Source organism: Acinetobacter sp. A47 (assembly GCF_000805455.1).
Taxonomy (GTDB): Bacteria; Pseudomonadota; Gammaproteobacteria; order Pseudomonadales; family Moraxellaceae; genus Acinetobacter.
In genome coordinates, this window is record NZ_JSUS01000032.1 from 576,715 (window position 1) to 634,385 (window position 57,671).

59 protein-coding genes (1 of these 59 running past the window's edge) are annotated in these 57,671 nt (G+C 41.1%); 28 read left to right on the forward strand and 31 right to left on the reverse strand.

Annotation, left to right across the window (positions count from 1 at the left end):
- Nucleotides 1–161 precede the first annotated feature (161 nt).
- Nucleotides 162–1,013 carry a hypothetical protein gene (locus OC23_RS09265; protein ID WP_038344313.1) on the reverse strand — a complete coding sequence of 284 codons (852 nt, stop codon included), beginning with the start codon at nt 1,011–1,013 and terminating at the stop codon, nt 162–164.
- 355 nt (nt 1,014–1,368) lie between these two features.
- On the opposite strand from OC23_RS09265, the gene OC23_RS09270 reads away from it, so the two are divergent.
- The 3 genes from OC23_RS09270 to OC23_RS09280 all read left to right on the forward strand — a co-directional run bounded on the left by OC23_RS09270 (nt 1,369) and on the right by OC23_RS09280 (nt 3,883).
- A complete protein-coding gene (locus OC23_RS09270) occupies nt 1,369–1,941 on the forward strand; it encodes a TetR/AcrR family transcriptional regulator (protein WP_038344408.1) in 573 nt (190 codons plus the stop codon).
- Between the two features lie 341 nt (nt 1,942–2,282).
- Nucleotides 2,283–3,443, forward strand: coding sequence for an iron-containing alcohol dehydrogenase (locus OC23_RS09275; RefSeq protein WP_038344314.1), 1,161 nt, complete (start codon nt 2,283–2,285; stop codon nt 3,441–3,443).
- Nucleotides 3,440–3,883 carry an acyl-CoA thioesterase gene (locus tag OC23_RS09280; RefSeq protein WP_038344315.1) on the forward strand — a complete coding sequence of 148 codons (444 nt, stop codon included), beginning with the start codon at nt 3,440–3,442 and terminating at the stop codon, nt 3,881–3,883. Before OC23_RS09275 ends, OC23_RS09280 begins: the two co-directional genes overlap by 4 nt.
- Before the next feature lie 52 nt (nt 3,884–3,935).
- Here OC23_RS09280 and dnaX read toward each other — a convergent pair whose 3' ends face one another.
- Nucleotides 3,936–5,996, reverse strand: coding sequence for a DNA polymerase III subunit gamma/tau (gene dnaX, locus OC23_RS09285; RefSeq protein WP_038344316.1), 2,061 nt, complete (start codon nt 5,994–5,996; stop codon nt 3,936–3,938).
- Between the two features lie 201 nt (nt 5,997–6,197).
- Here dnaX and OC23_RS09290 point away from each other — a divergent pair, with 201 nt between their 5' ends.
- The 8 genes from OC23_RS09290 (at nt 6,198) to OC23_RS09325 (ending at nt 15,421) form a co-directional block, all read left to right on the forward strand.
- Complete coding sequence (locus OC23_RS09290; protein WP_038344317.1) at nt 6,198–7,358, forward strand: cupin domain-containing protein; 1,161 nt, start codon at nt 6,198–6,200, stop codon at nt 7,356–7,358.
- Nucleotides 7,359–8,201: 843 nt separating this feature from the next.
- A complete protein-coding gene (locus OC23_RS09295; protein ID WP_038344318.1) occupies nt 8,202–8,768 on the forward strand; it encodes a TetR/AcrR family transcriptional regulator in 567 nt (188 codons plus the stop codon).
- Between the two features lie 562 nt (nt 8,769–9,330).
- Complete coding sequence (locus tag OC23_RS09300) at nt 9,331–9,642, forward strand: ArsR/SmtB family transcription factor (protein ID WP_038344319.1); 312 nt, start codon at nt 9,331–9,333, stop codon at nt 9,640–9,642.
- Between the two features lie 85 nt (nt 9,643–9,727).
- Nucleotides 9,728–11,428 (forward strand): SulP family inorganic anion transporter, encoded by a 1,701-nt coding sequence (locus OC23_RS09305; protein WP_038344320.1) that lies wholly within the window; start codon nt 9,728–9,730, stop codon nt 11,426–11,428.
- A 196-nt stretch (nt 11,429–11,624) separates the two neighbouring features.
- On the forward strand, nt 11,625–12,827 hold the full coding sequence (gene sstT / locus OC23_RS09310) for a serine/threonine transporter SstT (protein WP_038344321.1): 1,203 nt from the start codon (nt 11,625–11,627) through the stop codon (nt 12,825–12,827).
- Between the two features lie 6 nt (nt 12,828–12,833).
- Entirely contained in the window at nt 12,834–13,514 is a 681-nt protein-coding gene (locus OC23_RS09315) for a YoaK family protein (protein ID WP_038344322.1), read from the forward strand.
- Nucleotides 13,515–13,517: 3 nt separating this feature from the next.
- On the forward strand, nt 13,518–14,054 hold the full coding sequence (locus OC23_RS09320) for a DUF2058 domain-containing protein (protein WP_038344323.1): 537 nt from the start codon (nt 13,518–13,520) through the stop codon (nt 14,052–14,054).
- A 179-nt stretch (nt 14,055–14,233) separates the two neighbouring features.
- Nucleotides 14,234–15,421 (forward strand): mechanosensitive ion channel family protein, encoded by a 1,188-nt coding sequence (locus OC23_RS09325; protein ID WP_413772402.1) that lies wholly within the window; start codon nt 14,234–14,236, stop codon nt 15,419–15,421.
- Between the two features lie 101 nt (nt 15,422–15,522).
- Here OC23_RS09325 and OC23_RS09330 read toward each other — a convergent pair whose 3' ends face one another.
- From OC23_RS09330 to OC23_RS09370, 10 genes are all read right to left on the reverse strand, one after another.
- The gene (locus OC23_RS09330) at nt 15,523–16,299 is read right to left on the reverse strand and encodes a hypothetical protein (protein WP_038344324.1); all 777 of its coding nucleotides are present in this window, start codon (nt 16,297–16,299) and stop codon (nt 15,523–15,525) included.
- Nucleotides 16,300–16,514: 215 nt separating this feature from the next.
- Entirely contained in the window at nt 16,515–16,766 is a 252-nt protein-coding gene (locus tag OC23_RS09335) for a hypothetical protein (RefSeq protein ID WP_038344325.1), read from the reverse strand.
- A gap of 178 nt (nt 16,767–16,944) precedes the next feature.
- A complete protein-coding gene (locus tag OC23_RS09340; protein ID WP_005229994.1) occupies nt 16,945–17,226 on the reverse strand; it encodes a hypothetical protein in 282 nt (93 codons plus the stop codon).
- 139 nt (nt 17,227–17,365) lie between these two features.
- Nucleotides 17,366–17,815, reverse strand: coding sequence for a hypothetical protein (locus OC23_RS09345; protein ID WP_038344326.1), 450 nt, complete (start codon nt 17,813–17,815; stop codon nt 17,366–17,368).
- Nucleotides 17,816–17,890: 75 nt separating this feature from the next.
- A complete protein-coding gene (locus OC23_RS09350; protein WP_038344327.1) occupies nt 17,891–18,181 on the reverse strand; it encodes a hypothetical protein in 291 nt (96 codons plus the stop codon).
- Between the two features lie 111 nt (nt 18,182–18,292).
- On the reverse strand, nt 18,293–18,625 hold the full coding sequence (locus OC23_RS09355; RefSeq protein ID WP_038344328.1) for a hypothetical protein: 333 nt from the start codon (nt 18,623–18,625) through the stop codon (nt 18,293–18,295).
- A gap of 226 nt (nt 18,626–18,851) precedes the next feature.
- Complete coding sequence (locus tag OC23_RS09360) at nt 18,852–20,714, reverse strand: hypothetical protein (RefSeq protein ID WP_038344411.1); 1,863 nt, start codon at nt 20,712–20,714, stop codon at nt 18,852–18,854.
- Nucleotides 20,715–20,896: 182 nt separating this feature from the next.
- Nucleotides 20,897–21,547, reverse strand: a complete 651-nt coding sequence (locus OC23_RS09365; protein WP_038344329.1) for a hypothetical protein — start codon at nt 21,545–21,547, stop codon at nt 20,897–20,899.
- A gap of 227 nt (nt 21,548–21,774) precedes the next feature.
- Complete coding sequence (locus tag OC23_RS18790; RefSeq protein WP_081407314.1) at nt 21,775–22,104, reverse strand: four-helix bundle copper-binding protein; 330 nt, start codon at nt 22,102–22,104, stop codon at nt 21,775–21,777.
- Nucleotides 22,105–22,289: 185 nt separating this feature from the next.
- Entirely contained in the window at nt 22,290–23,447 is a 1,158-nt protein-coding gene (locus OC23_RS09370) for an OmpW/AlkL family protein (RefSeq protein WP_038344330.1), read from the reverse strand.
- A gap of 516 nt (nt 23,448–23,963) precedes the next feature.
- Between OC23_RS09370 and OC23_RS09375 the strand changes: the two genes are divergently transcribed.
- Complete coding sequence (locus OC23_RS09375; RefSeq protein WP_038344331.1) at nt 23,964–24,206, forward strand: hypothetical protein; 243 nt, start codon at nt 23,964–23,966, stop codon at nt 24,204–24,206.
- A gap of 110 nt (nt 24,207–24,316) precedes the next feature.
- On the opposite strand, the gene OC23_RS09380 is transcribed toward OC23_RS09375, so the two are convergent.
- Nucleotides 24,317–24,622: a hypothetical protein gene (locus OC23_RS09380; RefSeq protein ID WP_038344332.1), complete on the reverse strand. Its 306-nt coding sequence runs from the start codon at nt 24,620–24,622 to the stop codon at nt 24,317–24,319.
- A gap of 418 nt (nt 24,623–25,040) precedes the next feature.
- Here OC23_RS09380 and OC23_RS09385 point away from each other — a divergent pair, with 418 nt between their 5' ends.
- The 4 genes from OC23_RS09385 to gcvH all read left to right on the forward strand — a co-directional run bounded on the left by OC23_RS09385 (nt 25,041) and on the right by gcvH (nt 28,944).
- Nucleotides 25,041–26,888, forward strand: coding sequence for an ABC transporter ATP-binding protein (locus tag OC23_RS09385; RefSeq protein WP_038344333.1), 1,848 nt, complete (start codon nt 25,041–25,043; stop codon nt 26,886–26,888).
- A complete protein-coding gene (locus OC23_RS09390) occupies nt 26,888–27,346 on the forward strand; it encodes a MaoC family dehydratase (protein ID WP_038344334.1) in 459 nt (152 codons plus the stop codon). Before OC23_RS09385 ends, OC23_RS09390 begins: the two co-directional genes overlap by 1 nt.
- A 110-nt stretch (nt 27,347–27,456) precedes the next feature.
- Nucleotides 27,457–28,482 carry an AraC family transcriptional regulator gene (locus OC23_RS09395; protein WP_038344335.1) on the forward strand — a complete coding sequence of 342 codons (1,026 nt, stop codon included), beginning with the start codon at nt 27,457–27,459 and terminating at the stop codon, nt 28,480–28,482.
- A gap of 87 nt (nt 28,483–28,569) precedes the next feature.
- On the forward strand, nt 28,570–28,944 hold the full coding sequence (gene gcvH / locus OC23_RS09400; protein WP_038344336.1) for a glycine cleavage system protein GcvH: 375 nt from the start codon (nt 28,570–28,572) through the stop codon (nt 28,942–28,944).
- A gap of 56 nt (nt 28,945–29,000) precedes the next feature.
- Here the strand turns inward: gcvH and aspA are convergent, their stop codons facing one another.
- Nucleotides 29,001–30,443 (reverse strand): aspartate ammonia-lyase, encoded by a 1,443-nt coding sequence (aspA, locus tag OC23_RS09405; RefSeq protein WP_038344337.1) that lies wholly within the window; start codon nt 30,441–30,443, stop codon nt 29,001–29,003.
- Between the two features lie 481 nt (nt 30,444–30,924).
- Between aspA and putP the strand changes: the two genes are divergently transcribed.
- Nucleotides 30,925–32,421 (forward strand): sodium/proline symporter PutP, encoded by a 1,497-nt coding sequence (gene putP / locus OC23_RS09410; protein ID WP_038344338.1) that lies wholly within the window; start codon nt 30,925–30,927, stop codon nt 32,419–32,421.
- 45 nt (nt 32,422–32,466) lie between these two features.
- On the opposite strand, the gene OC23_RS09415 is transcribed toward putP, so the two are convergent.
- Entirely contained in the window at nt 32,467–32,958 is a 492-nt protein-coding gene (locus OC23_RS09415) for an Lrp/AsnC ligand binding domain-containing protein (protein ID WP_038344339.1), read from the reverse strand.
- Between the two features lie 120 nt (nt 32,959–33,078).
- Between OC23_RS09415 and putA the strand changes: the two genes are divergently transcribed.
- The 4 genes from putA to OC23_RS09435 all read left to right on the forward strand — a co-directional run bounded on the left by putA (nt 33,079) and on the right by OC23_RS09435 (nt 39,086).
- A complete protein-coding gene (gene putA, locus OC23_RS09420; RefSeq protein ID WP_038344340.1) occupies nt 33,079–36,840 on the forward strand; it encodes a trifunctional transcriptional regulator/proline dehydrogenase/L-glutamate gamma-semialdehyde dehydrogenase in 3,762 nt (1,253 codons plus the stop codon).
- Nucleotides 36,841–36,959: 119 nt separating this feature from the next.
- Nucleotides 36,960–37,442 (forward strand): GrpB family protein, encoded by a 483-nt coding sequence (locus OC23_RS09425; RefSeq protein WP_038344412.1) that lies wholly within the window; start codon nt 36,960–36,962, stop codon nt 37,440–37,442.
- Between the two features lie 81 nt (nt 37,443–37,523).
- Complete coding sequence (gene trmA / locus OC23_RS09430) at nt 37,524–38,609, forward strand: tRNA (uridine(54)-C5)-methyltransferase TrmA (RefSeq protein WP_038344341.1); 1,086 nt, start codon at nt 37,524–37,526, stop codon at nt 38,607–38,609.
- A 249-nt stretch (nt 38,610–38,858) separates the two neighbouring features.
- Nucleotides 38,859–39,086: a hypothetical protein gene (locus OC23_RS09435; RefSeq protein WP_038344342.1), complete on the forward strand. Its 228-nt coding sequence runs from the start codon at nt 38,859–38,861 to the stop codon at nt 39,084–39,086.
- A 45-nt stretch (nt 39,087–39,131) separates the two neighbouring features.
- On the opposite strand, the gene OC23_RS09440 is transcribed toward OC23_RS09435, so the two are convergent.
- Entirely contained in the window at nt 39,132–39,869 is a 738-nt protein-coding gene (locus OC23_RS09440; protein WP_038344413.1) for a phosphodiester glycosidase family protein, read from the reverse strand.
- A gap of 172 nt (nt 39,870–40,041) precedes the next feature.
- Here OC23_RS09440 and OC23_RS09445 point away from each other — a divergent pair, with 172 nt between their 5' ends.
- The 3 genes from OC23_RS09445 to OC23_RS18795 all read left to right on the forward strand — a co-directional run bounded on the left by OC23_RS09445 (nt 40,042) and on the right by OC23_RS18795 (nt 42,239).
- Entirely contained in the window at nt 40,042–40,575 is a 534-nt protein-coding gene (locus tag OC23_RS09445) for a lecithin retinol acyltransferase family protein (RefSeq protein WP_038344343.1), read from the forward strand.
- A gap of 229 nt (nt 40,576–40,804) precedes the next feature.
- Complete coding sequence (locus tag OC23_RS09450) at nt 40,805–41,062, forward strand: YjhX family toxin (protein ID WP_038344344.1); 258 nt, start codon at nt 40,805–40,807, stop codon at nt 41,060–41,062.
- A 109-nt stretch (nt 41,063–41,171) separates the two neighbouring features.
- Nucleotides 41,172–42,239 (forward strand): bifunctional HD family hydrolase/N-acetyltransferase, encoded by a 1,068-nt coding sequence (locus OC23_RS18795; RefSeq protein WP_081407315.1) that lies wholly within the window; start codon nt 41,172–41,174, stop codon nt 42,237–42,239.
- A 71-nt stretch (nt 42,240–42,310) separates the two neighbouring features.
- Here the strand turns inward: OC23_RS18795 and OC23_RS09465 are convergent, their stop codons facing one another.
- The 6 genes from OC23_RS09465 to OC23_RS09490 all read right to left on the reverse strand — a co-directional run bounded on the left by OC23_RS09465 (nt 42,311) and on the right by OC23_RS09490 (nt 48,076).
- Nucleotides 42,311–42,856 carry a chitinase gene (locus OC23_RS09465; RefSeq protein WP_038344345.1) on the reverse strand — a complete coding sequence of 182 codons (546 nt, stop codon included), beginning with the start codon at nt 42,854–42,856 and terminating at the stop codon, nt 42,311–42,313.
- A 62-nt stretch (nt 42,857–42,918) separates the two neighbouring features.
- Entirely contained in the window at nt 42,919–43,314 is a 396-nt protein-coding gene (locus OC23_RS09470) for a hypothetical protein (protein WP_038344346.1), read from the reverse strand.
- Nucleotides 43,315–43,413: 99 nt separating this feature from the next.
- Nucleotides 43,414–45,450: a hypothetical protein gene (locus OC23_RS09475; protein WP_038344347.1), complete on the reverse strand. Its 2,037-nt coding sequence runs from the start codon at nt 45,448–45,450 to the stop codon at nt 43,414–43,416.
- Between the two features lie 80 nt (nt 45,451–45,530).
- Nucleotides 45,531–46,745 (reverse strand): hypothetical protein, encoded by a 1,215-nt coding sequence (locus OC23_RS09480; protein ID WP_038344416.1) that lies wholly within the window; start codon nt 46,743–46,745, stop codon nt 45,531–45,533.
- Between the two features lie 214 nt (nt 46,746–46,959).
- The gene (locus tag OC23_RS09485) at nt 46,960–47,511 is read right to left on the reverse strand and encodes a hypothetical protein (protein ID WP_038344348.1); all 552 of its coding nucleotides are present in this window, start codon (nt 47,509–47,511) and stop codon (nt 46,960–46,962) included.
- Nucleotides 47,512–47,671: 160 nt separating this feature from the next.
- Nucleotides 47,672–48,076, reverse strand: a complete 405-nt coding sequence (locus OC23_RS09490; RefSeq protein WP_038344349.1) for a hypothetical protein — start codon at nt 48,074–48,076, stop codon at nt 47,672–47,674.
- Between the two features lie 135 nt (nt 48,077–48,211).
- On the opposite strand from OC23_RS09490, the gene OC23_RS09495 reads away from it, so the two are divergent.
- Complete coding sequence (locus OC23_RS09495; protein WP_038344350.1) at nt 48,212–48,889, forward strand: LexA family protein; 678 nt, start codon at nt 48,212–48,214, stop codon at nt 48,887–48,889.
- A 116-nt stretch (nt 48,890–49,005) separates the two neighbouring features.
- Here the strand turns inward: OC23_RS09495 and OC23_RS09500 are convergent, their stop codons facing one another.
- Nucleotides 49,006–49,584, reverse strand: a complete 579-nt coding sequence (locus OC23_RS09500) for a YceI family protein (protein WP_038344351.1) — start codon at nt 49,582–49,584, stop codon at nt 49,006–49,008.
- Between the two features lie 224 nt (nt 49,585–49,808).
- On the opposite strand from OC23_RS09500, the gene OC23_RS09505 reads away from it, so the two are divergent.
- Nucleotides 49,809–50,219 carry an OsmC family protein gene (locus OC23_RS09505; RefSeq protein ID WP_038344352.1) on the forward strand — a complete coding sequence of 137 codons (411 nt, stop codon included), beginning with the start codon at nt 49,809–49,811 and terminating at the stop codon, nt 50,217–50,219.
- Nucleotides 50,220–50,256: 37 nt separating this feature from the next.
- Here OC23_RS09505 and OC23_RS09510 read toward each other — a convergent pair whose 3' ends face one another.
- Together OC23_RS09510 and tkt are read right to left on the reverse strand one after the other, a co-directional pair.
- Complete coding sequence (locus OC23_RS09510; protein WP_171194767.1) at nt 50,257–50,889, reverse strand: hypothetical protein; 633 nt, start codon at nt 50,887–50,889, stop codon at nt 50,257–50,259.
- A gap of 140 nt (nt 50,890–51,029) precedes the next feature.
- The gene (gene tkt / locus OC23_RS09515; RefSeq protein WP_038344353.1) at nt 51,030–53,018 is read right to left on the reverse strand and encodes a transketolase; all 1,989 of its coding nucleotides are present in this window, start codon (nt 53,016–53,018) and stop codon (nt 51,030–51,032) included.
- 385 nt (nt 53,019–53,403) lie between these two features.
- Here tkt and metK point away from each other — a divergent pair, with 385 nt between their 5' ends.
- A complete protein-coding gene (gene metK, locus OC23_RS09520; protein ID WP_038344354.1) occupies nt 53,404–54,570 on the forward strand; it encodes a methionine adenosyltransferase in 1,167 nt (388 codons plus the stop codon).
- 58 nt (nt 54,571–54,628) lie between these two features.
- Here metK and OC23_RS09525 read toward each other — a convergent pair whose 3' ends face one another.
- The gene (locus tag OC23_RS09525) at nt 54,629–54,886 is read right to left on the reverse strand and encodes a hypothetical protein (RefSeq protein WP_038344355.1); all 258 of its coding nucleotides are present in this window, start codon (nt 54,884–54,886) and stop codon (nt 54,629–54,631) included.
- Between the two features lie 243 nt (nt 54,887–55,129).
- Here OC23_RS09525 and OC23_RS09530 point away from each other — a divergent pair, with 243 nt between their 5' ends.
- A complete protein-coding gene (locus tag OC23_RS09530; RefSeq protein ID WP_038344356.1) occupies nt 55,130–55,315 on the forward strand; it encodes a hypothetical protein in 186 nt (61 codons plus the stop codon).
- A 50-nt stretch (nt 55,316–55,365) separates the two neighbouring features.
- Here OC23_RS09530 and OC23_RS09535 read toward each other — a convergent pair whose 3' ends face one another.
- The 5 genes from OC23_RS09535 to OC23_RS09545 form a co-directional block, all read right to left on the reverse strand.
- Nucleotides 55,366–55,935, reverse strand: a complete 570-nt coding sequence (locus OC23_RS09535; RefSeq protein WP_038344357.1) for an FxsA family protein — start codon at nt 55,933–55,935, stop codon at nt 55,366–55,368.
- Nucleotides 55,936–56,122: 187 nt separating this feature from the next.
- Nucleotides 56,123–56,557 carry a DUF333 domain-containing protein gene (locus OC23_RS09540; protein ID WP_038344358.1) on the reverse strand — a complete coding sequence of 145 codons (435 nt, stop codon included), beginning with the start codon at nt 56,555–56,557 and terminating at the stop codon, nt 56,123–56,125.
- Between the two features lie 95 nt (nt 56,558–56,652).
- Nucleotides 56,653–56,802 carry a hypothetical protein gene (locus OC23_RS19165; RefSeq protein ID WP_161792271.1) on the reverse strand — a complete coding sequence of 50 codons (150 nt, stop codon included), beginning with the start codon at nt 56,800–56,802 and terminating at the stop codon, nt 56,653–56,655.
- A gap of 71 nt (nt 56,803–56,873) precedes the next feature.
- Nucleotides 56,874–57,035 carry a hypothetical protein gene (locus tag OC23_RS19295; RefSeq protein WP_171194768.1) on the reverse strand — a complete coding sequence of 54 codons (162 nt, stop codon included), beginning with the start codon at nt 57,033–57,035 and terminating at the stop codon, nt 56,874–56,876.
- Between the two features lie 176 nt (nt 57,036–57,211).
- Nucleotides 57,212–57,671: the 3' end of an NAD(P)/FAD-dependent oxidoreductase gene (locus tag OC23_RS09545; RefSeq protein WP_038344359.1), read on the reverse strand. It continues 959 nt past the right edge of the window; 460 of the gene's 1,419 nt are visible here — the last part of the coding sequence; its start codon lies beyond the right edge, outside the window — the gene reads right to left on this strand; the stop codon is at nt 57,212–57,214.

The following is a 57,671-nucleotide window of genomic DNA, read 5'->3' on the forward strand; positions in this document are numbered from 1 at the left end:
AACTTTAATTATTAAAATAGCATTTAATGCATCTCTACCTTTTATCTGACTGATGTATTTATTTTGAGCTAGCAAATAAAGCCCTCAATAGAGGGCTTGTGTTTATTAATTAAAAAATAAAATCCTGATTAAAACCTTAAAAGAACGTAATAAAGCCAGGACTATTTAGAATGGGATAACTTAAAACCAAGAAATTGCCGATCCCAAAACTCTTGCCATAAATCACAATACTCCAGACAAACCTTGGTTATAAACTTATAATCATCTTCCTCACATGCCTGGGCCAATATATACCACAGATCATTTTCATGATCATCATCTGCGGCATCATTGCTCGGGTCTAGTGATGTGCCGTGAACATGGTAATAACCCTGATCCACATTTAATCCGACAGCTCTGGTCGCCTGACGTAAAGCTGGGCTAAATAATATAACCTCGACTTCAGCCACAGCAAGTAATGCAACTGTGGCCTTATAATTATCAAAATAATTTTCTAAATACATACGCACCTTATCTGCAATAGCAGAAGGTTTAAATGTTTTACGCTTGATTTCATCCGCTTTAAAATTATTTAAGACTTGCTCAAATAAAGGATAATGCGCATATATTGGATTGCCCAGATAATACCCTTCCTGATCTACTCCAGGCTGGAAACCAAACTCATCCAATACATTGAGAGTCAACAGAAAGCGAGGTGACATTTTTGATCCTGCTCCAAGGCGCGGCTCAAGCTGTTTGGTCTGGTATTGAGCCATCAGCAATGCATCTGTAAAGATTTGCACAATTGCATGTCTATATTCTAAATGAATATTTAACAGATATTCTTTATCAATCTCACCAGAGTTAAGTAGTTGTATTGCCGGATGTTTAGATATCGGATGATTAGAGATTAAGGTTTTAAGCCTGGTAATGAAGCCAATATTCTTGACCCAAAGGCTAAGTGGAACGCTTCCTATTATTTCATCAAGTGCTTTTCTACGAGGGTTTTGAATGTTTTCTAAATCTAACAACATATAGTTTCCTGCATACCTGAACTGTACTGATACGTAAATTTCTTCGACCAACAACCTATTGCACCAGAGAACCCTCTTAATAAAATTATTTGCTTGTTTTTGAAAGAAATTTAAAAATATCTATATTTAAACTAATACTTTGCATAAATAACATTGTATTTTTATTGATAAAGAAATGTATCTGCCAATTTATTTATAGCTGTTCTGTAAAAAGCAATATTCATCTAGAAATAATTAATATAAAATCCTCCGCTTAAATTAATCCTTGTATATATTTATGAGGTAAAATCCATTTAAAAACAGAATGTTTTCCAAACTGTATTTTATAGTTTTAAAAAAGTCAGGGATAAATAGCATGTCAAAGAAAGAAACTATTCTTCAAACAGCCTTATATTTATTTAACCAGCACAATTTCACTTCGATTGGTGTAGATCGAATTATACAAGACTCTAATGTTGCTAAAATGACTTTTTATAAATACTACCCTTCTAAAGAAAAATTGATACAGGCATGTCTAGCCAGAAGAGCAGAAGAAATCCAGTCAAAAATTAATTGTAATTTAGAATCCTTTAAGGATGATGATTATTTAGGAAAAATTAAGGCAATTTATAGCTACTATTTAAACTGGTTCAAGTCCGAACAGTTTAATGGCTGCCTGTTTCAAAAAGCCAGTATTAACATACTCAAGCAATACCCTTCTCTTAACCAGCCAATCATGGACTATAGAGACTGGCTACATGATTTAACTGAAACTCTTTTTTCAGGATTAAAGGTCAAGCATACTTATATCCTATCTTCAATTTTTATTAATATCCTTGATGGCATGACTGTATACGCCAATATAAACAAAGACCATATCACCATAGAAAAATCATGGGATTATATAGAGTCTCTAATTACTATTGACCAGCCTCAATCTGGTACTTAAGTGGCACAAACGATATTCTTTGTCGATATATCATTCTGGACTTAATCATAATAAAGGCATCTGAATTTAATCAATATAGACACACATAAGCCAAAGATGTGAATTTTCATTAAAAAAACAACGATATAAGTTTTTATTCACGCACAACGCGCTTCCTCTACGGCGAAAAACCTGCTCCGTTAACGCCAGTGCCCTCTGATGCTAAGGAGAGACCTGTCGCCTGCTCCGGTAAAATTAGGCTTGTTACACTTTTTAAGCGCGTCTTATGTTAATTTATCTGGGCAGTGTGTCGTTACGCTATATAAAAATATTGTATTTATGAAGAAAATAAGGATGTATGTATGAACCCGTTTCAATTTCAAACTGTCCCCAACATCATTGCGGGTCTAGGTTCTATACAAGAACTTAAAAATATTTTAACCCGGCAGCATTACCATAAAGCACTCATCGTGACTGATGCAGGCTTGATCCAGCATCAGTTGCATCAACCCATCCTGGACATTTTACAACAGCTGGATCTGGCACATATCATTTATTCAGATATTCAGGCTGATCCGCCAGAACATATCATTCTGGAAGCAGCTGATTTTGCCAAGCAGGAAAAAATTGATGTGGTATTGGGCTTTGGTGGCGGTAGCTCAATGGATGTGGCCAAACTGATTGCCTTGCTTGCTCATCCGCAACAACAACAAAACCTGAGCGAAATCTATGGCGTTAATCAGGCCAGAGCACCGCGTTTACCACTGATCCTGATTCCAACCACGGCCGGTACAGGCTCGGAAGTTACACCCATTTCAATCGTTACCACCGGCGCAACCACCAAAATGGGCGTTGTTTCACCTGTCTTGTATGCAGATGTTGCCATTCTGGATGCAACCTTTACTCAGGCTCTGCCCGCACATATTACAGCGGCAACAGGTATAGATGCCATGGTTCATGCCATTGAGGCCTATACCTCCAGTATTAAAAAAAATTTCTACGCAGATATGCTGGCGAAAAACGCATTGCAATTGCTCAACAGCAACCTGACCAAAGTACTTAAAAACGGTAATGATCTGGAAGCACGTCAAAATATGCTGGTAGGTTCAATGCTGGCAGGTCAGGCTTTTGCCAATGCGCCAGTCGGTGCAGTCCATGCGCTTGCCTATCCGCTGGGTGGTCACTTCCACCTTTCACATGGCCATACCAATGCTCTGGTACTGGTAGAAGTATTAAAGTTTAATGCCCCCAAGGCCAAACAGCATTATGCCGAGTTAATGCAACTCTTAGACCCGCGAAGTACTGGCTGTACCGATGGCTTGTGTGATTTATTTATTGATCATATGCAAAACCATCTCGATCAAAGTGGTCTGGTTCTGAAATTAAAGGCACTGGATGTTCCTGAGGCCAAACTTGCACAACTGGCAAAGGACGCCATGCTGCAAACCCGGCTTTTGCAAAATAATCCAAGAGAAATGACTGAACAAGATGCTTTACAGATTTATCAGGCGATCTATGCATGAGCAAACCAGTTTTAAAAACACGGGCACAGTTTAAATTCTTTTTCCCGATCCAGACCCGCTGGGCTGACAACGATATCTATGGTCATGTCAATAACGTGACTTACTACAGTTATTTCGATACCGCAGCCAACTCGTTACTGATTCAGAAAACCGGATTTGATATTCACACCAGTGAAATCATTGGTCTGGTGGTCGATTCTGCCTGTAGCTTTTTACAGGAGCTATCCTTTCCGGAAATGATTGAGGTCGGTGTTGCGATTGGGAAAATTGGCCATTCTTCACTCCGTTATGAACTGGCGATTTTCAAACAGGGACAACAGCAAGCGGCAGCTCAGGGACATTTTGTGCATGTATTTGTTGATCGCAAAAACCGGAAAAGTATTGCGATACCGCCAGCCATGCGGGAAGCTCTTTGCTTCTATCAATTGCCTGATCAATAATATAAGGAACAAGAGGCAAAACATTGAAGCTTTGCCTTTCGCGGTGAAAAATTTAAGGTTTCAATTGAATATTGTGCAATTCTGCATCAAAGGTTTCAACCAGACTCTTAATCGTTGGTTCCTGATATAGTAGCTCGACAGCACGATTAAATGCTTTTTGCTTACGCTGGCTCTGCATCAATAAAGGTGTATTTGAATCAACTGCACCATATTGCACACTGAAGTGCGTCTGAGGCCATTGCGCTTTCAAAGCTTCTTCCAGACCGTGCTGTAATTGTGTCAGCATCCCTTCATATTCCTGAGGAATCAGGAACACCGAAGTACCATTGATCTGTCCTTGCATAATGCCATGCTGGGCCAGTTCCTGCACTGCAGGTGACAGCTGGCTGGTTCTAAACCAGTATTCCCATTTTTCCAGATTCCATTCACCTTCCAGACTCTGCTCACGCAACTTGAGAATGTCTTGCGGCATCAGATTGTCCGGATCTCCAGCAGCAGTCACAACGGTAGCAGCTGTTAACTCCATAGCTGTTTGCGCAACTGGTTCATCAATGGCCGTAACAGCGGGTTCTGTCTCTGCCACGGGCTGCGCTTGAAGGCTTGCTTCATCTACTGATGGCGCTGTATCAGCATGTTCTTCAACCGGAAAAATCAGAACCTCTTCCGAATCTGCAATATTCGATTGAACAACTTCTGCCTGTTGCGAAGTTTCCAGACCAATCAACTGGCCGTCTTCTGCATCAAATACCATCAGGTTGCTATCCGGTTTTTGTGCAACAGGTTCAGGTTCAGGTTCAGGTTCAGGTTCAGGTTCAGGTTCAGGTTCAGGTTCAGGTTCAGGTTCAGGTTCAGGTTCAGGTTCAGGTTCAGGTTCAGGTTCAGGTTCAGGTTCAGGTTCAGGTTCAGCATTAACGGCTTCTTGCTGAACCGCAAGCTGATTTTCTGTATTGACATGTTGTGCAGGCTGCTGAACTTCTGGCGCTGCAAGCTGGTGAACTGGCGTTGCATTTACAGTGACTTCATTCAGGCTCATCGGTCTAAATGCAAGCAGGCGCAACACCGTCATCTCAAAGCCTTGCTCCTGTGTCACGGCCAGCTGTAACTCTGCCCGCCCTTTACAGGCAATCTGATAATAAAGTTGCAGATCCTGGGCAGAAATCAACTTCGACAGTTGCAAAATTTTCTGGTTGATTTCTTCACTATATTTCAGGGCAAGATCTGGCAAATATTGCAATAACGCCAGCTCATGTAAGGTTGAAACCAGTTGATCCAGTACCAGAGAGACATCAAGCGCTTGCTGTCTAAATTGCAATAACAACTGGCTCACGCGTGCTTGCTGATTCTGATGGATGGCCAGAATCAGATCATAAATAATGGTTCGGTCAATCAGGCCCAACATGTCTTTGACATCTTGATGATGTACGGCGCCTTGACCATAGGCAATCGCCTGATCAGTCAATGACAAAGCATCACGCAATGAGCCCTGTGCAGATTCTGCAATCTGCCAGATCGCATCCTGATCTGCTTCGATCTGTTCTTTGGTTAAAATTGCAGTCAAATGTTCAGTGATTTCATCTACAGCCAAAGGACGCAAGGTAAATTGCAGGCAACGTGAAATCACGGTAATCGGTAATTTTTGTGGATCTGTGGTCGCAAACAGGAACTTGACATGCTCAGGCGGCTCTTCCAGCGTCTTTAACAAGGCATTAAATGAATGGGTCGAAAGCATATGCACTTCGTCAATCAGATAAACCTTGAACCGGCCTTGTGTTGGCGCATAAGGAACATTATCAAGAAGTTCCCGCGTATCTTCGACTTTGGTTCGTGAAGCCGCATCGATTTCGATCAGGTCTATGAAACGGCCTTCATTTACGGCTTTACAGGTGGTACACACTTCACACGGCGTCGAGGTCACACCTGTTTCACAGTTTAGGCATTTGGCCAAAATACGGGCAATTGTGGTCTTACCTACGCCACGCGTACCTGTAAACAAGTAGGCATGATGCAAACGGCCGCGTTCCAATGCGCTGGTTAACGCACGAGAAACATGGTTTTGCCCCACTAACTCATTGAAATTACGTGGACGGTATTTTCTTGCCAGTACTTGATACATGTATGCTCCTTTTTGCCTGTTAAGCATACTGTTTTTTTGAAAGGCTGTGAACGAATACGCATCCAATTGATCAAGATTAAGTACATTGTCTGGCTTTTAATGCAGATTTATGGTGCTTTCGGCAGTTTGATACAGGACTTGCACCAACATTCAACTCAAGGGACAATAGCCCCAATTTAAATATTGTTGGTTTTATTTCCCATGTCTCAATCTTTAGCGGTACTCGGCGGCATTACCGCAGAACAGTTTCTTAATGAATATTGGCAAAAAAAACCGTTACTGGTTCGTAATGCCATGCCTGAAATCATTGGTCTGCTCGAGCCAGCCGACGTACAGGAACTGGCGCTGGAAGAACATGTCACAGCCCGCCTGATCCGCCAAAAAAACAAGAACCCAAATGAGTGGCATGTCAAATCATCACCACTCACCAAAGGTGACTTCCAGAAACTGCCAAACCTATGGACGCTTCTGGTGCAGGCCGTTGACCATTACTCATTCGATATTGCAGAACTGTGGAAAAAATTTCCGTTTATCCCGCAGTGGCGTCGTGACGATATCATGGTGTCTTATGCACCAAAAGGCGGTTCTGTTGGCAAACACTTCGACTTTTATGACGTATTTCTGGTGCAGGGTCATGGACACCGTCGTTGGCAGTTGGGCCAAATGTGTGACGAATCAACCCGGTTCCTGCCAGACCAGCCACTCAAACTCCTGGCTGAAATGGATGTGCATTTTGATGAAGTACTGGCTCCGGGTGACTTACTCTATGTACCACCTGGCTTATCGCATTATGGCGTTGCCGAAGATGATTGCCTGACCTACTCTTTTGGTTTCCGTATGCCAAATCTTTCTGAGATGATTGATCAGGTCAGCGATAAATTTGCAGAAAACACCTCACTCAAAAATCCATTGGCAGATATTGCACGTCAACAGACAGCACATCTCGGCGAAATTAACAGTACCGAGTTTACCTATCTGAAAAACCGGTTATTGGACTACCTCACCCAGGCACCTGAGTTTGATGCAGCCATCATGGCCTACATGAGTGAAGCAAGTTATCCGAACAACATTCCAGAACCAGAGGAAGTCGATGCGAATGATGTTGCTGAAGTGATTGGTGCAGATTACCAGATCATTTTAGAACCGGCTTCAAGATTACTTTACCGCAAACAGGGCGATACCCTTGAGTTCTGGGCAAATGGCGATACGGTTTGTATTTCTGCAGCCTTTGTGCCTTATTTAAAACAGATTGCAGATGGTGAAAGCCTGTTACTTGATGAACGTTTTAATCAGGCAGAGGTTCTGGAAGATATTGCGCTTCTACTCAACAATGCAATAGTAATGTTATTGCCACCAAACTAAACTCTTCCAGTAGATATTCCGGCACGATAGAGCAGCGATGTGCTCTATTGTGCATTCCCGGTTAAAATCCATGTTTCTGCTTTGGTACTTTTAAAGCCATAAATTTTGACATTCCTGTCAATTCTGTTTACTTCCCGATTATTTAACAATCACAATTCGAAAAAAATATTTATCACCTGAACCAAAATTTGCCTCAAATTGCATGAACCTGTCCTCACTAAAAAATATATACAAATTTTGAGCTTTCAGCGAAGAACAAATAAACAGCCCACAAGGCACCCGTCTGAAACGCTTCATCCAGCACTATCTGAACAAACAGCTTCGGGCTGGACACAGGCCTGTCATAACACCAGACAAATCAAAAAATAGAAAATTATGCGATTAAAGTCAGCCATTTATTTTAACTTGGATTATTAGCATATAAATATTACCATTTTATTAAGCCCGTGCATTCAGGCAAATTTCCAATATTTTTCTGCTTCCAGATAAATAAACCATATCAAACAACAATTAAATTTTTATGATTATTTTCCATTTGTTCAAGATTATTCAGGCTTGGTACTTATCTTTCAAAAACAGATAGATGAATTATGCCCCCTATCATCCCGTAATTTTTGTACAACACGAAATGGATTTAAAAAAAACAATCCTGCATATTTGCTCCATATTCAGAGCTTTAATTTTTTATATCCTCCCCTTGAAAACAAAACCGGCAGGATCAATTAAATAAATATTATTATTTTCCACTATGATATTTTTTAAATACCATGTAGAATCCCTGCCAAAATTGCATGATGAAATGCAACATGATGCTCTTGGTGATGGGCTAACTTGAGGCGTTATATGTCAAAAAAAGAAGATATTATTAACACTGCATTAAGACTTTTTAATTCGCACAGTTATAACTCGATCGGTGTAGATCGTATTATCAGTGAATCTGGCGTTGCAAAAATGACCTTCTATAAATACTTCCCCTCAAAGGAAAAACTTATTGAAGAATGTCTGATACAGCGTAATATCAACCTGCAAGCTTCCTTAAATGCGACCCTGGCTGAGTGTGATCCAAACGACCACTTGGGTCAGCTTAAAGCGATTTTTCACTGGTATGCTGCCTGGTTTAATAGTGAAGACTTTAATGGCTGTATGTTCCAGAAAGCACTGGAAGAAGTGATCAAGATTTATCCATCCACATTGCAGCCTGCAACCCAGTACAAGATCTGGTTAACTGCGCTGGTGAAAGATCTGTTGACCCAGCTAGATATCCGTAATCCTACTCATCTTGCAACACTCATTGTCAGCATTCTTGATGGCATGACCATTCAGGCTCATGTGAATAAACACTCGGTTGAAATGGATGAGTACTGGAAACGCGTTGAACACCTGATCAACTTTGAAAGAGAGTTTGCATAACCAGAGATTATCCCTTTTTTTCAAAAAGGGATAATACTGACAGAGTTTAAATATTGATGAATATATAGTTTAAAAAAAATAAAGCGTGATTTATAATTATTATTGTTGCTCACGCTTGCGTCTGAGTGTAAAAGAATAATAAAAATTATTACCCTCTGGCGGTTGCACTTACGTACTCCCGATCCTTCTTATGCAGACAGATCGTTCTGTCTTGTTTTCCATTATAGCTATTTTTTTATGAAGCACAATCTTTTTTTTAGTTTTTTTATATTAGTTAATTAAATTAAGCACTTAATTTTATTTATTAGCCCAATTAAACAATAAAAGACATTTTGATCCTCCCTTCTCGCCAAAATTCAAAATAAATCACATTAAAATTACATATCGCAAAGCAGCTCACAATTTCCAAGCAAAGCATGTATTAATCAACATTTCTCAATCATTTTATCAATTTTATTGATATATATTTTCATTAAAAACCATTGCAATTATTCAGTTTTACTACAATTTTTGCTTGCGCTGACTTTATACTAGCTTCGGCTGTAACGTAGTGAGTATAAGTATGCAAAAGGATTTTGAGATCGACGCAATGAGAGAGTCTGCGGGTACAATTGTGAATGTACTTAAGTCTCTGGCCAATACCGATCGGTTAATTATTTTGTGCCATTTAGCGAAACAAGAGTTAAATGTTTCACAAATTGAGGAGTTAACCCAGATCTTCCAACCGACCCTGTCTCAACAACTTATGATGCTTCGAAAAAGTAATGCTGTTTCTACCCGCCGTGATGGTAAACAAATCTTTTATTCGATTCTCGATCCGAAACTTAAAGCGATCTTAAACACCTTATATGAGCATTATTGTCCTCATATATGACTTTTGAATAAAGCATGTTCACCCTGGCTTTCTTTAGCACTTTTTCTGCATAATATATCTGAATTTATGATTTAGACTATTATGCATGAAATTGCTCCCCCGAAATGTAATCCGACTATTTCCTGCAAGTAAATGGTTAAGTGAATATCGACTTTCAAGCTTCAAGTCAGACCTGATCGCCGCACTTATCGTACTGGCAATGCTGGTGCCACAAGGCATGGCGTATGCCATGCTGGCGGGTCTGCCTCCGATCATGGGCATCTATGCCAGCATACTGCCCATGATTATTTATGCATTTACAGGGAGCAGTACCACACTCTCGATCGGGCCGGTCGCCATTATTTCGATGATGGTTTTTGCCGCACTGAACCCGTTATTTCCGGCAGGTTCAGCAGCTTATATAGAAGCTGCCTGCCTGCTTGCATTGCTGGTCGGTATCATTTCGATGCTATTGGGACTTTTGCGTTTTGGTTTTTTAATCCAGCTGATTAGTCATCCGGTTATCCAGAGTTTTGTTATTGCTTCGGCCTTATTAATTGCCCTGGGACAGTTCAGATTCCTGCTGGATATTCCTTTACAAACCGGCAATATTCCCAAGCTTCTCGTGAGCCTGTCTCAAAACTATCGGCAGATTACCTGGTCTGGTATGGGCTTTGGCCTGATCTGTGTGTTAGTGCTTGTGCTGCTCCCCAAGTTGATTCGCTCCGACTTTTTAAACAAGCTTCTACCTCTTGTACTGGTGTTATTTTCAATAGTCCTACTTAGCGTATGGCAAGATAGCAACCTTGCAATTAAAACCGTTGGCATCATCCCCACTGGCCTGCCAAGCCTCCATTTTCCGAACTGGAATCTGGGTCTGGTCCAGCAACTTTTACCCAGTGCCTTTATGATTGCCATGATCAGCTTTGTCGAATCATTGGCAATAGCTCAGGCAACCGCCCTGCAAAAACGGGATGCTCTGGACAGTAATCAAGAGCTTATTGCCTTAGGACTGGCCAATATAGCAGCAGGTCTTAACGCTGGCTTTGCGGTATCAGGTAGCCTGTCACGTACAGTTGTCAATGCCGATGCCGGTGCTAAAACCCCTATTTCCGGTGTACTTTCGTCACTATTCATGATTGCCGTCAGCTTGTATTTTACCGGTTTTTTCCAGAATCTGCCGTTAGCCGTTCTGGCAGCAACCATTTTTGTTTCTATCAGGAAACTGGTTACGCTTGCACCTTTTATCGAGACCTGGAAGTATTCAAAAGCAGATGGGCTGGCCATGTGGACTACTTTTTTTGGGGTCACCTGTATCGATATCTCGACAGGACTCATGATTGGTATTATTTTAACCTTTGTTTTATTGCTATGGAAAATCAGTCGTCCGCATATTGCGGTGATCGGTCTGGTTGAGGGCACCCAGCATTTCAGGAATGTATCGCGTTACGATGTCATTACCACGCCAACCGTAGTGGCATTTCGTGTAGATGAAAACCTCAGTTTTCTAAATGCCCACGTATTAAAAGGTCATGTGATTACAGAAGTCAGCCAGAATGACCAATTGCAGCATGTGGTGATTAATTGTTCAAGTATTAGCAATATTGACCTGAGTGCTTTAGAAATGCTGGAAGATTTAAACTGGGAGTTGTCCCAGCTCAACATCCAGCTGCATTTGTCAGAAGTAAAAAGCTTTGTCATGGACAGGCTATCCAGATCAGCCTTGATCAGGCAGCTGTCCGGCCAGATATTTCTCTCACATTATCAAGCAATACAAACACTTTCGCCTGAAACGCTTGCGGAATGATCAATTTATCTGGATTTTTTTTATACAAAAGGATGTGTTATGTTTTCATAATTTTTTTTAAAAAACATTGTCTTAATTTTTACGATCTTTTTAAAGTAATTGAATTGCAAAAAAAATTTTATTATTCACGGTTCTTAGGTATAGAATACCGCCCTTGTTTAACCTTAAACCGTGCATAGGTTTATAAGGCCTTTATATGTTTAATGTATTGTCTCGCTTGAGTTTAGTTAGCAAAATTATTATCGCTATTATTCTAGGGATTGGAGTAGCACTGCTCTTTCCTAACTTTACACCCTATTTAAGTTTATTGGGTGAATTATTCATTAAAGCATTAAAGTCTGTTGCACCAATTCTGGTTTTTGTTTTAGTCCTTTCTTCAATTGCAAATTTCCGGATTGGTCAAAGCTCGAATATCAGACCGGTTCTGGTGTTATATATTGTTGGCATGTTACTGGCCGCCTTTAGTGCCGTAGCCGCAAGTGTGATGTTCCCAAGCCAGCTGTTTTTACATTTACCAGCTGAAAGCGGGCTCCAGCCACCGGGCAGTCTTGCAGAAATTTTAAAGAACCTACTTTTAAGTTTTATTGCAAACCCTGTACAAGCCATTGGTGAAGCCAACTTTATTGGTATTCTGGCATGGGCAATCGGTTTAGGCCTGGCGTTACGTCACAGTTCGGATACCACCAAACAGGTTCTGACAGATGTTGCCAATGCCGTAAACCAGATCATTCATAGCGTGATCGGTTTTGCTCCTGTCGGTATTTTTGGTCTGGTCGCAGTGACCTTTGCCGATGCCGGTTTGGCCACCTTAAAAAGTTATGCACACCTGCTGTTCGTGTTAATCGGTACCATGCTGTTTGTTGCCTTGGTCATCAACCCGATTCTGGTTGCAATCACCATGAAAGCAAATCCATACCCACTGGTCATGACCTGCTTGAAAGAAAGCGGCATCACGGCATTCTTTACCCGTAGTTCGGCGGCGAATATTCCTGTAAACATGGATCTCGCTCAACGTCTGGGTGTAAATGAAGCGACTGCAAGTGTTTCTATTCCGCTTGGCGCGACCATTAACATGGCGGGTGCAGCAGTCACGATTACCGTGTTGACGCTGGCAGCTGTACATACCTTACATATTCCAGTCGACCTGAGCACCATGATCATCCTGTCGGTTGTTGCAGCAATATCGGCATGTGGCGCATCTGGCGTGGCTGGTGGTTCTTTGTTATTGATCCCTGTTGCTTGCAGCCTGTTTGGTATATCATCCGAGATAGCCATGCAGATTGTTGCGATCGGCATGATTATCAGTGTATTGCAAGATTCAACTGAAACAGCACTGAACTCATCTACCGATGTCCTGTTTACTGCTGCTGTTGACTTTAGAGACCGTCAAGCCCCATAGGTTGCCATGCCACTTCAACGTTTACCCAACTGGATTCAACTAGGCGCTTTTCTACTCGCCCTGAATGCCGGAATGGTAAACGTTCTGGGCTTGTTTACCCTCTTACACCAATCCGTTTCCCACATGACAGGCAATATCAGCATTCTGGCCATGAGTTTGCTGGACTTGCAACCTGAACATGTTATCTACCTTGCTCTGGTCATTATCTGTTTTGTGACAGGTTCATTTTATAGTGGCCTGATTCTGGGAAACGGTAATGTCGCATTTGGACGACGTTATGGCCTGCCTCTTAGCCTGGTCGCTATCTTCCTGTTCCTGAGCTGGCTATTGTTACCCTATTTCCCCCGCTATGGCCTACTTTGGGCCTGTGTGGCAATGGGCGTTCAAAATGCCATGGTCAGCCACTACAAGGGCGCAATTATTCGCACCACCCACCTCTCAGGCGTGCTTACCGATATCGGTTTAGCCTTGGGATATAAAGCACGGGGCCTGAAAGTAGAAAAACGCCGGATTTTTCTCCATCTGCTCATTTTTACCGGATTTTTATTGGGTGGGCTCATTGCGAGTGCACTTTATCCTTATTTAAAATTAAACAGCTTTCTCATTCCGGCCGGCTTAAGTCTCGGTTTAAGTATGGCATACTGGATTTTCTATTTTCGTTCTTCATCAAACTCACACTTGGATTGAATTATGGTTAAAAATGCATTGCAGGCCCAACTCTTAAAAGCCGGTTTGGTGGATAATAAAAAAGCAAAAAAACTGACAAAACAAGTGCAGCACGAACAACGCACCGGGCAAAATGACGATGCCGCCCTCAAGGCAGAAATTGATCGTGCCAAACAGGAAAAACTGGCCAAAGATCAGGCTCTGAATCTGGAGAAGCAAAAGATTCTGGAAGAAAAAGCCCTAAAGGCCTCGATCATCCAGATGATAAAACAGCACAAGGTAAAAGATATTGCTGGCGATGTTACCTATCAGTTTATTGATGAAGGCAAAATCAAGAAGGTTTACCTTTCACAACAGGTTTATAATGCACTGGTAGCGGGTTCACTGATCATTGCCAAGGATCAGGATAGTTATGCTTATCTGCCTAAAGCGCTGGCAGATAAGATTGACCAGAAGATGCAAGGCTTTATTCTGGTCAACAACAATGAGAAAAATGACCAGACGACTGATGAAGATGATCCATATGCAGCGTATGTGATTCCTGATGATCTGATGTGGTAATACATCTGCTTATGTAAAAACGCCTTACAAATCGTATATAAACTGTGATCAGATTATTATAAATATCCAATACACCTTACAATTCTATCTCAAAGAATTTTAAGGTGTATTTTAGTTTGGATTATTTAGGTTTTATCCGTGATGCACGGGTTGAGTTAAGCCATTATCCTTGGCTTGAAATGATATTGGCCTTAACCGTTTTAATTTTATTTGCAGCGCTTGCCAACTTTATCGCGAAGCGGATTATTGTTCGCGGGATTCGTCATTTAATTACAAAATTTAAGTCTCCAAACCAGTCTATTTTTGCACAGCATAGTGTAAGCCGCCGTTTTGCAAATATTGTTCCGGCAATTGTCATTCTCAATGGCATTACAGCAATTCCACATTTACCGGAAAAAATTGTCACTCTGGTTCAAATGGGTGCGCAGGCATTTATTTTCCTGACGCTTGCACTGACTGTCAGTGAAGCACTAAATATCTTTAACCTGATTTATCAACGCAATCCGAAATCAAGAAACAAGCCGATCAAGGGCTATTTACAGCTCATCAAGCTGATCCTGTTTGTTGTGTGCGGTTTGATGATCTTAGGCACCTTCCTCAAGAAAGATGTGTTCACCCTGCTGGCCGGCTTTGGTGCCATGGCTGCTGTCCTGATGCTGGTCTTCCAGAACACCATTCTGTCACTGGTTGCCAGCGTACAGATCGCCTCTTATGACATGGTGCGGATCGGGGACTGGATTGAAATGCCATCGTTAAATGCGGATGGCGATGTAATTGATATGTCATTACATACCGTGACCGTACAGAATTTTGACAAGACCTTTACCACCATTCCAACCAACAAACTGGTAACTGATACCTTTAGAAACTGGCGTGGGATGAGTGAGTCAGGTTGTCGTCGTATCAAGCGTTCACTGTTCCTGGATCAAAGCAGTGTTCACTTTATGAGTGATGAAGAGCAGCAAAAACTGAAAGACTTCTTACTGCTCGATCAATATTTAAATGCCAAACAGTCTGAAATCGAAGAGTTCAATAATCACCTGAGCAACCAGTCACGCTATAACCAGCGTCGCCTGACAAATTTAGGGACTTTCCGGGCTTATGTAGAATTTTACTTACGTCAGCATCATGGCATTGCCCAGAACCAGACCATTCTGGTACGTCAAATGCAACCAACCAGCGAAGGTCTGCCATTAGAAATCTATGCATTTACCAATACCATTGCATGGGCGGCTTATGAAGCGATTCAGTCAGATATTTTTGACCATCTGATTGCGATTATTCCAGAGTTTGGTTTAAGAATTTATCAAGCTCCATCAGGTCATGACTTTCAATTACTTACAACAGAGCAAGAACGCAAAGCTTAAATATCGCAATTAAAAAAGCACCTTCGGGTGCTTTTTTATTTTTTGTTACTCTACAAACTTAAATTAAGTAAGTTGTACAATGTATTCCTTGATAGGAAAGCTTAAGTGATCGATATTTCTTTAGTCATTTTTTGGCCTTTCCGCAAAATTTCAAACTTCACTGTCTCTTTCTTTAGATAATTAGATATATCCACAAAATGACTTACGTCTCTCACCACAATATCATTCATTTTCAAAATAATATCGTCTTCTAATATCTCTCCAAAAGCAGGAGATTTTTTAGATATCACTTTAGCCTTTACACCCTCCAAATAACCAGTTCGGGATTTATCTAAATCAGATAAATCAATTGGATAAACTCCCGTAACAGATTCAAATCTATAAAAATAACTGACCGTATATTCTTTTTGTGGTTGATAAACAGGAGCTGATTGAGTTAAAGCTCCGTTAATATTATTGGATGTATTAACACTACCAAATCCATTGCCATTATTTTCTCCTTGATTTTGGGAATTATAAGGAGCTGGTGTCAAAAAACTATAGTATCCTATTGATTCTGTGGATTGACTATTGCTAAACAATACAATCTGGGCCCCAAGAGAGTCTGCCCTTTTTTCGAGCTCATTAACAATGTAATCATAGCCTTTTGAGCTATCTCTCCCGTTAAATTTCTGCGATTTAATTGGCACAAAACCTTCTTCTAATAGTTGTATTGTTGATACGTTAAACTCTTCTGTCTTCAAGGCTTGCGCTTTAACAAACTGTGATTTATTTGCCTTCTTAAAAAGAGAAATAGGGATATAAATATTTGCGACTGTTTGAGTACTTAATGAAAGTATAAGGACGCTAGAAAAAAACGCGCCAACTAAATTTTTCATATTAAAAATCACTTTTCTAATGTTATACAAACAAATAATCTAAGAAACTAGAATCATACAAAAATCATATCAAATTTAATTTTCATTCTCAAAGGTTTCAAGCAATAAATATTCTAAAGATAATTACATTTTGGTTTATTTTTTAAGTAAATTAAGACTTAATCCTCCTATATGTTTATAAATCCACGAGATATGAATAAAAGCCATAAACAACTTTAATGGATCTCGAAATATTTCTTACACCCTTCCATCCATTCTTTAGATACAGACGCTTCACGGGGATATTCGGTATTTGCCAGCTCGCAATCTTCAACCTTTTTTAGCCCATTGTCCGCTGGGAAGGAATATCCATAATAACCGTCACTACTGAGCGGAAATCCTCCTGTTTGCCTATAGTCCAGATACAGGTAGCCCATATATGATAATGTAATCCCTAAAATTATAACCATTACCCCTTTTAAGCTCATTTTTCTACTCTATGGTCTAGTTTTCAACATTATAAACATATTAACTAAACATTTTGGGATATAAGGCGGTTGTGTTTTAACAATCACCTCATAATCGAGCGACCACAAAATAGAAATGAATATTTTCTACATCACATAAAAAAGCCCTAAACTGTTAGGGCTTTTTTTATCTTTTCGATCAATCCCACTCAAGCTGGAACTGGATATTGGTATTGGTAAAATTGGGATTTAAAAAAACACGATAACCAGCTGCTTTTAATTCACTCACCACTATATCAGCATCCTCGCTACTGACCTCATGTTTTGAGAATTGTTGCAAGGCATCTCTGTCGCCATCATTGGCTCGTAATTTAATAGTGCTTGAAATTTTTGAGAGAATTTTATCTACCGTTAGTTTTTTAACATTTGCATTGGAAATTGCTGTAGCTCGTGATGCAGGTAACAAAATTTCTTCGTTCACTGTATTCCGCCTGTTATATCAGAATAAGAAAAAAATATAATATGTTCTATTTCCACTTTTTCAAGTCATCAAATTAAACTAAACGACATATTTTGGCGCATTTGTCTTAAATTTTGACGAAACAAAATAAGCAGTCTCTTTAACGCAAATCGTCTAAATGCCTGATTGCCAGTTTTACACCATAACTCCCCTCATGATCTGCATCCAGCCATCCACCATTGATCACGGCCGGTACTTTTTTATCAATGCTATGGCCGGAAAGCTGTCTGGCATCCTGACGTTTTAGATAACCTACCGTCAGCCCCTGTATTTCGACCCGAATCGCATGTGCATCGAATGAATTTGAAGGTTCTGATACCACTCTGGCAGTCACCTCATAAAGTTTAGCCCTTCGGGCTTTCGGACCGGCAATCTTTTTTAAGTTATGCTGATAGGATTGCTCACCAACAATTTCAAACGTATATAAGACATTTTCAGCAAAAGATGCCTTTTCTGAAGCAAAGGTCGATAAACTATGATTGTTCTGGAATTTTCTGGCAAATAAAATCACCAGTAGACCAATGATCAAGGTGATAATGAATATCCACATTACAATCTCCCCATACTTTTAAGGGTAGATATAACATGGCTTTGCAGGAGGTCAGTCTTGTAGTTTGTATGCAGATTACACCTGATCTGCAATATTTGTTATTTTTCTTTGCTCGTAATATTGCAAAATGCTACTGACTTTTAAAAGTAAATATCCAAATAAGATGCCATTCGCCATAATCCCCAGCCCGACAGCAATAATCTTGCCTGACCAGACCTTTACAATGTCCAGATTGTCATTTCGGGCTTCGACCTGACCAAACATAACAATAAATGCAATGCCGGCAATACAGCCTAATATGATGACAGTCCAGGCAACATAAGTGTTGGTGGTGCTTTCCTTCAGCTGATCTTGGGTTTCGCTCATATTCCCTTCCTCAAAACAAGCCTTTGATTCTCATTGTTGAGGGCAATATAGCAATTTTTATACAGTAACAAATGGCACAAATTGATGTGTTTTATTAGAGTTTCTTATCCTTCATTTACAAATGATGTCTAATTTTTCAGCATAGTAATCGGTTGAGATTTTAAGATCAGCCATTAGTTTTTCCTTGGTATAATCTTTTGGCGCGACTTTTAATAACGCCGGAATATATTGGGATTCGTATAGTTTCGGGTAGTCTTCACACAGAACTTTGGTCTGTTGCTGTTTTGGGGTGTCAGGATTATCCAGAATATCCATATATTCAGAAATTTTGTTATCGACTGTTTCAAAGCTTTCTTGCGCCTTTTCAATCTTGACTTCCGGTTGCTTATTACAACCTGCACACAAGATTGAAATCAGACCGAAGTAAAGGAACTTGTTTTTCATAGCACGCTTTTTTAGATTCAAGAAATTAATCTTAGCTAGTGTAGCTTAGTTTGCCCTTGAATCAATGCCCCTTTGTTTTTCAGTTTTTCGCCCATTTCGTAAATTTTGCCGGCCGGTTGTTAGCAATTATGTTGCACGGCGTATTGATAAAGTCCAGATTGAAGCCACTTTTGCATAAAAGAAAAAAGGCTTTGAATAACAAAGCCTTTTTAGCTAATAGACAGTTTTACAGATAAATTTCAGGTGGATACGGCGTATTGTCATTGACTGGCTGATACAAGGTATTCCCCGCAAAGAATCCTTGGGCTGACTGGCCAATATCAATGGTAATTGAATCGGCCATCACCTGAGGATAAGCCCAAATGAATTGTTTCATCAGCCCCAATGTAGCGTTATTTTGCATATCCCCGAAAATACGTTGCCAAATAGGTGTCTGGTAAGCTTTGCTTGCGTCAAAGCCATATAAATGCGCAATGGATGAATCCGGTACAAACCCGGCCAGATATGCAACCTTGTCCTGTGGATAGTTCAGGTCCTGAGTTGCAATCTCGGCAACAGCCTGATGGGCAAGATCCAGCCGTGCTTCCAGAATCCAGTCATAGGCTTCCGTCATGATGTAATCGAAATTTGGATAGCAATAATGCTCGCGTGGATAGTTAATATCTGTCACTAAAGTTTCAATTGGCGTCCGGATGGTCGGGAAAAAAATAAGTGGGCAAACTTTTGCCTGCGGGTATTTTGTTTTTACTTTGGTACGAATATCCCGGCAGGTCTGCCCAAGCTTGTTTCTCAACCAGTTTTTAAACTCGTCATAAGGTGTTCCCGTTTTATTCATGGCCTCATAAATGGTTCCCAAGTCTGGTGCGTAGAGTCCGGTTTCTGCATTAAAGGCCACCTTGGTCGGAAAATCATAAACACAAGGAAGATCGGTTCCCTGGTTATACCACCACCAAGGCTCACCAATTTGCATATTTACGTCACAGCCACCCACTGCCATGGTATCTGCAAACTCAAGAAAGACCTGATGCAGATAAGCCAAGGCATTCTGGTCACATGGGCTAAAAAAGTAACTTGGCGGTTCATAACCGGTACGCCCTAGATTACTATTCCAGTCTCGCTGCGCCCAGAACTCATTTGCAGCCAGGGAATACATTTCAAAACTTACCCCGAAAACAGGTTGCATCCCGGCCTCATGGAGGGCCCGGGCAAAATGCTCATGCCATTTGCGGGTACACGGATTCACCACATCCTGATTACTCGATAACGGGTCAGGAATCAACCATTTATTAATCCCTGCCTGCCATGACATTTCAGGATATTTAGACATGCCACAATAGTGATTAATCAACCCTTGGTAACCCAAAGCCGCCATATTATCGACCAGACGCTGAGGGTTAAGATCATAATGATCATCATAGCTGGTACATATGCCATACGCATGAGCAGGAACTGCGACACGGCTTAACGCCAGTTTTGCATTCGGGCCAGTTGTTACCGAGTTGATTATACGGATATAACCATCTTCTGCCTGCGGCAACGGTTGTGTAGTCTGCCCCTTGTAGCTCATTGTAAATGCAGAAAAAGAAATACGCTGGATATTGCTGACGGGAAATGTTTCTGTCGCAGTAAATCCGGCCTTGACTGTATCCCAGTTAATATGAATATGTGCAGTTCTTGAGGCCGGTCGGTCAGCATAGTTGAACAGGACAATATAGGCGACTTTATCTATCCCATTTTCACGATAATAAACGGTCAAGGTTGGTGTCAAAGTTTCATTGTTTAATGCAGGCATACTTGCCGACAGTTCAATATCAAAATCCCAAATTGTACCGCGATAGTCATACTTGGTTTCATAAGCAAGTAGCTTGTGATCTTTTGTATCATCGGAATCCCAACTGATTCCGGCCAGATCTGTGGTAGTACGTGAACGGAAAGAAGCCTCAAAACCATTCCCATAACCGGTAATTGCAAAGGACATGGTTTGCGGGCCATCCACACGCCAGAATTTCGGGCTAAAACGATCAATGATCGAGGTTGTAACCGTTAAGTGAGGAGATTTTTTTAAGTTTTTTTCAAAATTAATGGTCATTTGTTTATGCTCTAATTGAATCATTAAGCTTTTATCTTAAGTAATATGATTTTTTTTAGGTGTATGTATAGGTAATCTTTGATCAAAAGCGAACCACTTATATTGAGCTTATGTAACAGTTCACATTAGAAAATAAAAAAGCCCATCCATGGATGAGCTTGGCGAACAGGCTGCACCAGCCCTTAAAAACGATAACGTATACCGGTTTTATAGGTGATACCATCCAGATCCAGTACATCGGAAGCACCGCTATCACAGAAATAACCTGTACATACATCTTTCAAGTTTTCACTATAAAGCCACTTGTATCCCAGCCCGAGATAAGCCGCGACACGGGGTTGGAAATAATGGCCTAATTCCAACTCAAGCGGCAATGTTACATAGCGTAACCTGATATCGTAGTCATCAGCTTTTAACCAGGCGTATCCGATACCAATGCTCGCATTGGCATAAGAATTATTGCGGTTATAAAACTGATATCCACCTCTTACCTCAATTTCAGTACTGTTCCAGTCCGAATTGCTCTGGTAGTGCATACCCAGTGTGGTATTGAATGTATCCAAAGCTGTAAATGTAATACCGGCACCTAGACCATTCAGGCTTTCATGTCCATCGACCTCATCGGACTTCAGCCTTGAACCTTCAAATTGTGCAAAGACAGAGGTTTGGATAGCTGTGTTTATCTGACTCTGACCATTTTTTGCCGGTTGTAATGTATATTCGCCCAGTTCCTGAGGTGCTCCATAATTGAGCTGTAATGGGGCTTCTCCCCATCCATTGATACAGACAAGACATGCAACCAGCCCCGTTACCCCTGCAAATGCTTTTTTCATTCAAAGACCTATTTTTATTTAAATTATGAACCCTGAGCATAAGTTATTTTTAGGTCTGGAAAAATCTTTTTCTTGGCCTCCGGTTAACAAACCGATAGCTGGTATAAGGCTTTATTTTTATTGGCTGATCATGAATCACCGCAACCGGCTCAATGGAATATGAACAGACTGAAACGACCGGTGTCTGTCTGTTCTTATCCCACTTCATGGCATCAAAACATACCTAATCAGGCAGCCATTCTCCGGCATTCGATCGCGCATTGATGGCATGTTTCGGCACATTGCTGACAATGTTCGGACGCATGCCGGATACACTCTTGCGCACACCAGTCACATAGCTGTGCACAAACCTGGCAGATTTCTGCCATGAAAGGCGAATTTCTTTGTGCCGATCGGGCACACAACAGACAAATATCTGAGCATTCCAGACAGCGGCTCATACACTCCCGCATCATCTCAAGCTTTTCTTCTTCCATGCATGCCGCAGCACAAGTTGTACAGGTCAACGAGCAGACCAGACAGGCTTTGGCACAATCTGAAAACTGGATCGCATCCATATTTTTCTCCTTCGTCTAATTACCCAAACAGATTAATAATCAAGCTAATCAGATAAAACATGACAAAACAGAAAGTTTAGGTTATGAAAAGTAAGCCATGTTTTTTTAGGTAACATGCCAAAGCAGGCAAAAAAAATGCCATGAAGCATAGCCAGCTTCACGGCATTTTGTGTCTTTAGCAACGACTAGAAGCGATAGCCAACCCCCAGATAGGTAATCAGTGGATCAATATCAATCTTGGTAGTGGCATGGATCAGTTGAGTATTGGTATTTTGATTGATGACTTTAATGGTCGCATGATTATTCAGTTTGGCATAAGACAAAGATGCTGTAGTAAACCATGAATCATTAAAATCGTAATTGAAACCGAGCGAGACAATAGGTGCAATTGCATCATCTGCATCGACTTTCACAATCATTTTTCCAGATGACGGACGCCCTTCCAGTGAAGCCCCCGCCTGACCATCGTGGATATTCTGAATCATGTGTCCAGCAGCAATCAGATCATTTTTCACACCATGATCGATCTTGATATTGCTATAGTGCGCATAGAGTATGCCTGCCCCCACATAAGGCCTGAACTTATTGATACCAGACTGACCAAAATGATAGGTTGCCTGAATGGCAGGAGTCCATGCTGTAGCAGTAGCCGCTTTATTATATTTATCCAGGTCTGTGATTAATAATCCATTCTTTAAGAAAACTTTTATATCTGGCGCAGTCGGATCATAGCCGGGGGTGCCTGGTATATTTGGTAAAGGATGGCCTTCTGCCTCAAATGGCGCATATACTGCTCCCTTACCCTTGAGTTTTACCTTTGGAGGTACGCCCCCAATCAACTTTAATGAAACATGATCATTGAGATAATAGTCAAACATTAAACCTAAAGTATCGAGATCTTCAGCTTCAAGGCCGGCATTGGATTGCCAGTTTTCAATACCAGAGATTTGTGCATCGCCGGTTATACTTTTTAAAATCGCCTCTCTTTCTTCCGGTGTTTCTGTTCCATCCAGATTCATTTTTATAATTTCATCCAGATATTTGGTTTTAATAATACTGTTGTAGATTGTTAAGTCGAAATTGTCCGGATCACGCTTTTCCAGCTCGGCATATTTTGCAGTATCGACATTCTTCAAGATTGTATCGCCAGAAATCATGCCGACATCCGCGACTGTGCCATTTTTAACATTGGTATTAATGTTAAAACTATTCGCTTTCCCTTGCGGCATCACATGCAGCCAGCCCGCTGAAACGGCAAACCGTTTAAACTCCTGTGCATGTCCCATATTGGTAAAAGTGAATAAAGTTGTTGCTATTACAATTGTTTTTACTGTTTTTTTCATTTTATTTTCATCCTGAAATTCATAATGCCTGATTTAGCAATATGCCACTTGAATATAGCACAACTGTATTTTTATCAAACAGTAAATTTTAAGACCCTGAAAATATAGAAAAATTTAAAAATATTTATCTTCAGACTAAACAAATAAAATACAGACGAAACAAGAAAGTATATAAGTGATGTAAATCACACTCTTTACAAAAAAATGAGAGAAATGTTAATTATTGTGTTGACTACTGTTTATTAATTGGTCTATAAAATTAAGGTATTTTTCATTTATTACTGTAATAGCCGGCTTTAAACTGATGAAAAGGATGATCAGGTTTATCTGAAGAAATTAATTTATTTTCAGGACTAACATATAAATAGAAAGTTAAACATTGCAAATACTGAAAAATATATTAAGGAATATCATAGCGATCTTATTTATTTAATATTCAATTAATTTAAGTTTAATAAATAATTAAGCTAATTCCGTATTCTATACATGATTGATATAAATTGACGGGAGAAAAATATGTATCAAAAACAACAAAAAGATGCCGCTATTGATCATATCAAGACAGAAATTGATATGTTAACGGATCTCAACCATATAGATGAAATCATCCAGAGCAAAAACCATATCGAAATGACTTTGCTGTTATTGGTCAAACTTGAAATACTCAGTTGGGAACAGGTACACCTGTTAGCCAGAGAGCTGAGTGTCACAAGCAAGAATGCGATTGATTATCTGGAACATATCAAAAAAAGGGTGTAGAGCTGATCCTTTACCATACTTCCCTCTTGCTCTCGAAAAATTAAAACGCTCACAATCTTTTGAAAATGAGCGTTTTATATCAAGACATTCCTGTGGGTATTTTATATGCCTCAATATTGATAAACATGTTTTTGCAATACTGTAGAAAGCCAGTTTATAAATGCAGCCTTGTTTTTGAACTGGGGCGCATCAAACAAATTTACATTCAAATCAAAATGATTAAAATTTTTGAATTTATATATCCCACCGCCCAGAGGAATCATCTGGCTATTCGGATATTTCAGTCCTTTAAGTGCTAAGCCAAAAAATAATCCGCGAATATGTATCTCGCTATTTTTATATGATTGATAACTCTGAGATTGAATAAATTTATTATACTCTCGATCCAGATGTTGCTTGATTTGGGAAATATCCACTTCAGTCTCCTGATTTGCTGGAAATCTTGTAAAAATACAGAAAAAAAACAGGCCTGCCTTGTGAGCAGAATTTAAAATTTAACCCGTAAGAACAATCTTTTTTAAGGCCTTAGCACGCTGGCTGTCATATTTATTGCAGCATCCGGTACTGCCCCTTGCAGTTATTTATAACCACAATAAGAATTTTACGACTATAAATATACCATTAATGAGAGGCAGCTTTGAACTTTCTGCATACTCTGCCAGCTTTATTACAAGCCCGGCTCAAGATGTTCTAGCACAAAAGCCAGAAGTTTCCGGCTCTGTTTACTGTTGTTGAGCAAAACTTAGCCCTCTTGCTTTTCTCATCGCAGGGTCTGATTTTCTGCTATGCTACAGAACAGGCTGAATTGGTACTTTATATAAGAGGAAAACCTAAATGTTGCGATGGTTTGAAAAGCTAGTCGACCCATATCCTACCAAAGACTTGAACAAACCATTACCGACGACATTTTTTGCCTTTGTCTGGCAATCGACCAAAGGCGTACGGCCCTTCCTGTTTTTACTGATCGCCTGTACAGCTGCCGCAGCCTGTTTTGAAGCCTTATTTTTTTCATATATCGGTAAACTGGTCGACTGGCTCACCAAAAGTCAGCCTGGTACTTTTCTGGAAAGCAACCAGCAGAACCTGACCATTCTCATCAGTATCTTATTTGCCAATATTTTCTTTGTCAGCCTGCAGTCTATTATCAAGCATCAGGTTCTGTTTAGTAACTTCCCGATGCGGATGCGCTGGCGTTTTCACAACTTGTTACTACAACAAAGTCTGGACTTTTTTCATACCGACTTTGCAGGCCGTCTTTCTGCCAAAGTCATGCAGACCGCGCTGGCTGTACGAGAGTTCTGGATGATTCTCGGAGACATGCTGGTCTATGTACTGATTTATTTTATTACGATTAGTCTGGTACTTGGCACAATCTCACCGGTACTGATCATTCCTCTGGTTTTATGGTTGGCACTATTTATTGCAATTGCCAGTTACTTTATTCCAAGGCTTGGCAAGATTTCCCAGCAACAGGCCGATGCGCGAGCCGTAATGACGGGTCGGGTAACCGATGCCTATACCAATATCCAAACGGTAAAACTGTTTGCCCATGCTGGTCGTGAAAGCCAGTATGCCAAAGAGTCGATGCAGGAATTTATGGTAACCGTCTATAAGCAAATGCGTTTAGGGGTGAAATACCAGATCAGCATCCGTTTATTAAGTGCCTTTCTGTTTATCGGTGTTATTGGTACATCGGTCTGGTTGTGGACTCAGGGTCAGGCGGCAATCGGCGTCATTGCCGCAACCACCGCGATGGTACTCAAGCTAGACAGTCTTGCAGAATTTATCATGTGGCATATCACCATGCTGTTTGAAAATGTCGGTACCATTCAGGATGGCATGAAAACCCTCGGCAAACCGATCCAGATTCAGGACAAGGAAAATGCCACTGAATTAAAGGTACAGCACGGCGAAATCCGTTTTGAAGATGTCAGTTTTGCCTACAACCAGAAGAATGTCATTGAGCATTTTAACCTGACCATTCAACCGGGTGAGAAAATTGGGATTGTTGGCCGTTCGGGTGCTGGCAAATCTACCCTGATTCAGCTGTTGCTGCATTTTTATAACCTTAACCAGGGCCGAATCCTGATAGATGGCCAGAATATTCATGACGTAACCCAGGACAGCTTACGTGCCAATATCGCACTGGTAACACAAGACACTTCACTGCTGCATCGTACTGTCGCAGAAAATATTAAATATGGCCGCCCGAATGCGACTGAAGCTGAAATCTGGCAGGCGGTCAGAAAAGCCAGGGCCGAAGAGTTTATTCCACAGCTGACCGACCAGAAAGGTCGTGCCGGATTTGATGCGTATGTGGGTGAACGTGGGGTCAAGCTGTCTGGTGGGCAGCGCCAACGGATTGCCATTTCAAGGGTTTTCCTGAAAGATGCACCGATTTTAATTCTGGATGAAGCCACCAGTGCACTTGATTCCGAGGTCGAAGCCGCCATTCAGAGCAGTTTAAATGACTTGATGGTTGGCAAAACGGTCATTGCAATTGCCCACCGTTTATCTACTATTGCTCAGATGGATCGCCTCATTGTGCTTGATCAGGGCAGAATCGTTGAGCAAGGCACACATGAACAGCTCATTGCACAGGATGGTTTATATGCTCAACTGTGGAAACGCCAGACCGGCGGTTTTCTGGTTGAACAACGGGTAACTCAGGATAAAGAATAATGTTGTATTTAGAAGATCTAAAAATTGGTGACCGGTTTATTAGCCGGGAATATGAAATGACACTTGAAGAAGTGAAACAGTTTGCCAGTCAATATGATCCACAACCTTTTCACACCGATGAGCAGGCAGCAGCCCGGCATCCTATTTTTCAGGGATTGGCAGCAAGCGGCTGGCATACCTCGGCGGTGACCATGCGGCTCTGGACCGAATGCTTTCCTGTCGCGGGCGGTCTGCTGGGAACAGAATCAAGCTTGCGCTGGCCACGTCCGACCCGTGCAGGAGATAAGATTCATGTTGAAGTCGAAATTACGGCAATCGTACCTTCAAAAACAAAAGCTGACCGCGGTATTGTCAGCTATGTGACCCAGGCTTTGAACCAGCATGGTGATGTGCTATTAATATCAACAACCAAAATTATGGTGTTTAGACGACCTGCCGAAGGTCTGGACATTCACTGACTCTTTTGTCCAACAATTTTTATGAATGATGATTAGATTTCATGTAAAGATGTTTCAGAACCGAATGTTTAAAAGATATTGGCAAAATTGATGAGCGCCACGGAAAGCACATGAAAACAACCACAACTCGTCAAGATCAAGGTATACCAGGTGTCTATGGCTTATTGCTGCTAGATGTCGTTTCTCGCTGGGGATATAGCGATGAAACCCTGTTTGCTCCTTTTCACTTAACCAGTGAGCAACTGGCAGATCCCAACTACCGTATTCCAACCCCTGTTGCCAATGAACTGGTCAAGCATTCCTTACGCTTAACCGGTGAAAGCACCTTAGGCTTTCATCTGGGAACGCAAATGCGGATTTCCATTCATGGCTTTATTGGGTATGCCATCATGACGGCGCATGACATTACCGACGCAATTGCTCTGGCAAGCCGCTTTATTCAATTACGCCTGCCCTTTTTACAGTTGTATTTTTCCACTTTTGGCCCGAAAGCCACTTTACAGTTGCAATGTGATATCGAGGTCGAGCCGTTACGTACCGAAATCATTCTAGGTTTAACCATTGGTATTATGACCATGGCCAAGGCTTTAACAGGGATTGAAGATCTAAGCGGTGAAGTCGATCTGGATTTTCCCGAGCCAGCCGGATTTGAAAAATACAAGGATAAACTGAGCAGCACCATTCGCTTTAACCAGCCTCATCTCATTTCAAGCTTTGATAAAAAATATCTGGGCCTGAAAATGGTCAATGCCGACCCGATTGCCAGCCAGATTGCCATTAACCAGTGTGAAACCGAATTATCCGCTCTGGGTGAGCGCCGCCGTTTGGCCATGCGTGTCCGGGACATTCTGACCAACTCGGAACAGCACTATCTTAGCATCGAGAGTGTGGCTGAACGCTTGCATATGTCTGACCGTACTTTAAAGCGTCAACTTGCAGCGGAAGGTACTTCTTTTTCAACTTTAGTTGATGAAGTGCGTTACCGACATGCAACTTCCCTGCTGTCCAGAACCGACTATAGTCTGGAACAGATTGCAGATGAACTGGGTTATTCGGATGTTGCGAACTTTAGCCGTGCTTTTAAACGCTGGAGTGGCCGTAGTCCAAGTAACTGGCGTAAAGACCCGTACCTGTAATAACTTCAACGGCGAAAGCTTTTGTTTTGATTGAAAAGCATGTATAAACCAAATAAAAATGATAGGACAGATTGTTAAGGAGTCGTCATGAATCATCCAGCAGAATTGAAATATGCCCGCACACATGAATGGGTAAGAATTGAAGGTGACCTGGTGGTGACTGGAATTACAGACCATGCACAAGACGAGTTGGGTGATTTGGTATATGTAGAAACTCCAAAAGTTGGTAGCCATGTCACTGCCACAGAACAGGCAGGTATCGTCGAATCTGTAAAAACAGCCTCGGATATCCATGCTCCTGTTTCTGGAACAGTGGTTGAAGTAAATACTGATCTTGAGGACGATCCGGATTTCGTCAATGACGAACCATATGGCAAAGGCTGGATTTACAAGATCAAGCCTGACAATATGGCAGATGTAGAAAAACTGCTTTCAAACAGCGAATATGAATCAGGTTTATAAACCCTGTTAAAAAGCCCGGTCATTGTACCGGGCTTTTTACTCTTCACACTGATGCGCTAGGCAACATTATCGACTTCAATACCATTGACCTCTGACACCAGGTTTTCAAATGAGAAAATGTCATCCAGTTGTGTCTGGCTAAGCAAACCGCGTTCTAAAACCACCTCTTGAATGGTTTTATTTTCAGCAATACACTGCTTGCCGATCTCATCACATAAAGCGTGCCCCAGCAGCGGATCAAGCAAGGTAATAATCCCGACACTTCGCATGACGGCATCATGGCAAGCCTGTTCGTTTGCCTGAATCCCGCGTACACATTTTTCATCCAGACTTTGCATGGCATGGGTCAGTAACTCAATCGATTCATTGAGAGAAATGGCAATCACCGGTTCCATCACATTAAGCTGTAATTGTCCTGCTTCAGCAGCAAAAGTAATGGTGAGGTCATTACCAATCACCTTAAAGGCAATCTGGTTAACCACTTCAGGTATGACCGGGTTAACTTTTGCCGGCATGATGGAAGAGCCTGCCTGCAACTCGGGCAACCGGATTTCACCCAGTCCGGTACGGGGGCCAGAACTTAACAGACGCAAGTCATTGCTGATTTTTGAAAGCTTGCAAGCCAGCCGCTTTAAGGTACTGGACAGGATAATAAAGACACCACAGTCGCTGGTAGCTTCAACATAATCTTCGGCACCCACCAGATTCAGGCCGGTAATTTCTCTCAGACAGGTTACCACCTTGGCGGCATAACCGTGTGGCGTATTTACGCCTGTGCCAATCGCGGTCGCCCCCAGATTGATTTCAAGCAATAACTCGCGGGTACGCTGAATCAGACGCAGGTCTTCTTTTAATAAAGTGGCAAATGCACGGAACTCCTGCCCAAGTGTCATGGGTACAGCATCTTGCAGCTGGGTGCGTCCCATCTTTAATACAAAACGGAACTCGGCTGCCTTGTTTTCAAAAGCCCTGATCAGTTGCTCCATTTGCACCAGCAAGACATCCAGAGCGCAATAGGTCGATAACCGGATCGCAGTCGGATAAACATCATTGGTTGATTGGGATTGATTGACGTGGTCATTGGGATGAATCACATTGTATTGGCCTTTGGCGTAACCTAAAGATTCAAGTGCGATATTGGCAATGACTTCATTGGTATTCATATTGATGGAGGTACCCGCTCCTCCCTGATAAATATCGACCGGAAAGGCTTCCTGCCACTTCTGTGTTTCCAAGATCAAGGCATCACAGGCATGCTGTATGGCCTGACTCTGGATATCAGTCAACTTGCCAAAACTCAGGTTTGCCTGTGCCGAGGCTTTTTTTACTTGTGCCAGGGCACGGATAAAATGGCTATTTTGCCCAACTTTTTGCGATGAAATCTTAAAATTTTCGATTGCACGTAAAGTATGTATTCCATAGTAACAATCTGCAGGAACTTCTTTTGCGCCCAGCAAATCATGCTCAATTCTTGTTGTTGCCGTTTGAACCGTATTCACTTTCCATTTCTCTCAGACAATGCACTCTTATAGTGCAATTGCTCAATATGAAAGATTTCCTGCTACTTTTCATTAGCAAAACTGCTTAACCTTACTGTTTTTATCAGGCGCTGATTTCGATGATGAAAGCCTCCTTGTAACATGATATTTCAGCAATTTGAGGCCCTGTTGAACATTTCGGCTTTAATCTACATCTGTAAATTTTATATGACGAGTTTTTTTGAAATATCCTGTGCAAATTTCAAGCATAGACACCTTCTTAACTGATGAAAAAAGATGCTATTTTTTTAATTAAAAAGATAAGATTCAGCCACTTATTTTAAATTACACAAACAATACACTTTATATACACAAAACAAACAGTATTTCAAAAATCATTCATGCTTGAATCTGTGACCTTATCAATCCCAAGAATAGTCAAACAATTTTTGCTATTCAGGTGTGATTGCAAATTATGGATATGTAAGGACAGGCATCCATTATGAATTTTTCTAATCCCACAGTTGTTGTATTCGTGGTATATATCCTGGCCATGCTTGGCATCGGTTTATACGCCTATTTTTCTACCAAAAATCTTGATGATTATATTCTTGGAGGACGAAGCCTAGGCAGTTTCGTCACCGCATTATCGGCGGGCGCATCGGATATGAGCGGTTGGTTACTCATGGGTTTACCAGGAGCAATTTACTTAACTGGATTATCTGAATCATGGATTGCCATTGGCCTGATTATTGGTGCATGGTTGAACTGGTATCTGGTTGCAGGCCGTTTACGTGTCCACACCGAAGTTCAAAACAATGCCCTCACCTTACCGGATTATTTTACTGGACGTTTTGATGACCAGAAAAAAATCTTACGCGTCACATCTGCGTTAATTATTCTTGTATTCTTCGCGATTTATTGTGCTTCTGGCATGGTAGCTGGTGCACGTTTATTTGAAACCTTATTCCAGTTACCGTATAGCACGGCATTGTGGCTGGGCGCATTTGCAACCATCGGTTATGTCTGTATTGGTGGCTTCCTTGCCATCAGCTGGACAGATACCTTCCAGGCCGGCTTAATGATCTTTGCATTATTGCTGCTCCCGATCGTGACCTATATGTCGCTAGGCATTGGTATGGAAGAGTTTACCGCTGTTGTCGAAAGTGTTCGTCCGCATGCTTTTGACTTTGCAACCAATCTGAGTGTAGTGGCCATTCTCTCTGCTGCTGCATGGGGTCTTGGCTATTTTGGCCAGCCGCATATTCTGGTACGTTTCATGGCTGCCGATTCGGTTAAGTCGATTCCAGCTGCACGTCGCATTGGCATGACCTGGATGATTTTATGTCTGGCAGGTGCGGTCGGTTCAGGCTTTATCGGTATTGCCTACTTCCAGATGCATCCGGAGCTTGCTGCCGCAGTCACAGGTAACCCTGAAACCGTATTCATGGAATTAACCAAGATCCTGTTCAACCCTTGGGTGGTTGGTGTGATCCTTGCCGCGATCTTGTCTGCAATCATGAGTACATTGAGCTGTCAGTTACTGGTATGTTCAAGTGCCTTAACAGAAGATTTGTACAAAGGCTTTATCCGTAAAAACGCCTCTCAAAAAGAACTTGTCTGGGTAGGCCGCTCAATGGTTATTGCCGTTGCCATGCTTGCGCTTTTCCTTGCCCAGAACCCTGACAGCAAGGTACTGGGTCTGGTTGCTTATGCATGGGCAGGTTTCGGTGCAGCATTCGGTCCATTGATTATTCTTTCATTGTTCTGGAAACGCATGACCCTGAACGGTGCCTTGGCAGGTATGGTTGTGGGTGCGGTAACCGTTATTCTCTGGAAAAACCTCTTCGGTTACACCGGTATCTATGAAATTATTCCAGGTTTCGTTTTCGCCTTGATCAGTATTGTGGTGGTAAGCTTACTCGGTAAAGCACCAAATGCCACTGTAACAAGTCGCTTTGAACAAGCTGATGAAATCTATGCACGTGAAATGAAATAATTTTGCTGAAAAATTTAAGGGGCTTGCGAGCCCCTTTTATTTTGCCTAAAACTTGGTACGTGATTTGATCTTGATTTTCGAGCTGTCTTTCACCACCTGCATCACCGGATAACTACGGGTTTCTTTGACACCCGGAAGCTGCCACAAGATTTGTCCGGCAATACGGCGAAATTCTTCCATACCAGCACTACGCAACTTGATCAGGAAATCAAAGCCCCCACTGACCATATGGCATTCCACGATTTCCGGATACTGGGTTACCGCATCAATAAAATCATCCAGCACATGCGGCGTGGTCTTATCCAGCAACACTTCGACAAACACCAGAAAATTGGCATTGAGCTTATTGGGATTCAGTTTTGCCTCATATCCCAGGATGAACTCGTCCTTGGTCAGCTTCTGGACACGGGCCATCACTGCAGTGGGCGAAAGGTTCACAAGTTCAGCTAATTTACTGTTCGAAATTCTCCCATCTGCTTGAAGAATATCCAGAATTTTCAGGTCGGTACGATCTAGTGCATAAATAGGGCCATTCAACTGAATTTTCCTCTAAAAAATGGGCAAATTATAGTGAGTTACTCGGGATTTATTCTGTAATCATAAATTATCTAAACCTCTCTGCTCAATATGTTTTAGAGATTGTTATTGGAATTTAGCATGAATACATTGGATACTCCCGCACAAATGGACACAGCTCACACAGACGGTTATATCACCGAATTTAAAGAAAAAAGTGAGTTTGAGCAACGTATTAATACGGCATGGCGCCGTGCGGAGCCTGAAGCAGTTGCAGTACTTGCCGAAGCTGCAAACATTTCCCCTGATCTTGACCAGAAAATTTACGAACTTGCCTTTAGCCTGGCACACAATTTACGTGAGCGTAAAAGTTCAGCGGGTAAAGCAGGTATCGTCCAGGGTCTTCTTCAAGAATTTTCGCTTTCTTCTCAGGAAGGCGTGGCCTTGATGTGTCTGGCAGAAGCGCTACTTCGTATTCCGGATACAGCAACACGTGATTTACTGATCCGTGACAAGATCAATCAGGGCAACTGGAAAGAACATGTAGGCCAAAGCAGCCTGATGTTCGTCAATGCAGCAGCCTGGGGTCTGATGTTAACTGGCAAGTTAATGGAAACACCGAAACAGAAAAACCTGTCGAGTGTATTGACTGGCCTGCTGGCTCGCAGTGGTCGCGGCATTATCCGTAAAGCTGTCGATGTTGCCATGCGTATGATGGGTGAGCAATTCGTTACCGGTGAAACTATCGGTGAAGCGCTTGAACATGCCAAACCATTTGAGCACAAAGGTTTCCGCTATTCATACGACATGCTGGGTGAAGCAGCCCTAACCGAACATGATGCCGAGCGTTATTATAACGACTACACCCAGGCGATTCATGCCATTGGTAAGGCATCGAATGGTCGTGGTGTTTATGATGGCCCGGGGATTTCAATCAAGCTTTCTGCTTTGCACCCGCGTTATCAACGTGCGCAAATTGACCGCGTGCATCACGAACTTTACAAGAAAGTTTTTGAACTTGCTTGCCTGGCAAAACAATACGACATCGGCTTGAACATTGATGCCGAGGAATCTGAGCGTCTAGAAATCTCGCTCGAATTGCTTGAACGCCTATGTTTCGAGCCAAAACTTGCCAACTGGAAAGGGATTGGTTTCGTTATTCAGGCTTACCAAAAGCGTTGTTTCTATGTAGTTGATTATATTGTTGACCTTGCAAAACGCAGTAACAAACGTCTGATGATCCGTTTGGTGAAGGGTGCGTATTGGGACAGCGAAATCAAGAAAGCACAAATTGACGGCATGACCGATTACCCGGTGTTCACCCGTAAAGTTCATACAGATTTATCATACATCGCCTGTGCGAAGAAACTTCTTGCTGCACCAGATCAGGTGTATCCGCAGTTTGCGACACACAATGCGCAATCTCTTGCCACGATTTACAACCTGGCTGATCCAAGCAAATATTATCCAGGTCAATACGAGTTCCAATGCCTGCACGGTATGGGTGAGCCATTGTACGAACAAGTTGTAGGCTCAAAAGAAGATGGCAAATTAGGTGTTCCATGTCGTGTTTATGCACCAGTGGGTAACCATGAAACCTTATTGGCTTATCTGGTTCGCCGTTTACTTGAAAATGGTGCCAACACTTCATTTGTTAACCGTATTGCAGATAAGACTTTAAAAGTTGAAGACCTGATCCAGTCTCCAATCAAGGACATTCAAACTTCAGCGAAAGATGAAGGCCAGCTTGGCTTAAAACATCCAGCGATTCCACTTCCGCATGATCTTTATCCGTTACGTCCAAACTCAAATGGCTTTGATCTCAATAACGATCAACCGTTAGCAGAGTTGGATGCGACCGCACAGAAGCTACGTCACCAGATTTGGAAAAGTGCACCGTTACTTGGTTTTGAATCAGCAGTACATGACCAAAGTAATGCGCTTGCAATTACAAACCCGGCACAAAACAGCGAAATCGTGGGCTATGTGAATGAAGCCACCAGCGCTGATGTGCAACTGGCACTAGAAGCTGCGGTACAGGCTGAACAAAGTTGGGCTGCGACAGATAAAACTGAACGTGCTGCCTGCTTAAAACGTGCTGCCGACCTGATGGAAGCGCGTATTCAAGAGCTGATGGTGTTACTGTGCCGTGAAAGTGGTAAAACCTATGCCAATGCGATTGCAGAAGTTCGTGAAGCGGTTGATTTCTTACGTTACTACGCAACTCAAATTGAAAACTTGCCGGCAAATGCACAAATCAAACCTTTAGGTACGGTATTGTGTATCAGTCCATGGAACTTCCCGCTTGCGATTTTCTCTGGTCAGATTGCTGCGGCTTTGGTGAGCGGTAACTGTGTAATTGCCAAACCGGCTGAACAAACACCACTTATTGCGGCACAAGCGGTGCAAATGCTTTGGGAAGCTGGCGTACCACACAGCGTTGTTCAGCTGCTTCCAGGTCGCGGTGAAACAGTCGGTGCACAATTAAGCCAGGATGACCGCATTCAAGGCATCATGTTCACCGGTTCGACTGAAGTTGCAAAAATCTTGCAAAAGACTGTGGCAAAACGTTTATCTCCAAACGGCCAGCCGATTCCGTTAATTGCGGAAACAGGTGGTCAAAATGCAATGATCGTCGATTCTTCTGCCCTGACCGAACAAGTGGTGCTTGATGTTGTCAGCTCTGCATTTGACAGTGCAGGTCAGCGTTGTTCTGCCCTTCGTATCTTATGTGTACAGGAAGACAGTGCTGCAACCGTCGTCAAAATGTTGAAAGGCGCAATGCAGCAGTTGATCGTAGGTAACCCTGCCATCTTAAAAACCGACATTGGGCCAGTGATCGATACTGAAGCGAAACAGACCATCGATACACATATTCAAAAGATGAAATCTAAGGGTTACCCTGTTCATCAATTGATGTTCAACGATGCTGCAAGCCAACAGGCGCTTGCTCAAGGTACTTTTGTTCCACCGACAGCCATTGAGTTGCCAAACCTTGATGACTTGGAGCGTGAAGTCTTTGGTCCGGTATTGCACATCATTACTTACAAGTACGGTGAGCTTGAGCAACTGATCGATCGTATCAATGCCAAAGGTTATGGCTTGACCATGGGTCTGCACACCCGTATTGATGAAACGATCAATACCGTGATCCAGCGTGCAGAAGTCGGTAACTTATATATCAACCGTAATATCGTGGGTGCAGTGGTCGGCGTACAACCGTTTGGTGGCGAAGGCTTGTCGGGTACTGGTCCGAAAGCGGGTGGTCCACTTTATATGTATCGCCTAATGGAACATTGTTCAGAGAAAGTATTGGCAACCCCATTTGCGGTGAAAGCTGAACTCTCTAACTTCGATGCGGTATCCAATGTGGCTTACCAAAGCTTGCTGGCTTGGGCGAAACAGCACATGGCTCAGGCAGTACCTTCAATTCCAGCCTTTGGTGTCGGTAAATTCTACGAGTTGCAAGGCCCTACCGGTGAAAGCAACCAGTACATTATCCTGCCACGTCATCGTGTACTATCAGTTGCCAATGATGATGCCAGCCAGCTTCAACAACTGCTTGCGATTTTCGCAGTCAGCAGTACAGCGGCGGTGTTAAAAGACAATGCATTCCTGGTAAAACACAAAGCCTCTTTACCAAAAGATGTTTTAGATGCCATCACTGTCATTTCAAGTGTTGAAAAAGATGCTTTTGATGCCGTGCTTCATCATGGTTCTGTTGAACAGTTGCAAGATTTGCAAACTAAAGTTGCTGCCCGTTCAGGTGCGATTGTTGGAATTACCCAGCTGCAAGCCAATGAACAGATTCCTTTGGAACGTCTTGTGATTGAACGTGCCATCAGCGTGAATACTGCAGCAGCTGGGGGTAACGCAAGCCTGATGACCTTATCTGAAGACTAATATTCGCCTTTCCGAGAGATGCTGAATCTCTTAATGACCCGAATCATGTTTACATGGTTCGGGTTTTTTATTATGTTACACAACATCTTTATTATAATTATAAAAACGAGAAGCTTGAGATGCAGTTTTATCCCGCACCAGAATATCAACCCCACTGCGCTCAGCTGTTTGAAAGTTATAAAAATAAAATCCAGCAACTGATCCCTTTTGCCCGGGTTGGGCATATTGGTTCATCAGCGATTCCCAATGCAATCTCCAAAGGCGATCTCGATATTTATATCAAAGTCTCCGCCCAACGGTTTTTAGTTGCCATTAAAAAATTGCAACAACTGGGTTTTAAAGAAAAGCCTGATACCTTACGTACTCACCAGCTATGTATGCTGCAATCACAAGTGCACGATATTGCTTTGCAAATCGTTGTGACCGGTTCAGAGTTCCAAAATTTTCTTACTTTTCGGGATCAACTACGACGTCACCCAGAACTGGTTCAGCAATACAACCAACTCAAACAAAGTTATTCAGGTACGTCACCAGAACAGTATCGTCAGATTAAAGCCATATTTATTCAGAATGTGCTGAATCCCAATCCAGCTGATCAATAAGCAAATTTGATAATTTCCCTGCACCTGATTGCGCTTTTTTGATACCATTCCCTTTTGTCTTCTTCTGTAGTTTTCTTCTTTATGACCGTATCTTACCAGCAGCAACTTCAAGAGAAAGTTGAACGTATTACCACACAATTTGCACCGTTCAATCCCCCGGCTTTAGAAGTTTTTCAATCACCTGAGCAACATTTCCGTATGCGTGCCGAATTTCGTATCTGGCATACTGAAAATGACCTGTTCTATGCCATGTTTGAACGTGCTGAAGATGGAAAGCAAAAAGAAGTTATTCGTATCGATGAATTTCCAATTGCAGCCCAAAGCATTAATGAGTTGATGCCACGCTTACTGGAAGAGTTAAAAGCAAAGCCTATCCTCTCGCAACGGATTTTCGAGGCAGACTTTCTTGCAACATTAAGCGGGGAAATGCTGGTTACGCTGATCTATCACCGTAAACTTGATGCAGACTGGGAAAACGCAGCAAAAGCGCTAGCCGAAAAACTGAATATCAAGATCATGGGCCGTAGCCGGGGCCAGAAAATCATTATTGGTGACGATTATGTCGTTGAACAGCTCAATGTCCATGGTCGCACTTTTAAGTACAAACAGATTGAAAGCAGTTTTACCCAGCCAAATGCGCAAGTATGTCAGCATATGCTGGAATGGGCTTGTGATGCGGCACAAGGTTCGCAAAAAGATCTACTGGAATTGTATTGTGGTAACGGTAACTTTACCCTGCCATTGTCTTTAAAGTTCAATCGTGTACTTGCAACCGAGCTGGCAAAATCTTCAGTTTATGCAGCTCAGTGGAACATTGAGCAGAACCAGATTGACAATATTCAGGTCGCACGTTTATCTGCTGAAGAGTTCACCCAGGCATATCAGGGCGAACGTGCGTTTAGACGTTTGCAAGAAGCGGAAATTGATATCCAAAGCTATGACTTTGACACGGTTTTTGTCGATCCACCTCGTGCAGGAATTGATGATGAAACATTGAAACTTTTGCAAGGGTTTGAGCGTATCCTCTATATTTCATGTAATCCGGATACCTTGCATGACAATCTGAAAACCCTGACCAAAACCCATCGTCTTGTGAAGTTTGCCCTGTTCGACCAGTTTCCTTTTACTCATCATGTTGAGTCAGGGGTTTTGCTCGAGAAGATTTAAACAAATTATTTCAACGTAACAATAATTTATAAAGGGTTCGAGTAACCCTTTATTTTTGCTCAAAGTATTTTCATAAAAAAGTGATAATTTTCAAAGGTCAAGTCATTAGACCGTCATAATTTCGTTTGAGTTGAAAAAACTCATCGAAAAAATTGAAGTTCAACTGGTGCTTTTATCACTTAAGCTGACTTGTATTTTATTTTAAAGTGGCTATATTTCGAGCTATGTTAGGTTGTTAATGAAGGCTCTATGAGTTTTTGGCAAAAATTGTTCAATGCAGACGAACAATATAACGAACACAAGAACCAGACTTCTTGCGTGGAAAATGACTGTTCTTGTAAAACCAATGAACAGCTACTGGATGCCTTAATGAAGGCAACCGATGAAGATGTTATTAAAGGCATCAAGAAAGTCCTGATTTCCCGAGGTTATAGTCGCAAAGAATTACTTGCGATGATCAACCCTCCAATCCAATAAAAATAACAGCCCTAATCAGCCTTACCGGCAGATTAGGGCTTAAAATCATCGGCACCCTTCCTGATCGATCACTTCAGCCACTACAGGTCCCAGCTTAAAGGTTTTATCATGCCGTTTGATCTGTGGTAAATATAAGCTGGATATTGAACCATCCAGATATAGCGCATTTTCCACGTTCAGTTGCTGCTTGAAGAACCGGGCAAACTGGTAAAAACTGACACGCTGCTTTGAGACGACAAAATAAAGCTGATTATTCCGAATACCGACTCCATTCCGGATCTTTAAAGAAGTCGAATCTGGCAAAAACTGTTGGTTAATATGCCCTTGATAGACCAGCATAGGTCCTGATTGTGTGGCAAAGCGGGCTTTAAAGCCTGACTGCTTATAATCTGCTGTGGTCTTGATCACGGCCTTTTGATCATTCCAGGCTACAACACCATTGGGCTGCATGAAGAAATTTCCCCATCCTGTTGCCTGATTTAGCGCATTGATTTTCTGACCATTTTCTACATATAAACCGACTGGCTGATAGTCGGTGTGATACATCCCTGCATTCATGGCAAAAGCAAGCTGTTTACATACGGGCAAATCTTTTAAGATTCTGGAAAATTTTTGGTAATAACGTCCTGTCTCAGGTGCTTTTAAAAACAACTTGAGTTGATCCAGATGTTCGACCTGAATAACCTCATAACTCACCTGGTCGACCTGTAGGGTCTGATGCTGCATTGCATAAGCCTTCGGCATACATGCAAAACTACATATTAAAAATAACCATCTTTTCATCATTGTAGTTCGTGAATAAAAACCTGAATGGATCTTCCCATAACTTTGGTCATTATCCCAAGCATAGATACAATCCTGACACATATTCCAGAGATTTAAGCTGAAAATAAGCTCGATTGCGTCATCTTTTTTGAGTAAAATGATAAGGTAAATACAATAATCTTGTATCAACATGCAGCATAAACATCGACATTTCCCTCTTGGCGCCCATCTGATCGTTAAACACTTTGGTTATAGCCACCACGGGATTTATGCAGGCCGTGGTCGAGTCATTCATTATTCAGGCTTTGCACATATTTTTAAAAAGCATCCCATTGAAATAACCTCAATTCAGCACTTTTCTCGTGGCAAACCGATTTATACCCGACATTACCCTGCGCCGCGTTATAAGGCAAAAGCTGTGGTTCGGCGTATGCGTTCACGCATGCACGAAAATCATTATCATTTGATTATCAACAATTGTGAACATTTATGTACATGGGCCATTACCGGCGTTGAATCCAGTACCCAGGTTGAACGTATGCAACGCCGTCTGGCCACGATCGGCTATGTCAGCTCGGTCATGAGTTATATGAACGGACTGATGCTGACCATTGCCACCGCCTGCTTTGCCATTGTGCTTTATATCAAGATGATGCTTCGTCGACAGGCAAAAAAGTCAATGCCAGCCTATTTACTCCTTAAAGAAAAGCATTCTAAAAAATAATCAACCCGCACCTCCACTCCACTACTGACATGATTATTGATTTTTCATTCGGCTTGCAGTAGTATTTTCTGCGATACATGTCGTATCGCTTCCATATTGAGGGTTTTATGTTGGAGATAGCAGTAATCTGGTAACTACATTTCAATAACGCATTGAAATTGGTTATCTGCGCGACTTTTTGGGCTTTAAGCCTGATTTTGCCTCTGATTATTTCTATCTGGATAACAACATGAACTTGTCCAAGTCCGAACAACGGACCCTACACGTCTTGGCTAAAGGCGGAAAAATCGTAAAACTTCGTAATGACTCGGGTCAAACTATCGCTGTAGAGTGCTATAGCCGAGAAGGTTTACTGCTGTCGGATTGCGATCTTGCTGTTTTTAACATGCTAAGAAAGAAAAAACTGATTAAATCCCTTAATGGACGGCCCTATCAAATTAATTTACATGGGCTTAGATCAGTACGCCCACAATTAGACAATCGTTAACACGTCACCAGTGGTCTGGATAAACCCTGGGTTGTACTTAGATCTGTCTAATTACCTAACTTAAGATCAGGTTTATCCGGATTACACATGGTTTATTTTGAGATATAAAATGGAACTAGATGTAATTCAAAACCGCTTGGCTTTTTTAAAAGAAGCGGAAAAACTAAAAAATGTGATGCGATTTTCACATACTTCCAATGGTCGTCAGGAAAGTACTGCCGAACATAGCTGGCGTTTATGTGTCATGGCCATGATTTTTGCAGATCAATTCGAGCAGATCGATCTCGAAAAAACACTAAAGATGTGCCTGATTCATGATTTGGCCGAAGCGATTCATGGTGATATTCCAGCCATTATGAAAGACCAATTTCCAGCAAAGCATGAGCAGGAAAAACAGGATCTTGATCAATTGACCGAATGTCTTGATGAACATCCGAAAAACTTGATCCGGAGTTTATGGCAAGAATATGAAGATGCAGAAACTCCCGAAGCCAGGCTGGTCAAAGCCCTGGACAAGCTAGAGACCATTTTGCAACATAATCAGGGCATTAACCCTGCTCATTTTGATTATGCATTTAATCTCGGCTATGGGAAAAAATATACCCAGAGCAACCCTGTGCTTAAACACATCCGGGCTATTCTGGATCAGGAAACACAAGAGAAAATAAAGATGAATATACAGATTCGTGATGAGAAACTAGCCGACATTCCCTCCATTTTTAATTTGACTCAACAGGCTTTCGCAGGGCTTGAACATTCCAGCCATACCGAACAGTTTATTGTTAATGCATTGCGAAATTCAGGCCAACTGAGTTTATCTCTGGTTGCCCTCAGCAATAACAGGCTGATTGGGCATATTGCATTTTCACCAGTACAAATCTCAGATGGCAGCAAGGGCTGGTATGGCTTGGGGCCAGTTTCAGTATTACCTGAATATCAAGGTCAAGGGGTAGGTACTCAATTGATACATGCCGGTCTTGAAGCACTTAAAGATCTAGATGCACTTGGCTGTGTTCTCCTTGGAGATCCAGCTTATTATGGAAAGTTTGGCTTTAAGGCAAATACAAGCGTTGTATTGTCAGGTGTACCTGCTGAGTATTTTCAAATTTTGCCATTTACTGCACGTATCCCGAAAGGAGAGGTTTTCTATGCCGATGCATTTAATGCAACGGCATAGTTGAACTAACCCGGTAAATACACTGCAGAAGTTCTGGCAATTGGGCACGAACTTCTGCACTTTATTTCTATCTATACAGCCATCACTTCAGAAACCTGCAAAGCCTGTTCAAATATTTCAGCATAACTGGCAATCAGCCCAGCTTTATCGGTTCCATTGACAATATATCGGGCCCCAATAAAGTCCTTTTTATCATGGCGTATATAATCATTGAGTTTTTTACCAGTGAATAAGCCCTTTTTCATACCAACAATCATGACACGCGCAGCGACATCTGCCTGCAACGCCAGTTTCGGGTTCTTCACTAAATCAATTTTTAAATAGTCGCCCATACGTTTATAGTTTGCCAACCATGTCAGCTGAACATAACCATACCCAATATAAGGATAATATTGCTTTGATTTCAAATATTTTTCTGAACCATACTCGATAACCGGTTGCATGGTTCTGGCTGTTTCATGCCAGGCTGTTGCCAGAATATAGGCCGACTGGGCAATACCCAGCTCCCGGTGTGTATCTAAGACAGAAATGAGGAAGTTGATTCCATCTACTTGTGACTGGTTCAATTTTCCAAAGGCTTGACGTAATATATCGAAACCATCTTGTGTTATTTTCATGATTTTTTCCTTATAAAAATAAAAAAACCGCCCTAAGGCGGTCTTTTCATCAAGTCATATGTTTAAAATTTGTCTTTAAAATCTTTTACTTCTTTTGCAACATCCAGAATGGTTGAATCTTCTCTTGCATTAATGAAATTAAATGTCCAGCGAATTAATGCCCATACAGGCAAACCGCACAGGAAATACAAACCACCTAATGCGAAGGCGCCAAACATGTTTTTACTCCAGTCCTGCAAAGCAAAATGCTGAATCACAAAACCACCACCTGCGATACTTCCTACCGCAGTCGAGATTAATGAAACCACCCATTCCTGCTTAGATTTTGGAAGCCGTGTCATCACCACAACGACCCAGGCTAAAAACATAAAGGTCAATGCCATCAACACAATAAAGACAACACCATAGGATGTTATTGCGACTGCAATGTCTGCACCCGCTGAAACGAGGTCTACCATTTTCCTCCTCCAAAAAGAAAAACCCTGTTGAGTACAGGGTTTTTTATCATCTGAAAAATAATATTATTTTATGGGCTACAAAGGTTAAAAAATATAATATCAAGGAACTACTACCACAAACTTATTATTATCAACTTTTATAACTTCTATCTTTATCATTTCAGAAACATTAATAAATCTGGCTTCTATAAATTTACTCTTAGAGCCTGTAAAATAGATAGTTGCTCCATCCAACCCATAAACACCAATATTTGGATTTATTAAAATTGTATTTGCCATAATATAAATATTAAAACTACAACCCAAAGGTATAGAATTACTTAAAACAATACGACAATTTCCCGCAATTTCATTAGAATTAATTTCTATACAGTAATTTAGTGATAAATTTTTACTCCCAATATTAAAAACATCATTTATTCCATTTACAGCCTTCATGATACGCTTGTTGAATATTATTCCTTGTATATCCGGTAAAACACGACCATTTATGATACGACAAGAACTATAATCAATATGTGAAACAGTTGATCCATAATCAGCAACATTCGATGAACCTGTGAATGTAGACATTAAAACAAGTTCATTAGAGTCATTTATGGGTTGATTAGATAAATCTGCAAAAATATTACTAATCTTATGCCCGCTAGATTGTCGAAGATAGATAGGCTGAACCAAACCAACATCATCAATATTAATATTATTCAATATAATTCCATTAATTCCAGCACCAGTAGAAATTGCCCTATAGCAGTTGTTTATTTTTAAATTATTAAGATTCACTCCTGAATCTAAAGTAGTCGGGTCATCGTAGCCCACTATACTAATTCCATAACTTTTAACATTAGATGCTGCTCTCAAATATCCTGGTATTCTTATATTTTTAAAAGGTCCTGAAGTTGCATTAACCCCCATATTCTTAATAAAAATTCCGTAGCTTATAAAATTATGGATATCAACATCTAATTCACAATCATGTGCACCCCATGTTGACATATACACACCACCATTACAGTTGATTGCCTGAACTTTAATACGTGAAAAGCGTGTCCTATTACGCAGAGCATAGTAATTACAGTTTATAGCTACTAAGTTAATTAGTGCACCATAACTACACCCATGTGTAGTCATACCATCCTCATGACTATTTATTGATTTAACATTATACTCAGGATAAAGGCAGGGCAAATCAATATAAGTCTGATCTAAACACTGACTACCATTTATTTCTTCCAAATAAATCTTAGAATACCAAGAAGAGGTATCTTTAATACTATTAAAACTTGAATGACTATTACCATTTAATGACCAATCATTTGGTCGGCTAACTTTGGCATTTATTATTGAGTATAATGATTTTTGTATATTTATCTCTGTGCCAGAACCATAACCACGTATGACCTCAATTTCAATCTCAGGGCTAATACAATATTCAAGCTTAAATAAACTCCCCTTTTCCTTTAAAAATATACCACCAAGCCATTTAACCCCTTTCAACAAATTGATTTTTTGTACTGTACTTGAAGGTCTAGCCGTTGGTGAAGTCTCTTTAGTATTATCAGGAAGGTAATCTGGAAAAATTATCGAATTGTAGATAGTAAAAGTTTGATCAGATGGTACCGTATGAATCTGGAGTGGTTCACCAAAAAATGGAGATTTCGCTCCAGCGGTTGTCTCACCTAATCGCCATGTATCACCAGCATCCTGATGAGCACACTCGCGCTGTGATTTTAATAAAACATAATCTCCAACTTTGAAGTTATGCTTTGTAGAGACTAAAACAGATGTATCACCAGAAGTTAAACTTCTAGCTAATGGAATCTCAATCTCAATTGATCCACTAGCTATAAATGAATAACCTGATGTCAGGGTGCGGCAATCTATTTTAAGATTCTTATCACATATAACCGTTACATTATTACGTAATATAATTGTATTATTAAGCGTTAAAGTACCTGTATGGTATGGGATATATAAAATCCCTCCACCTTTATTTGATAAATCAGATAAAGCATTATTTAATGCTTCTGATCCATTATTGTAATTAGCGTTGTAATCCAATAAACTGATTCTTTCTTTATTTTTGTCTTCCTGTGTGCGGCCAGACCAAGTCATCACATCTGTATCATTAATCATTTTTTCACCTATTTAATATCATTAAAATCTATTTAAAATGAAAAAACCTCCCCATTGGGAGGCTGTTTTACCTGGAAAAATTACAGTGAATAAAACGACAAACGCTGCCGATCAAAAGGCTTATAATGAACTCTACAAACTGGCCTAGATAAGTTCTTGTATATATGTACCGGGCCATACGCCTTTACGCTTGCTGTATCGAATTTACAGCGTTCTTCCCCTACCGCGGCATATGCATTCCTTAAATCAAAATCCAGTTCAGTCAGCCCATCCAGAGCAATGATTTGATAGAAATCCGGTAGTTCTAGTCCATGACTAGATTCCCAGCTCCCCAGTAGTTTATCGTCAATATACACATTCATTGAATGCTTGCCCGTGATTTCAAAAGTAACGATCGGGTTTAAAGAAGGCTTATCTTGCATCAGGGTCATATTATCCATACTGCCGTAATCGCCCAAAATCACTGTAAATTTTTCATCAACATACAGACAGTAAATGACAAATCCCTGTTTAACCTCATCCGCAATCAACTTTGTGTGTGGTTCATATGCAAGTCCCGCGATCATAAAGGCATGATGAGATGCATTTGAGCGACTAAAGGAAAATTTACCCTGACGAGCCTGAAAATAAGCCGACAGAAACGGAATATTTGTCAGTTGATTTGCCCAGCCAAACTGAATAAAGACATTGGATAGATCATACGGCAGTTCGGTAGCTTCCAGCATGATCTGATCAAAATCATACTCCAGCTGATAAACCTGCGTATGCACGGTCTGATCATTGATTTTTAATAATTGAATGGAGTTTGCTGTTACCCGGATGACCAGATTTTCTATTTTATTAAAATCACTCAAAGTGACTGGTAGACCAGTGCTACTAAACACCACCACCCTTTTACCTTCAATGCTGAGGGTGACATGATCATCAGCATGCTTAAATAACAGCAAGGTCTCTGCCTGTTCACCAATCATGATTTTATAGTCACGCTCTGCCTGTAAAGGCTTAATGGTCCCCTGCATGCTGGCAGGACGTATCTGCGTAGTATCTGGTATAAATCTGGCTTGAGTTACAGCAAGCATATTTCTGGAGCTGACCAATTGATATTCATCGTAGATCAGGCCAGGTTCTTTTATATCTTCTATAACCTTTAAAGTCCCCAGATATTCGCCAGAATTCAATAAGGTTATACCAACGGCATCGGGTGTTACTTGCATACTCGAAGCAAGGCTATAAGCAGGAGAAGAAAAAACTGTCAAATCTTGTTCTAAATGTGGGCTATGTTGAGTATTGCTCATGCTATTCATCTTTCATCACCTCATATTCTTTATAAGTTTCAATCTGTTGTCAGATTGCAGATAAAAGAAAACCCGGTAACCGTTATGGTACCGGGTTTTCTTTTAGGCAACAAAAAAGCCCATCTGAAGATGAGCTTTTAAGTGCTGTCGTATTTAAATTTCAATACGACCAGTATAGTAAAACTATAACCGGATTTCCGGAAAAATGGAATCCTTAGTTATGCATACTTTTGTAAGTATTTTTTCGATATTGCTCAATTACCATTTCAGCATCCTCAATTGCCGATTCCAATGTTTGAACCATAAGCTGTTCATAAGCTTTCCAGGTTTTTCTGTAACTTTCTACACTCAATTGATATGAATGAATACCCGCATAAGCCAGGCGCCCTTTTGCTGTATAGTGCTCCTCCAGTTCAGGGTCTAAAACAAAATCCAGAACCATTCTGGCAACCAGCCAAGCCAGATGATACATCGCAATACGTTCAGGCTCGCGCTTCTTGTCCTGCACAGCACGTTCGATAAAAATATCTGCCAAATACCGACGGACATATTCATAATCACTTGCTGATTTATTTTCAAACACGATTAATGCGGTGAGTGATTTGGCTAACTGTGAATTCATCGCAGCGATTGCACCCAGTCGATCCTGATAATTTAATGAACGTTCACCTGTACCGCGAATATAAGGATCAAAACCGGGAGAACTTACAGTTAAACCATGAGTTAACCATTCAAATTTTTCATATTTAGTCACCATTGCATTCATAGCTTCACCTCTTTTATTTCATTATTTGTTTTGTGGCATGACCTATATTTTCCATAAAGTAATAGATCTGCTACCAGTTTGTTTAATCTGTCATGCCTATATGCATGCATCACTGAAATTGCTGGATGTTCCAGCCCAAATTTTTCTTTTAATGCCAGCTTTAATGATATTTTTCTCCCTGCTCAACCAGCTGCATGGCCTGCTTAATTTCTTCAAACCGGGCCTTGCTACAGGGCCGGGTAAAACGCTTGATCTGGGAAATATAACTGTGTGCACAGCCAAGTACTTCAACCAGCGCTTTGGCCCGTCCCTTCTGTTCATCTAACCAAAGGCCCAATACACGGATCTGTTCTTCTGTTGCCTGATTGTCTACACGTTTTTGTCTTTTTAGTTGTTTATGCTCATCTTCCAGTTGCATCATTTTAAGTTTTTTGCTGTATTCCACCCTGCGGGCCTGAAATCTACTTTGAATCATGGTGATTGCATTTCCTTTTGCCAACCAGGCTTCAATTTCAGCATTTAAGTTTTGTTTGATATGCATATTTGGATTTACTGCCTTGCTCATACTCCACCTCCAACATTGAAATCTAATGAACACAATTATAATATTAGCAAACTAATATTAAATCAATAAGAATACTAATTTGACTTCACATTAGCTTGCTAATATTCTGACTTGAATAACTTGAGGTAGATTGAAATGCTAAAAGACAGGCTCAAAGAAGCCAGAAAAAGAGCTAAAAAGTCTCAAAAAGATGTAGTCGCAGCGGTAGGGATTACTCAATCAGCTTTGAGCCAGCTGGAAACGGGATTGGTCAGTTCGTCCTCGCATCTTCCGTCGATTGCCAAATTTTTAGGCGTAGATGCATATTGGTTACAAACAGGACAAGGCCGGGCTGAACCAGATTCCAGCCAACTGGAAAACAGCATCAATATTTCTCCGGTTCAGGCCAAGATGGCGCCAGTATTATCGTGGGTACAAGCTGGGGTTTTTACCAATGTTCAGGCCGTTGATATGACGCAGGTTGAAGAATGGCTGCCACTACCCGATGATTGTGATCAGTGTTTTTACCTTAAAGTTCAAGGCTTAAGTAATTATCCAGTATTTCATGAAGGTGACTATATTCTAGTTGATCCGACCGTTCAGTACAGCGATATGCAGTCAGGTGACATGATTGTGGTGAGAAAACATGAAGATGCCACTTTTAAGAAACTGGTGATTGAAACAGATAATTCGAGATATTTACAGGCACTCAATCCGGATTTTAAACCCAATATCATCCCCTTGGATGAGGAATGTATTTTTGTGGGCGAAGTGGTCGATTCAATCCGCTATATCTACCAATCCAAACGGCGCTCAAAGATCAAACACAGCTAAAAATATGAAAAATTATTGTAAAAATAAGCAAGCTAATTCCAAAAAAATATAAGTATATTAATAAATAAAAAGCCTGAATGAGCTGGTCATTCAGGCTTTTTTGATCAATTTCGATATTACTTTGCAGCAGTTGCTTCAGTTGTAATATTTACCGTGATCTTATCTCCTACATTTGGTACGTAGTTACCGATACCAAATGCAGAACGGTTAAAGCTGGTGGTTGCATTAAAACCAATTGCAGGTACTTTTGCCATTGGATGCTCGCCTTGTTTATTCAGTACAGCATCTAATACCACTGGCTTAGTCACACCTTTCACAGTCAAATCACCTGTAATTTTAAAGTGTTTCTTGTCTTTGGTTTCTACTTTGGTACTTTTAAAGGTAATGTTCGGATATTTGGCTGCGTTAAACCATGCTTCTTCCTGGAATTCTTTGTCTAAGGCAGGCACATTGGTATTGACACTGCTTAAAGGAATCGTCACTTCAACTGATGAGTTTGCAGGTTTTGCATTATCAACTTTAATTGTACCCTGAATATCTGTGAAGTTTGCACTTGGTGTAGAGAAACCGAAGTGATTCCAGCTAAATACTGTTGCCGTATGAGTCGGGTCAATTTTATAGTCAACTGGCGCTGCCAAAGCCACTGAACTTGCTAGAGCGACTGCTAAACCGAGGCTTAATGTTTTAAATTGCATTTTTGGTATCCTTGTTTGATATAGCCATTAGTGTATAGATCAAGTATTTTTATTCACTAGTCTTTATAAAACGATATGTTTCATCCATGCAACAATAAAAGCGTTACAGTGATGATTTAAAAGGCCTATCATAAGACCATTCGGTACTATACAAACGGTCTGTAAAACGCCATCATCAACAGGTCGATTGTTAAAATATCTAAAGATAAACAACAAGGTAAAATATGACTCATACTGTTCAAGCGCAAAATACCTCAACCCCATACCGTGTTACCCTCACAGATGCTTCAGGGCATCTCTGGCATGCAGATGAACCAGCCGATAAAGGTGGTCAGAATACTGCGCCAGATCCTGTGCAGCTGCTCCTTTCAGCTCTAGGCGCATGTACAACAATCACACTGGAAATGTATGCCAATCATAAAGGCATCAAGCTTGAGCATGTGCAGGTCGATTTAGCCTTGAATCCCAATGGTGAACCTGAAGCAGGACACAACAATATTGAACGTAAAATTACCTTAAAAGGTGAATTTACCGAAGATCAGCACAAACGCTTGTTAAAAGTGGCGGAAAGCTGCCCGATTCATAAGTTATTGACCTCAAATATTTCAATACAGAGTGAATTAAGTATTGGGTAAGAGATATAAATATGGTCTTTATGTTAAAGACCATATTTTACAAAAAATTAATCTTGAACTGATAATTTAGTTCCTGACAATCAAATTCTTCCAACATATGCTGAGGAATGATCTGTTTTGCTTCTGGGGTTATAATCATATAAATTAAGTCATACCAATTCACTTCACTTTTGTCATCTGGACAGTAGAAAAGCCCCTGTTTCTGATCCAATTTAATATATTTTTCATTGATACTTCTTAACTCATAACCATATTTATTGGTTAAAAGCATGTTAATCAGTACTATAATTTTTGTCTTATACTGCGGAAAAAACTCTGGTTTTTCAAAATTATGAACCATATCCAAACTTGCCATCTTCAAAAAATGTGTTTCATACGTATCAATACAATTGACGCCAAAGACTCGCCAAGTAGATAAATTTTCAACGTTGTTCAAACTCTGAATTAAACTGTCTGTATATTTAAACAATTGATATTTGCATAGATTCTGTTTTGGATCTTCTGTGCAAAGAATTTCTGTATCAAAACCTATATCGAGATCAGCCATTGTACTTTGTTCAAATAAAGCTTCTCTAAGTTTTAAACGCCATTCATCACACTCAAAATAATAAGTCTGGTTAGCTGCGATTCTACAAATTATTGAAAATAAATATGGGTGCATGTAATTCATAATAATTTTTATTCACCTATAAAACCAAAGAGTATTTCATAATTTCTTTAACTTTCTATCACTATTGTTTTAAGAAACTCAATTCACAAATGTAAAAAAGCGCCCTGAATCAGAGCACTTTTTTATACCACTTAATTCAATTAAGTAGTCAATTCTTTAACCGCAGCAACAACTGCTTCAGTGGTAATACCGAAGAACTGGAACAAGTCTTTTGCTGGCGCAGATTCGCCGTAAGTGGTCATACCGATCACTTTGCCGTCTAAACCAACAAACTTCCACCAGTAGTCTACATGAGCCGCTTCAACCGCTAGACGCGCACGGATATGCGCAGGTAATACCGCTTCACGATAAGCAGCATCTTGCTTCATAAACTCTTCAGCACATGGCATAGACACCACACGCACACCTTCAAGTTGTGCATATGCTTCCATTGCCAATGAAACTTCAGAACCTGTTGCGATGATGATTGCTTTCAACTCGCCTTTCTCTTCAGCAAGTACATAACCACCTTTCGCCACGTTTTGAATTTGAGCTTCATTACGCGCTTGGAATGGCAAGTTTTGACGAGAGAAAATTAATGCTGATGGACCTTCTTTACGTTGAAGTGCAGATTTCCAAGAAACAGCTGCTTCAACCGTATCACATGGACGCCAAGTATTTAAGTTTGGTGTGCCGCGTAATGATGCAATTTGTTCGATTGGCTGATGCGTAGGACCATCTTCACCCAAACCGATTGAGTCATGCGTATATACATGAATCACACGTTGCTTCATCAATGCAGACATACGTACTGCATTACGCGCATATTCCATAAACATCAGGAATGTTGCAACGTAAGGAACGAAACCACCGTGTAAAGCCACACCGTTCGCGATTGCAGTCATACCGAATTCACGTACACCGTAGTACACGTAGTTACCCGCCGGGTTTTCTTGTACGCCTTGGCAACCTTTCCAAAGTGTCAGGTTAGAACCCGCCAGGTCAGCCGAACCACCTAACAATTCAGGAAGTAACGGACCGAATGCCTGTAAAGTATTTTGGCTTGCTTTACGTGTTGCAATAGTTTCAGCTTTAGCATTGGTTTCAGCAATGAAAGCATCTGCTTGTGCTGCAAACTCAGCTGGCAAATCGCCATTGATACGGCGCAACAATTCTGCTGCTTCAGCTGGATATTTTGCCTGGTATTGAGCAAACAATTCATTCCATGCTGCTTCAGACGCTTGACCTTTTGCTTTTGCATCCCAAGCTGCATATACATCTTCAGGAATAACAAATGAATCTTCGTTCCAGCCCAATGCTTCACGGGTTAAAACGATCTCGTCTTTACCGAGTGGCGCACCATGGCAATCTTCTTTACCTTGTTTGTTTGGTGAACCCAGACCAATAATCGTTTTACAGATAATGATGGTCGGTTTAGTGGTTTCAGCTTTTGCTTCTACAGTTGCTTGACGGATTGCAGCAGCATCATGGCCGTCTGCATGAAGTACTTGCCAGCCATAGGCCTTGAAACGTTGTTCAGTATCATCACTGAACCAGCCTTCAACTTCACCATCAATCGAAATACCGTTGTCATCATAGTATGCGATCAGTTTGCCAAGACCTAAAGTGCCTGCAAGTGAACATACTTCATGAGAAATACCTTCCATCAGGCAGCCATCGCCAAGGAAGCAATACGTGAAGTGATCAACAACGTTCAAGCCGTCTTTGTTGAACTGCGCAGCCAGGGTTTTTTCAGCAAGTGCAAAACCGACCGCATTGGCAATCCCCTGACCTAATGGGCCAGTTGTGGTTTCAACACCAGGTGCATAACCATATTCAGGGTGACCTGGAGTTTTAGAATGTAATTGACGGAACTGTTTTAAATCTTCAATAGATAAATCATAACCGGTCAGATGCAATAATGCGTACTGCAACATAGAACCATGGCCATTTGACAATACGAAACGGTCACGGTTCGCCCATTGCGGGTTTGCCGGGTTATGATTTAAAAATTCACGCCAAACCACGTCAGCGATATCTGCCATCCCCATTGGAGCACCTGGATGCCCTGAGTTTGCTTGTTGCACAGCATCCATTGCCAAGACACGAATTGCGTTTGCAATACGACGTTCATTTAAAGGGGTTGTCATAAGTCAGAATCCGATTAAATCAAATAAGATGAGAGAAGATGAAAGATCACCTTTCAAAAAACTAAGACTATTGTCTTAAAAAAACGCCAGTGGGTAAAGTCCAATACACGATATTTCTTGTTTTTTGCCTTCTCATTCCACATTAAAGGAATAAATGCTCATGGGATAGGCAACTGTAACATTCTGTGGTAAAAAAACTGGAGCAGGAAATTACAGGAATACGCCTATCAAAAACCTCAAATATCAATTTTGCTGATACACATATCAATAAAAACATAATGAAAATGAAATAAATTCATGCTTTTTAGTCAGCTTGTGCTAGTCCTATTCGCCAAGTCGATGTAACATACTCTGTCTTTTTGAAAATACCAATGATAGGACGTTCATGCGCGAGTATGCTGTTTTTACTTCAGAATCTGTAAGCGAAGGTCATCCAGACAAAATGGCTGACCAAATTAGCGATGCAATCTTAGATGCAATCCTAAGAGAAGACCCGTATGCGCGTGTCGCTTGTGAAACATTAGTAAAAACAGGTGCGGTTGTTCTTGCTGGTGAAATCACAACGACAGCAAATGTGGACTTTGAAGCGATTGTACGTCAAACCGTAAATGGTATTGGCTATCATCATTCCGATCTAGGTTTTGATGGCTCAACCTGTGCCGTGATCAATATGATCGGCAAACAGTCTCCCGAAATTGCCCAAGGTGTAGACCGTCAAAAACCTGAAGACCAGGGTGCCGGCGACCAAGGCCTGATGTTCGGTTATGCAAGCCGTGAAACTGACGTGCTGATGCCTGCCCCTATCTCTTATGCGCACCGTTTAATGGAGCGTCAGGCAGAACTACGCCGCTCAGGTGCTTTACCTTGGTTACGCCCGGATGCAAAAAGCCAGGTAACCTTTGCTTATGAAAATGGCAAACCTGTGCGTTTGGATGCAGTTGTACTGTCAACCCAACATGATCCTGAAATTTCTCAAACCCAGTTAAAAGAAGCGGTGATTGAAGAAATCGTTAAACCGATCATCCCTGCAGAAATGTTCCATGCTGGTACCAAATTCCACATCAACCCGACAGGCATGTTCGTGATTGGCGGTCCTGTAGGTGACTGTGGTTTAACAGGTCGTAAAATTATTGTCGATACTTACGGCGGTATGGCGCGTCACGGCGGTGGTGCTTTCTCTGGTAAAGATCCATCAAAGGTTGACCGTTCTGCTGCGTATGCAGGCCGTTATGTTGCCAAAAATATTGTTGCTGCCGGTTTGGCTGACAAATGCGAGATTCAGGTGAGTTATGCAATCGGTGTTGCAGAGCCGACTTCAATCTCAATCAATACCTTTAACACAGGCAAAGTATCAGATGAGCTGATTGTTCAACTTGTACGCGAACACTTCGACTTGCGTCCATACGGCATTACCCGTATGTTGAACCTGATTCAGCCAATGTATAAGCAAACAGCGGCTTATGGCCACTTCGGTCGTGAAGGTTCTGATTCGGCCTTTACCTGGGAAAAAACCGATAAAGTAGACATTCTTAAAGATGCAGCAGGATTGTAATCTCAACTGCACTTGTCTAAAAAAGCTCGCATTTGCGAGCTTTTTTATTACCCCGAAATTATTTATTTGAATTGGTATTGTCCTGCTTGAACATTTCCAGCAGTGAATTACTCTGAACCGGCTGATCTTCTTGATGATGTTGGCTATATAAATGTGCAAGTTTAATGACAACCACAACTGCCAGACAGGCTGCCACGCAAAACATCCATAAGCCATAAGGGCTACGGATATGGTGAGAACCACAATAAGGGCACTCTTTATCTGTTGATGCAACGACCTTGTCACAACATGCACAATGATATTGATATAACATCATTCTTTCCTCCTACTACTTATTTTTTATTTTCTTTTTACAACAATTTAAACTGCCGTACTTTTATCCTATGAGAAAAAAAACCAGAATTCAATCTTGTTTTATGACCGATTCATTCAAATTAACAAATTTTTATGACAATTTGATTAGACGTTTTAAATTAAGCAAAATCATTTAGTTCCCAATTTTATTTTGATCTTTCATGTAATTTGCTAGAATAAAATTTTGCAAGTTGTGGAATTGCTCATGACCCAATTGATCAATAAAGGCGGATTTCGTGAACGTGCCAATCGCAGCCGCAAATACAAACAATCAGAAAATGAAATCACGACCCTGCAACCAAGTCAGTATCAACCGCAAAACAAACAGAGCTCTGTCTCCTCCGTGCTAGAATCACAGCATAACCCTGCTGCACCCAAAGATCAGGCATAAAAAAAGCACACTCGATCAAGTGTGCCCTTTTCATTCAATTCAACCTTCAATCAGTTGACATCTTTAAATTCAATTTTCTTCTGATCCGGTTTTACTTCACGTGCTTCGCCATCAATAATGGTTGAGTCACGATATTGTCCCCCACCTTGTTGTTGGTTTTGCATGTCTTGCATCTGGCGCATCAAGTCAGCAAACGGGTTTTGCCCTGCACCACCACCCATATTACCCATACCGCCCATCATCTTGTCCATCATGGCTTGCTGACGTTTCGCCATGGTTTTCATTAACGCATTACGAAACGCAGTCTGAACCGGTGGAATAAGAACCAGCACAGCCAAAACATCTGAAATTAGGCCCGGGATCATCAATAAGAAACCTGCCATTGCAAGCGCCAGCTTCTTGGTAACTGCCGGATCACCACCTAACTGGCCTGTCATCTGCATTTGCTGCAATTGCGGCATGATCTCAGCAGTACTTGAACGTAACAGGTTTAAACCAATAAAGAACGCGATAATAAACCAGAAAAAGACATACCACATACTTCCAACAAGGTCGCCCACACCAATCCAGACCAAAACTTCGGCAATTGTGCCAAGTACCACGATAAGAAGTAGATTCATGTCAAATCTCGAAAATTAAAACCTTGTGCAATCTTGATCAATCAATCTTGGCACAACAAATAAAAATAAGCTCAATAAACTTATTTATGGGTGCATTTCTGCATTTATCAAGTCTAATGCAATAGCTTGTATAAAAAAGCTCCCAATTAAATTTATCTAATTGAGAGCCTGTTCAGTTTTTTATAGATTAGCCACAATTAGCCTGAGTAATCTTTTTAGACTGAGGATCAATTGTTACAGTTACACGATTCTCACGATAATCCATGGTTACCGGTTGATTCGGGCCAATACTGCGTACAATTTCAGCTTTGGTTTTCTGCTTGATCTGCTCTTCAGTCAATCCTGATTGTCCCACCAGTTTTGTTGCTTCATCAGCCAGACATTTTGGCTGGCTGGCACGGAAAAGCTCCCACTCTTCAACCACCTGACCATTTGGCAATTTACAGTAACCTACCTGACCATTGGTCTCATTACGGATTTCCAGCTGTCCACCCTGGTCTACGCAGTATTTGCTTGCCGGATTAGGCATCCCAATTTTTGGCGGGGTCATGTCTTTATTTGGTGTTGCCGAACACGCTGCCAATGAAGTGACAATTGCACCCAAAAGTAAGATCTTTTTCATAATTTGAATTCTGGTAAAGTAAAAAAGTAAAGATAACAAAATAACTTAACTTTTTATGTCAATGATTTGAAACAAGATGCAATCTTATATTTTATTCATGATTTTTTAAAAGTATTCATAAGCTTTTTAAAAACTTTAGCCTTCGGTCTATTCATCTGTCTATGATTTTGTTTATTTGCCATTATTCTTAAACGGTATTGCATTTCCACCACATAAGTTTCTTTATTTTGATCAGCAATGGTCATACTTTCCCAGAAAGCATCTATTTTGCATAATAATCCAAAACAGCATCCCTCTTTTTTAAATTTTAATTATGTTATTGAATAATAATATATTCCAATCGAATCGCTTCATCGACCAGATAGTGCTGTTTGATGATATAAAAATAAGGTCGTGTGCTAATCCAGGCATCCATTGCCAGAATTGCTTCAGTATATCCAGTGAGTGCTGGAAAATCCTTGACTTGTATAATATCCATACGCTGTGCTCTTTTTTATCAAGCCTAGCATACTCTACTCTTATTGCTAAACATCAAAATACAGTCAACCTGTTTAACCAATTCCTGACGTGTACGTATAAACCATTCCATGAGTTAAATATAAAAAGTGCCTCAATATGAGAGGTACTATTTCATCAAATTACATTTATCTTCAATTAGAAGGAAACCATTTTCCCAGGATTCAGCATCCCTGTAATACCATACCAGCCTTTTGACATTGGAATCGCTAACGGAGCCAGCAAACGTCCGAATAAAATATCGCTATGCTGGATTTTGGTAAGCATTGCATAATCTGTATTCAGACCGGAAAAATCATCTGCAATCGCCTTGCCAATCCGTACAGTCTGCGCCACACCATGACCACTCCAGCCATGTACAGCATAAATCGGATATTTTTCTCCAAATTTTCGGTTATCCGTTGCACCATTCATGGTTAAATCACTGACGCCACTCCAGCAGAAATCCATCTCGACATTTTTGAGCTGTGGAAACACCTTATTGGTTCGGCCTAACAAATATTGATTGATACGCCCCACACTCCAGTTCGTTCCCGTGCCTTGCCCGCCAAACAATAAGCGGTTTCTGGACACACCACGATAATAGTCAATCTGCAAT

Excerpts from the sequence above, each read along its gene's own strand:
- OC23_RS09265 (WP_038344313.1), bottom strand. The coding sequence starts at position 1,013 with ATGTTGTTAGATTTAGAAAACATTCAAAACCCTCGTAGAAAAGCACTT.
- OC23_RS09270 (WP_038344408.1), top strand. The coding sequence starts at position 1,369 with ATGTCAAAGAAAGAAACTATTCTTCAAACAGCCTTATATTTATTTAAC.
- OC23_RS09275 (WP_038344314.1), top strand. The coding sequence starts at position 2,283 with ATGAACCCGTTTCAATTTCAAACTGTCCCCAACATCATTGCGGGTCTA.
- OC23_RS09280 (WP_038344315.1), top strand. The coding sequence starts at position 3,440 with ATGAGCAAACCAGTTTTAAAAACACGGGCACAGTTTAAATTCTTTTTC.
- dnaX (WP_038344316.1), bottom strand. The coding sequence starts at position 5,996 with ATGTATCAAGTACTGGCAAGAAAATACCGTCCACGTAATTTCAATGAG.
- OC23_RS09290 (WP_038344317.1), top strand. The coding sequence starts at position 6,198 with ATGTCTCAATCTTTAGCGGTACTCGGCGGCATTACCGCAGAACAGTTT.
- OC23_RS09295 (WP_038344318.1), top strand. The coding sequence starts at position 8,202 with ATGTCAAAAAAAGAAGATATTATTAACACTGCATTAAGACTTTTTAAT.
- OC23_RS09300 (WP_038344319.1), top strand. The coding sequence starts at position 9,331 with ATGCAAAAGGATTTTGAGATCGACGCAATGAGAGAGTCTGCGGGTACA.
- OC23_RS09305 (WP_038344320.1), top strand. The coding sequence starts at position 9,728 with ATGAAATTGCTCCCCCGAAATGTAATCCGACTATTTCCTGCAAGTAAA.
- sstT (WP_038344321.1), top strand. The coding sequence starts at position 11,625 with ATGTTTAATGTATTGTCTCGCTTGAGTTTAGTTAGCAAAATTATTATC.
- OC23_RS09315 (WP_038344322.1), top strand. The coding sequence starts at position 12,834 with ATGCCACTTCAACGTTTACCCAACTGGATTCAACTAGGCGCTTTTCTA.
- OC23_RS09320 (WP_038344323.1), top strand. The coding sequence starts at position 13,518 with ATGGTTAAAAATGCATTGCAGGCCCAACTCTTAAAAGCCGGTTTGGTG.
- OC23_RS09325 (WP_413772402.1), top strand. The coding sequence starts at position 14,234 with ATGATATTGGCCTTAACCGTTTTAATTTTATTTGCAGCGCTTGCCAAC.
- OC23_RS09330 (WP_038344324.1), bottom strand. The coding sequence starts at position 16,299 with ATGAAAAATTTAGTTGGCGCGTTTTTTTCTAGCGTCCTTATACTTTCA.
- OC23_RS09335 (WP_038344325.1), bottom strand. The coding sequence starts at position 16,766 with ATGAGCTTAAAAGGGGTAATGGTTATAATTTTAGGGATTACATTATCA.
- OC23_RS09345 (WP_038344326.1), bottom strand. The coding sequence starts at position 17,815 with ATGTGGATATTCATTATCACCTTGATCATTGGTCTACTGGTGATTTTA.
- OC23_RS09350 (WP_038344327.1), bottom strand. The coding sequence starts at position 18,181 with ATGAGCGAAACCCAAGATCAGCTGAAGGAAAGCACCACCAACACTTAT.
- OC23_RS09355 (WP_038344328.1), bottom strand. The coding sequence starts at position 18,625 with ATGAAAAACAAGTTCCTTTACTTCGGTCTGATTTCAATCTTGTGTGCA.
- OC23_RS09360 (WP_038344411.1), bottom strand. The coding sequence starts at position 20,714 with ATGACCATTAATTTTGAAAAAAACTTAAAAAAATCTCCTCACTTAACG.
- OC23_RS09365 (WP_038344329.1), bottom strand. The coding sequence starts at position 21,547 with ATGAAAAAAGCATTTGCAGGGGTAACGGGGCTGGTTGCATGTCTTGTC.
- OC23_RS18790 (WP_081407314.1), bottom strand. The coding sequence starts at position 22,104 with ATGGATGCGATCCAGTTTTCAGATTGTGCCAAAGCCTGTCTGGTCTGC.
- OC23_RS09370 (WP_038344330.1), bottom strand. The coding sequence starts at position 23,447 with ATGAAAAAAACAGTAAAAACAATTGTAATAGCAACAACTTTATTCACT.
- OC23_RS09375 (WP_038344331.1), top strand. The coding sequence starts at position 23,964 with ATGTATCAAAAACAACAAAAAGATGCCGCTATTGATCATATCAAGACA.
- OC23_RS09385 (WP_038344333.1), top strand. The coding sequence starts at position 25,041 with ATGTTGCGATGGTTTGAAAAGCTAGTCGACCCATATCCTACCAAAGAC.
- OC23_RS09390 (WP_038344334.1), top strand. The coding sequence starts at position 26,888 with ATGTTGTATTTAGAAGATCTAAAAATTGGTGACCGGTTTATTAGCCGG.
- OC23_RS09395 (WP_038344335.1), top strand. The coding sequence starts at position 27,457 with ATGAAAACAACCACAACTCGTCAAGATCAAGGTATACCAGGTGTCTAT.
- gcvH (WP_038344336.1), top strand. The coding sequence starts at position 28,570 with ATGAATCATCCAGCAGAATTGAAATATGCCCGCACACATGAATGGGTA.
- putP (WP_038344338.1), top strand. The coding sequence starts at position 30,925 with ATGAATTTTTCTAATCCCACAGTTGTTGTATTCGTGGTATATATCCTG.
- putA (WP_038344340.1), top strand. The coding sequence starts at position 33,079 with ATGAATACATTGGATACTCCCGCACAAATGGACACAGCTCACACAGAC.
- OC23_RS09425 (WP_038344412.1), top strand. The coding sequence starts at position 36,960 with ATGCAGTTTTATCCCGCACCAGAATATCAACCCCACTGCGCTCAGCTG.
- trmA (WP_038344341.1), top strand. The coding sequence starts at position 37,524 with ATGACCGTATCTTACCAGCAGCAACTTCAAGAGAAAGTTGAACGTATT.
- OC23_RS09435 (WP_038344342.1), top strand. The coding sequence starts at position 38,859 with ATGAGTTTTTGGCAAAAATTGTTCAATGCAGACGAACAATATAACGAA.
- OC23_RS09440 (WP_038344413.1), bottom strand. The coding sequence starts at position 39,869 with ATGAAAAGATGGTTATTTTTAATATGTAGTTTTGCATGTATGCCGAAG.
- OC23_RS09445 (WP_038344343.1), top strand. The coding sequence starts at position 40,042 with ATGCAGCATAAACATCGACATTTCCCTCTTGGCGCCCATCTGATCGTT.
- OC23_RS09450 (WP_038344344.1), top strand. The coding sequence starts at position 40,805 with ATGAACTTGTCCAAGTCCGAACAACGGACCCTACACGTCTTGGCTAAA.
- OC23_RS18795 (WP_081407315.1), top strand. The coding sequence starts at position 41,172 with ATGGAACTAGATGTAATTCAAAACCGCTTGGCTTTTTTAAAAGAAGCG.
- OC23_RS09465 (WP_038344345.1), bottom strand. The coding sequence starts at position 42,856 with ATGAAAATAACACAAGATGGTTTCGATATATTACGTCAAGCCTTTGGA.
- OC23_RS09470 (WP_038344346.1), bottom strand. The coding sequence starts at position 43,314 with ATGGTAGACCTCGTTTCAGCGGGTGCAGACATTGCAGTCGCAATAACA.
- OC23_RS09475 (WP_038344347.1), bottom strand. The coding sequence starts at position 45,450 with ATGATTAATGATACAGATGTGATGACTTGGTCTGGCCGCACACAGGAA.
- OC23_RS09480 (WP_038344416.1), bottom strand. The coding sequence starts at position 46,745 with ATGAGCAATACTCAACATAGCCCACATTTAGAACAAGATTTGACAGTT.
- OC23_RS09485 (WP_038344348.1), bottom strand. The coding sequence starts at position 47,511 with ATGAATGCAATGGTGACTAAATATGAAAAATTTGAATGGTTAACTCAT.
- OC23_RS09490 (WP_038344349.1), bottom strand. The coding sequence starts at position 48,076 with ATGAGCAAGGCAGTAAATCCAAATATGCATATCAAACAAAACTTAAAT.
- OC23_RS09495 (WP_038344350.1), top strand. The coding sequence starts at position 48,212 with ATGCTAAAAGACAGGCTCAAAGAAGCCAGAAAAAGAGCTAAAAAGTCT.
- OC23_RS09500 (WP_038344351.1), bottom strand. The coding sequence starts at position 49,584 with ATGCAATTTAAAACATTAAGCCTCGGTTTAGCAGTCGCTCTAGCAAGT.
- OC23_RS09505 (WP_038344352.1), top strand. The coding sequence starts at position 49,809 with ATGACTCATACTGTTCAAGCGCAAAATACCTCAACCCCATACCGTGTT.
- OC23_RS09510 (WP_171194767.1), bottom strand. The coding sequence starts at position 50,889 with ATGAATTACATGCACCCATATTTATTTTCAATAATTTGTAGAATCGCA.
- tkt (WP_038344353.1), bottom strand. The coding sequence starts at position 53,018 with ATGACAACCCCTTTAAATGAACGTCGTATTGCAAACGCAATTCGTGTC.
- metK (WP_038344354.1), top strand. The coding sequence starts at position 53,404 with ATGCGCGAGTATGCTGTTTTTACTTCAGAATCTGTAAGCGAAGGTCAT.
- OC23_RS09525 (WP_038344355.1), bottom strand. The coding sequence starts at position 54,886 with ATGATGTTATATCAATATCATTGTGCATGTTGTGACAAGGTCGTTGCA.
- OC23_RS09530 (WP_038344356.1), top strand. The coding sequence starts at position 55,130 with ATGACCCAATTGATCAATAAAGGCGGATTTCGTGAACGTGCCAATCGC.
- OC23_RS09535 (WP_038344357.1), bottom strand. The coding sequence starts at position 55,935 with ATGAATCTACTTCTTATCGTGGTACTTGGCACAATTGCCGAAGTTTTG.
- OC23_RS09540 (WP_038344358.1), bottom strand. The coding sequence starts at position 56,557 with ATGAAAAAGATCTTACTTTTGGGTGCAATTGTCACTTCATTGGCAGCG.
- OC23_RS19165 (WP_161792271.1), bottom strand. The coding sequence starts at position 56,802 with ATGACCATTGCTGATCAAAATAAAGAAACTTATGTGGTGGAAATGCAA.
- OC23_RS19295 (WP_171194768.1), bottom strand. The coding sequence starts at position 57,035 with ATGGATATTATACAAGTCAAGGATTTTCCAGCACTCACTGGATATACT.